Source organism: Vibrio sp. SCSIO 43086, from assembly GCF_051132235.1.
In the GTDB taxonomy this organism is placed as follows: Bacteria; Pseudomonadota; Gammaproteobacteria; order Enterobacterales; family Vibrionaceae; genus Vibrio; species Vibrio diabolicus.
In genome coordinates, this window is sequence record NZ_CP072677.1 from 863,508 (window position 1) to 921,178 (window position 57,671).

General features: G+C 44.4%; 54 protein-coding genes (2 of these 54 cut by a window edge). 28 read left to right on the top strand and 26 right to left on the bottom strand.

Annotated elements, in window-relative coordinates; all coding sequences use genetic code 11:
* Positions 1-841 carry the 3' portion of a flagellin gene (locus J8Z23_RS04055; RefSeq protein WP_005393103.1) on the top strand. The gene continues 293 nt to the left of window position 1, outside the view, so only the last 841 of its 1,134 coding nucleotides appear in the window; its start codon lies beyond the left edge, outside the window; the stop codon is at positions 839-841.
* A gap of 117 nt (positions 842-958) precedes the next feature.
* Entirely contained in the window at positions 959-2,083 is a 1,125-nt protein-coding gene (locus tag J8Z23_RS04060) for a flagellin (RefSeq protein ID WP_434635066.1), read from the top strand.
* An 80-nt stretch (positions 2,084-2,163) separates the two neighbouring features.
* Here the strand turns inward: J8Z23_RS04060 and crr are convergent, their stop codons facing one another.
* The 5 genes from crr to cysZ all read right to left on the bottom strand — a co-directional run bounded on the left by crr (position 2,164) and on the right by cysZ (position 7,094).
* On the bottom strand, positions 2,164-2,673 hold the full coding sequence (gene crr, locus J8Z23_RS04065) for a PTS glucose transporter subunit IIA (protein WP_005382041.1): 510 nt from the start codon (positions 2,671-2,673) through the stop codon (positions 2,164-2,166).
* A 121-nt stretch (positions 2,674-2,794) separates the two neighbouring features.
* Positions 2,795-4,519: a phosphoenolpyruvate-protein phosphotransferase PtsI gene (gene ptsI / locus J8Z23_RS04070; RefSeq protein ID WP_434635072.1), complete on the bottom strand. Its 1,725-nt coding sequence runs from the start codon at positions 4,517-4,519 to the stop codon at positions 2,795-2,797.
* 140 nt (positions 4,520-4,659) lie between these two features.
* Positions 4,660-4,917: an HPr family phosphocarrier protein gene (locus tag J8Z23_RS04075; RefSeq protein WP_005382043.1), complete on the bottom strand. Its 258-nt coding sequence runs from the start codon at positions 4,915-4,917 to the stop codon at positions 4,660-4,662.
* 300 nt (positions 4,918-5,217) lie between these two features.
* Positions 5,218-6,186, bottom strand: coding sequence for a cysteine synthase A (cysK, locus tag J8Z23_RS04080; RefSeq protein WP_005382045.1), 969 nt, complete (start codon positions 6,184-6,186; stop codon positions 5,218-5,220).
* Between the two features lie 164 nt (positions 6,187-6,350).
* Positions 6,351-7,094 carry a sulfate transporter CysZ gene (gene cysZ, locus J8Z23_RS04085; protein WP_343429873.1) on the bottom strand — a complete coding sequence of 248 codons (744 nt, stop codon included), beginning with the start codon at positions 7,092-7,094 and terminating at the stop codon, positions 6,351-6,353.
* Between the two features lie 251 nt (positions 7,095-7,345).
* Between cysZ and zipA the strand changes: the two genes are divergently transcribed.
* The 3 genes from zipA to J8Z23_RS04100 all read left to right on the top strand — a co-directional run bounded on the left by zipA (position 7,346) and on the right by J8Z23_RS04100 (position 12,325).
* Entirely contained in the window at positions 7,346-8,302 is a 957-nt protein-coding gene (gene zipA / locus J8Z23_RS04090) for a cell division protein ZipA (RefSeq protein ID WP_048626120.1), read from the top strand.
* Between the two features lie 90 nt (positions 8,303-8,392).
* Positions 8,393-10,405 (top strand): NAD-dependent DNA ligase LigA, encoded by a 2,013-nt coding sequence (ligA, locus tag J8Z23_RS04095; RefSeq protein WP_041852978.1) that lies wholly within the window; start codon positions 8,393-8,395, stop codon positions 10,403-10,405.
* Positions 10,406-10,915: 510 nt separating this feature from the next.
* Positions 10,916-12,325 (top strand): porin, encoded by a 1,410-nt coding sequence (locus J8Z23_RS04100; RefSeq protein ID WP_434635075.1) that lies wholly within the window; start codon positions 10,916-10,918, stop codon positions 12,323-12,325.
* A 339-nt stretch (positions 12,326-12,664) separates the two neighbouring features.
* On the opposite strand, the gene J8Z23_RS04105 is transcribed toward J8Z23_RS04100, so the two are convergent.
* The 6 genes from J8Z23_RS04105 to J8Z23_RS04130 all read right to left on the bottom strand — a co-directional run bounded on the left by J8Z23_RS04105 (position 12,665) and on the right by J8Z23_RS04130 (position 17,822).
* A complete protein-coding gene (locus tag J8Z23_RS04105) occupies positions 12,665-12,844 on the bottom strand; it encodes a hypothetical protein (RefSeq protein ID WP_074191004.1) in 180 nt (59 codons plus the stop codon).
* Between the two features lie 323 nt (positions 12,845-13,167).
* Complete coding sequence (locus tag J8Z23_RS04110; protein WP_012842052.1) at positions 13,168-13,629, bottom strand: NfeD family protein; 462 nt, start codon at positions 13,627-13,629, stop codon at positions 13,168-13,170.
* A gap of 3 nt (positions 13,630-13,632) precedes the next feature.
* Positions 13,633-14,550, bottom strand: coding sequence for an SPFH domain-containing protein (locus J8Z23_RS04115; RefSeq protein WP_005393087.1), 918 nt, complete (start codon positions 14,548-14,550; stop codon positions 13,633-13,635).
* A 155-nt stretch (positions 14,551-14,705) separates the two neighbouring features.
* On the bottom strand, positions 14,706-15,560 hold the full coding sequence (locus J8Z23_RS04120; protein WP_048626123.1) for a co-chaperone YbbN: 855 nt from the start codon (positions 15,558-15,560) through the stop codon (positions 14,706-14,708).
* Between the two features lie 479 nt (positions 15,561-16,039).
* Complete coding sequence (locus tag J8Z23_RS04125; RefSeq protein ID WP_047009542.1) at positions 16,040-16,867, bottom strand: SDR family oxidoreductase; 828 nt, start codon at positions 16,865-16,867, stop codon at positions 16,040-16,042.
* 40 nt (positions 16,868-16,907) lie between these two features.
* Positions 16,908-17,822, bottom strand: a complete 915-nt coding sequence (locus tag J8Z23_RS04130) for a TIGR01777 family oxidoreductase (protein WP_145532369.1) — start codon at positions 17,820-17,822, stop codon at positions 16,908-16,910.
* A gap of 252 nt (positions 17,823-18,074) precedes the next feature.
* On the opposite strand from J8Z23_RS04130, the gene J8Z23_RS04135 reads away from it, so the two are divergent.
* The 6 genes from J8Z23_RS04135 (at position 18,075) to yfcE (ending at position 21,312) form a co-directional block, all read left to right on the top strand.
* Complete coding sequence (locus tag J8Z23_RS04135) at positions 18,075-18,809, top strand: DUF1538 domain-containing protein (RefSeq protein WP_046874270.1); 735 nt, start codon at positions 18,075-18,077, stop codon at positions 18,807-18,809.
* The gene (locus tag J8Z23_RS04140) at positions 18,806-19,597 is read left to right on the top strand and encodes a DUF1538 domain-containing protein (RefSeq protein WP_046874269.1); all 792 of its coding nucleotides are present in this window, start codon (positions 18,806-18,808) and stop codon (positions 19,595-19,597) included. Before J8Z23_RS04135 ends, J8Z23_RS04140 begins: the two co-directional genes overlap by 4 nt.
* Entirely contained in the window at positions 19,587-19,937 is a 351-nt protein-coding gene (locus J8Z23_RS04145; protein WP_005393077.1) for a P-II family nitrogen regulator, read from the top strand. Before J8Z23_RS04140 ends, J8Z23_RS04145 begins: the two co-directional genes overlap by 11 nt.
* Complete coding sequence (locus tag J8Z23_RS04150; RefSeq protein ID WP_005393075.1) at positions 19,934-20,341, top strand: CBS domain-containing protein; 408 nt, start codon at positions 19,934-19,936, stop codon at positions 20,339-20,341. Before J8Z23_RS04145 ends, J8Z23_RS04150 begins: the two co-directional genes overlap by 4 nt.
* A gap of 151 nt (positions 20,342-20,492) precedes the next feature.
* Positions 20,493-20,702, top strand: coding sequence for a hypothetical protein (locus J8Z23_RS04155; protein WP_257897238.1), 210 nt, complete (start codon positions 20,493-20,495; stop codon positions 20,700-20,702).
* A gap of 64 nt (positions 20,703-20,766) precedes the next feature.
* Positions 20,767-21,312: a phosphodiesterase gene (gene yfcE, locus J8Z23_RS04160; RefSeq protein WP_104974381.1), complete on the top strand. Its 546-nt coding sequence runs from the start codon at positions 20,767-20,769 to the stop codon at positions 21,310-21,312.
* 39 nt (positions 21,313-21,351) lie between these two features.
* Here the strand turns inward: yfcE and J8Z23_RS04165 are convergent, their stop codons facing one another.
* The 4 genes from J8Z23_RS04165 to J8Z23_RS04180 are packed head-to-tail and all read right to left on the bottom strand — an operon-like array spanning position 21,352 to position 23,858.
* Positions 21,352-21,630 carry a SelT/SelW/SelH family protein gene (locus J8Z23_RS04165; protein WP_005382088.1) on the bottom strand — a complete coding sequence of 93 codons (279 nt, stop codon included), beginning with the start codon at positions 21,628-21,630 and terminating at the stop codon, positions 21,352-21,354.
* A 21-nt stretch (positions 21,631-21,651) separates the two neighbouring features.
* Positions 21,652-22,407, bottom strand: coding sequence for a sulfite exporter TauE/SafE family protein (locus J8Z23_RS04170; protein ID WP_053807090.1), 756 nt, complete (start codon positions 22,405-22,407; stop codon positions 21,652-21,654).
* 46 nt (positions 22,408-22,453) lie between these two features.
* Positions 22,454-22,969: a transmembrane regulator ToxS gene (gene toxS / locus J8Z23_RS04175; RefSeq protein WP_005393067.1), complete on the bottom strand. Its 516-nt coding sequence runs from the start codon at positions 22,967-22,969 to the stop codon at positions 22,454-22,456.
* A gap of 10 nt (positions 22,970-22,979) precedes the next feature.
* The gene (locus J8Z23_RS04180; protein ID WP_256955888.1) at positions 22,980-23,858 is read right to left on the bottom strand and encodes a transcriptional regulator; all 879 of its coding nucleotides are present in this window, start codon (positions 23,856-23,858) and stop codon (positions 22,980-22,982) included.
* 271 nt (positions 23,859-24,129) lie between these two features.
* Here J8Z23_RS04180 and htpG point away from each other — a divergent pair, with 271 nt between their 5' ends.
* The 3 genes from htpG to hemH all read left to right on the top strand — a co-directional run bounded on the left by htpG (position 24,130) and on the right by hemH (position 28,132).
* Entirely contained in the window at positions 24,130-26,034 is a 1,905-nt protein-coding gene (htpG, locus tag J8Z23_RS04185; protein ID WP_005393063.1) for a molecular chaperone HtpG, read from the top strand.
* Positions 26,035-26,355: 321 nt separating this feature from the next.
* A complete protein-coding gene (adk, locus tag J8Z23_RS04190) occupies positions 26,356-27,000 on the top strand; it encodes an adenylate kinase (RefSeq protein ID WP_005393061.1) in 645 nt (214 codons plus the stop codon).
* A gap of 169 nt (positions 27,001-27,169) precedes the next feature.
* Positions 27,170-28,132, top strand: a complete 963-nt coding sequence (gene hemH, locus J8Z23_RS04195; RefSeq protein WP_145474344.1) for a ferrochelatase — start codon at positions 27,170-27,172, stop codon at positions 28,130-28,132.
* A 43-nt stretch (positions 28,133-28,175) separates the two neighbouring features.
* Here hemH and J8Z23_RS04200 read toward each other — a convergent pair whose 3' ends face one another.
* On the bottom strand, positions 28,176-29,564 hold the full coding sequence (locus J8Z23_RS04200) for a peptide MFS transporter (RefSeq protein ID WP_005393058.1): 1,389 nt from the start codon (positions 29,562-29,564) through the stop codon (positions 28,176-28,178).
* A gap of 334 nt (positions 29,565-29,898) precedes the next feature.
* Between J8Z23_RS04200 and rfaH the strand changes: the two genes are divergently transcribed.
* Positions 29,899-30,399, top strand: coding sequence for a transcription/translation regulatory transformer protein RfaH (rfaH, locus tag J8Z23_RS04205; RefSeq protein WP_005393056.1), 501 nt, complete (start codon positions 29,899-29,901; stop codon positions 30,397-30,399).
* Between the two features lie 148 nt (positions 30,400-30,547).
* On the opposite strand, the gene asnB is transcribed toward rfaH, so the two are convergent.
* The 4 genes from asnB to nagA form a co-directional block, all read right to left on the bottom strand.
* Positions 30,548-32,212 (bottom strand): asparagine synthase B, encoded by a 1,665-nt coding sequence (gene asnB / locus J8Z23_RS04210; protein ID WP_005393054.1) that lies wholly within the window; start codon positions 32,210-32,212, stop codon positions 30,548-30,550.
* Between the two features lie 230 nt (positions 32,213-32,442).
* On the bottom strand, positions 32,443-34,032 hold the full coding sequence (locus tag J8Z23_RS04215; protein WP_006742714.1) for a cation:proton antiporter family protein: 1,590 nt from the start codon (positions 34,030-34,032) through the stop codon (positions 32,443-32,445).
* 81 nt (positions 34,033-34,113) lie between these two features.
* Entirely contained in the window at positions 34,114-35,328 is a 1,215-nt protein-coding gene (gene nagC / locus J8Z23_RS04220) for a DNA-binding transcriptional regulator NagC (protein ID WP_006742713.1), read from the bottom strand.
* A 2-nt stretch (positions 35,329-35,330) separates the two neighbouring features.
* The gene (gene nagA / locus J8Z23_RS04225) at positions 35,331-36,467 is read right to left on the bottom strand and encodes an N-acetylglucosamine-6-phosphate deacetylase (RefSeq protein ID WP_005393048.1); all 1,137 of its coding nucleotides are present in this window, start codon (positions 36,465-36,467) and stop codon (positions 35,331-35,333) included.
* A gap of 490 nt (positions 36,468-36,957) precedes the next feature.
* On the opposite strand from nagA, the gene nagE reads away from it, so the two are divergent.
* Together nagE and glnS are read left to right on the top strand one after the other, a co-directional pair.
* A complete protein-coding gene (gene nagE, locus J8Z23_RS04230) occupies positions 36,958-38,529 on the top strand; it encodes an N-acetylglucosamine-specific PTS transporter subunit IIBC (protein WP_006742711.1) in 1,572 nt (523 codons plus the stop codon).
* Between the two features lie 236 nt (positions 38,530-38,765).
* Complete coding sequence (glnS, locus tag J8Z23_RS04235; protein WP_005393044.1) at positions 38,766-40,436, top strand: glutamine--tRNA ligase; 1,671 nt, start codon at positions 38,766-38,768, stop codon at positions 40,434-40,436.
* Positions 40,437-40,724: 288 nt separating this feature from the next.
* Here the strand turns inward: glnS and fcrX are convergent, their stop codons facing one another.
* Positions 40,725-41,174: a ferric iron uptake transcriptional regulator FcrX gene (gene fcrX, locus J8Z23_RS04240; RefSeq protein WP_005382141.1), complete on the bottom strand. Its 450-nt coding sequence runs from the start codon at positions 41,172-41,174 to the stop codon at positions 40,725-40,727.
* Positions 41,175-41,374: 200 nt separating this feature from the next.
* Here fcrX and J8Z23_RS04245 point away from each other — a divergent pair, with 200 nt between their 5' ends.
* Entirely contained in the window at positions 41,375-41,878 is a 504-nt protein-coding gene (locus tag J8Z23_RS04245; RefSeq protein ID WP_005393042.1) for a DUF4442 domain-containing protein, read from the top strand.
* A gap of 50 nt (positions 41,879-41,928) precedes the next feature.
* Here J8Z23_RS04245 and fldA read toward each other — a convergent pair whose 3' ends face one another.
* From fldA to J8Z23_RS04260, 3 genes are all read right to left on the bottom strand, one after another.
* The gene (gene fldA / locus J8Z23_RS04250; RefSeq protein ID WP_005393040.1) at positions 41,929-42,462 is read right to left on the bottom strand and encodes a flavodoxin FldA; all 534 of its coding nucleotides are present in this window, start codon (positions 42,460-42,462) and stop codon (positions 41,929-41,931) included.
* A gap of 48 nt (positions 42,463-42,510) precedes the next feature.
* Positions 42,511-42,732, bottom strand: a complete 222-nt coding sequence (locus J8Z23_RS04255) for a DUF2788 domain-containing protein (RefSeq protein WP_005393038.1) — start codon at positions 42,730-42,732, stop codon at positions 42,511-42,513.
* 112 nt (positions 42,733-42,844) lie between these two features.
* Positions 42,845-43,612: an alpha/beta fold hydrolase gene (locus tag J8Z23_RS04260; protein WP_134647994.1), complete on the bottom strand. Its 768-nt coding sequence runs from the start codon at positions 43,610-43,612 to the stop codon at positions 42,845-42,847.
* A 92-nt stretch (positions 43,613-43,704) separates the two neighbouring features.
* Between J8Z23_RS04260 and seqA the strand changes: the two genes are divergently transcribed.
* Together seqA and pgm are read left to right on the top strand one after the other, a co-directional pair.
* A complete protein-coding gene (gene seqA / locus J8Z23_RS04265; protein ID WP_005393026.1) occupies positions 43,705-44,247 on the top strand; it encodes a replication initiation negative regulator SeqA in 543 nt (180 codons plus the stop codon).
* Positions 44,248-44,339: 92 nt separating this feature from the next.
* A complete protein-coding gene (gene pgm, locus J8Z23_RS04270; RefSeq protein WP_114322600.1) occupies positions 44,340-45,986 on the top strand; it encodes a phosphoglucomutase (alpha-D-glucose-1,6-bisphosphate-dependent) in 1,647 nt (548 codons plus the stop codon).
* 61 nt (positions 45,987-46,047) lie between these two features.
* On the opposite strand, the gene J8Z23_RS04275 is transcribed toward pgm, so the two are convergent.
* Complete coding sequence (locus J8Z23_RS04275; RefSeq protein WP_434635089.1) at positions 46,048-46,821, bottom strand: DUF1853 family protein; 774 nt, start codon at positions 46,819-46,821, stop codon at positions 46,048-46,050.
* A gap of 232 nt (positions 46,822-47,053) precedes the next feature.
* Between J8Z23_RS04275 and J8Z23_RS04280 the strand changes: the two genes are divergently transcribed.
* A complete protein-coding gene (locus J8Z23_RS04280; RefSeq protein WP_006742708.1) occupies positions 47,054-47,812 on the top strand; it encodes a Nif3-like dinuclear metal center hexameric protein in 759 nt (252 codons plus the stop codon).
* 92 nt (positions 47,813-47,904) lie between these two features.
* On the opposite strand, the gene J8Z23_RS04285 is transcribed toward J8Z23_RS04280, so the two are convergent.
* Positions 47,905-49,194: a citrate synthase gene (locus J8Z23_RS04285; RefSeq protein ID WP_005382163.1), complete on the bottom strand. Its 1,290-nt coding sequence runs from the start codon at positions 49,192-49,194 to the stop codon at positions 47,905-47,907.
* Positions 49,195-49,590: 396 nt separating this feature from the next.
* Between J8Z23_RS04285 and sdhC the strand changes: the two genes are divergently transcribed.
* The 7 genes from sdhC to sucC form a co-directional block, all read left to right on the top strand.
* Entirely contained in the window at positions 49,591-49,983 is a 393-nt protein-coding gene (gene sdhC / locus J8Z23_RS04290; RefSeq protein WP_017634811.1) for a succinate dehydrogenase cytochrome b556 subunit, read from the top strand.
* A complete protein-coding gene (gene sdhD, locus J8Z23_RS04295) occupies positions 49,977-50,321 on the top strand; it encodes a succinate dehydrogenase, hydrophobic membrane anchor protein (RefSeq protein ID WP_005382169.1) in 345 nt (114 codons plus the stop codon). Before sdhC ends, sdhD begins: the two co-directional genes overlap by 7 nt.
* Positions 50,322-52,088 (top strand): succinate dehydrogenase flavoprotein subunit, encoded by a 1,767-nt coding sequence (gene sdhA / locus J8Z23_RS04300; RefSeq protein WP_005393016.1) that lies wholly within the window; start codon positions 50,322-50,324, stop codon positions 52,086-52,088.
* Positions 52,089-52,103: 15 nt separating this feature from the next.
* Positions 52,104-52,814 carry a succinate dehydrogenase iron-sulfur subunit gene (locus tag J8Z23_RS04305; RefSeq protein WP_005382174.1) on the top strand — a complete coding sequence of 237 codons (711 nt, stop codon included), beginning with the start codon at positions 52,104-52,106 and terminating at the stop codon, positions 52,812-52,814.
* Between the two features lie 170 nt (positions 52,815-52,984).
* Complete coding sequence (gene sucA, locus J8Z23_RS04310; RefSeq protein WP_005393014.1) at positions 52,985-55,810, top strand: 2-oxoglutarate dehydrogenase E1 component; 2,826 nt, start codon at positions 52,985-52,987, stop codon at positions 55,808-55,810.
* Positions 55,811-55,838: 28 nt separating this feature from the next.
* Positions 55,839-57,047, top strand: coding sequence for a 2-oxoglutarate dehydrogenase complex dihydrolipoyllysine-residue succinyltransferase (odhB, locus tag J8Z23_RS04315; RefSeq protein ID WP_176320271.1), 1,209 nt, complete (start codon positions 55,839-55,841; stop codon positions 57,045-57,047).
* 213 nt (positions 57,048-57,260) lie between these two features.
* Positions 57,261-57,671, top strand: the beginning of a protein-coding gene (gene sucC / locus J8Z23_RS04320; protein WP_104971395.1) for an ADP-forming succinate--CoA ligase subunit beta. It continues 756 nt past the right edge of the window; 411 of the gene's 1,167 nt are visible here — the first part of the coding sequence; the start codon lies at positions 57,261-57,263; the stop codon falls past the right edge of the window.

Consider the following 57,671-nt stretch of genomic DNA (forward strand, 5'->3'; position numbering starts at 1 on the left):
ATCAGCAAACGGTTCAAACTCGAAATCAGAGCGTGTGGCGATTCAAGAAGAAGTGACCGCGCTAAACGACGAACTAAACCGCATCGCAGAAACCACGTCTTTCGGTGGTAACAAGCTACTAAACGGCACACACGGTGCGAAATCGTTCCAAATCGGTGCGGATAACGGTGAAGCCGTGATGCTTGAGCTAAAAGACATGCGTTCAGACAACAAAATGATGGGCGGTGTGAGCTACCAAGCTGAAAGTGGTAAAGGTAAAGACTGGAACGTTGCTGAAGGTAAGAACGACCTAAAAATCAACCTAACGGACAGCTACGGCCAAGAGCAAGAAATCAACATCAGCGCAAAAGCAGGTGACGATATCGAAGAGCTTGCGACTTACATTAACGGTCAAACTGACCTAGTGAAAGCATCAGTAGACCAAGACGGTAAACTGCAAATCTTTGCTGGCAACAACAAAGTCGAAGGCGAAGTCGAGTTTTCAGGCGGCCTATCTGGCGAGCTAGGTTTGGGCGAAGGTAAAAAAGTAACGGTAGATACTATCGACGTAACCTCAGTTGGTGGCGCACAAGAATCTGTCGCTATCATCGATGCGGCACTGAAATACGTAGACAGCCACCGTGCAGAGCTGGGTGCATTCCAGAACCGTTTCAACCATGCAATCAGCAACTTGGATAACATCAACGAGAACGTGAACGCGTCGAAGAGCCGTATCAAAGATACTGACTTCGCGAAAGAAACGACTCAAATGACCAAGTCACAAATTCTATCGCAAGCGTCAAGCTCAATCCTTGCGCAAGCGAAGCAAGCGCCAAACTCAGCGCTAAGTCTGCTAGGTTAATCACCTTAATAAGACAAGATACAAAAGCCAGGCTCATCCCTGGCTTTTTTGCTAATCGGCTATAACGATTTAGATGCGTCCCAACAGGATGTTCGACAAGGCACTCATATCGATTAGATGGTCTCTTTAAATACCAATGTTGCCGCGATGGTGGCGCAGAGACACCTGAGTCAAGCAGCAGCGCAAAACGTCGAATCACAACGCAACCTGACTTCTGGTTTTCGAATTAACTCGGCGAGTGATGATGCGGCAGGTTTACAGATATCCAATACTCTCCATGTGCAAACGAGAGGGCTTGATGTCGCCTTAAGAAATGCGCACGATGCTTATTCGGTCGCGCAAACCGCGGAAGGCGCGTTACATGAGAGCAGTGATATTTTGCAACGGTTACGCTCTCTAGGGCTTCAAGCGGCAAATGGTAGTAACGATACCAGTGACCGACAAAGCATCCAATACGAGGTCGTAGCGCTGCAGGATGAGCTTGATCGTGTCGCGATCACGACAACATTTGCGGATAAAAACCTGTTTGATGGATCTTACGGTTCACAAAGTTTCCATATTGGAGCGAACGCTAATTCAATCTCTTTGACGTTACGTAATATGCGTAGCCATATCCCAGAGATGGGAGGGCAGCATTATGTTGGTGATGCGGTCGATAAAGATTGGCGAGTCACTAAAGATAACCAAACTCTAAAAGTCGAATACCAAGACAGTAAAGGGCAAACCCAAACGGAATCCATTGGGCTCAAATTGGGTGATCGCATAGAACAGGTCGCCACTTACATCAATGCTCAACAATCGGTAGTGAGTGCCTCAGTAACGGAAAACAATGAACTGCAATTCTTTGCCTCTACGATTAATACGCCAGAAGGAGTGGAGTTAGAAGGCAGTTTAGCGGATGAGCTTGATATAAGCACTGGTCAATTAGTCACAATGGATGACATCGATATGTCGACGGCTGGTAAGGCGCAGCTTTCAATTGGGGTGATTGATGCAGCGATCAAGTACGTTGATTCGCACCGAAGTGAAATTGGCAGCTTTCAGAATCGTGTAAATGGTTCGGTGGATAACTTAAATACCGTGAATCGGAGTGTTACGGAATCCAAGAGTCGAATAAGAGATACAGACTTCGCAAGAGAATCTACGGAAATGGTGCGTTCTCAAGTGCTCCAAGATGCGACAACTGCGTTATTGGCTCAGGCAAAACAAAGGCCGAGTTCGGCACTTGGTCTACTCAGTTGAATCTGGTAAGAAAGCATAAACTTCAGGTAATAAAAAACGCTGCCAATGGCAGCGTTTTTTCGTGTTCGGCTAAGTAAAAATTACTTAGTTACACGTAGAACTGGAGTTTCACCAACAGTCACAGAACCAGAAAGCTTGTTCAGCTCTTTGATTTCGTCCATGTTAGAGATAACAACTGGAGTTAGCGTTGACTTCGCTTTCTCTTCTAGAAGAGCTAGATCGAATTCAATTACAGTGTCGCCAGCTTTAACAGTTTGACCTTCTTCAGCGATACGCGTGAAGCCTTCGCCTTTTAGTTCAACTGTGTCGATACCGAAGTGAACGAAAAGCTCAACACCGTCGTCAGACTCGATAGAGAATGCGTGGTTAGTTTCGAAGATCTTACCGATAGTACCGTTTACAGGAGCTACCATTTTGTTGCCTGCTGGCTTGATAGCAATACCGTCACCAACGATTTTCTCAGCGAAAACAACATCTGGCACGTCTTCGATGTTTACAATCTCACCAGAAAGTGGCGCGATGATTTCGATAGCACCAGCGTCAGCGCTGTCATCAGATACAAGCTTCTTAAGTTTGTCAAACAGACCCATTGTGTCATGCTCCTAAGGTTTGGTTTTATTCTGTCGAATTATAGTATACCAATATAGCGCATTAGACGACTTTTTTCGCCGTCTAATGGCCATTAAGTATTGAATTACTTGGTACTACCGATTACTGAGCTTTCTCAGCAATAAACTTTTCTACCACTGCTTCGATTTCTGCAGCTGTTGGTAAAGAAAGGGCTTCTTCAGCCATTGCTTTCACTTCTGCGAAGTTAGAGTTACGAACTACTTTCTTCACTTTAGGGATTGAAATGCCGCTCATTGAGAACTCGTCCAGACCCATACCTAGAAGTAGAAGCGTTGCACGCTCGTCACCTGCAAGTTCACCACACATACCAGTCCATTTACCTTCTGCGTGAGAAGCGTCAATAACTTGCTTGATCACGGTTAGTACTGCTGGTGATAGTGGGTTGTAAAGATGAGAGATCATCTCGTTACCACGGTCTACCGCTAGCGTGTACTGAGTTAGGTCGTTTGTACCGATAGAGAAGAAAGACACTTCCTTCGCTAAGTGGTGTGCGATCGCAGCAGCAGCAGGAGTTTCAACCATAACACCGATTTCGATGTTTTCGTCGAACGCGTGGCCTTCAGCACGTAGCTCTTCTTTGTACTCTTCGATCGCTTTCTTAAGCTCACGGATTTCTTCGACAGAGATGATCATTGGGAACATAATACGCAGTTTGCCGTGTGCAGAAGCACGTAGGATGCCACGTAGCTGATCACGAAGGATTTCACGACGATCCAGACTGATACGTACAGCGCGCCAGCCTAGGAATGGGTTCATCTCTTTTGGAAGATCCATGTATGGGAGATCTTTATCGCCGCCGATATCCATAGTACGGATGATCACAGCTTGACCGTTCATTGCTTCTGCAACTTCTTTGTACGCTTGGTACTGTTCTTCTTCAGTTGGTAGCGCAGTACGGTCCATAAATAGGAATTCAGTACGGTACAGACCAACACCTTCACCGCCGTTACGGAGGATACCGTCACAGTCTTTCACTGTACCGATGTTACCGCAAACTTCTACACGGTGACCGTCAGTCGTTTCTGCGTGTAGGTCTTTCAGTTTCGCTAGCTCTTCTTTTTCAGCTAGGAATGCCGCTTTAACCGCTTTCGCTTCTTCTAGTTCAGTTTCTGATGGGTTAACAACAATCTTGTTGTTCATCGCGTCAAGAATCAGCATATCGCCATTCTTAACTTTTTTCGTGATGTCGTTAGTACCAACGATAGCAGGAAGCTCAAGAGAGCGAGCCATGATTGAAGTGTGAGATGTACGACCGCCGATATCACAAGCAAAACCAAGTACGTAGTCTAGGTTAATCTGTGCCGTTTCAGATGGCGTTAGGTCGTAAGCAACTAGGATAACTTCTTCATTGATGTCGCTAAGCGAAACAATGTTGATACCCAGTGCGTTTTTCACAAAACGAGAACCGATATCGCGGATGTCAGTTGCACGTTCTTTTAGGTATTCGTCATCTAGTGACTCAAGAGCACATGCTTGCTCTTCGATAACTGAGTGGATAGCGTGATCCGCAGTCATCTTGTCGTTTTTGATAAGTGCTAGGATCTCTTCTTCTAGCTCTTCGTCTTCAAGAAGCATGATGTGACCTTCAAAGATCGCTTCTTTTTCTTCACCAAACGTTTCAAGCGCTTTTTGCTTGATAGTTTCCAGCTGAGCTGCAGATTTGTTACGAGCGTCGAAGAAACGCTGAACTTCAGCTTCTACTTGATCGTCAGAAATAGTGTTTGTGTTTAGGACAATTTCATCTTCTTGAAGTAGTAGTGCTTTACCGATTGCAATACCAGGAGATGCTAGGATGCCTGAAATCATAGCCTTACCTTAAGTTTGGTCAACTTTATAAAACGGGAGAATAATGGGTGCGCTAACGAATAGTTTTAGCTTAGTTTTGAGCCTATTTCCAACGAAGCCATTTTGCTTTCACAAAATGGCTTCTGGAGTAGGAGACCGGATTAGTGTAGTTGGTCCATTAGAGCAACTAGGTGGTCAACTGCTTGCTGAGCTTGTGGGCCTTCAGCAGAAATAGTTACTTGAGTACCTTTTACTAGGCCTAGTGTTTGTAGTTTGAATAGGCTCTTAGCGCTAGCGCTTTTACCGTTAGAAGTCACAGTGATGTCTGCGTCGAATGCTTTTGCTTCTTTAACAAACTGTGCAGCTGGACGAGTGTGAAGGCCGTTTTCTGCTGTGATTTCTACTTGCTTCTCGTACATGTGATATACCCCAATAAATGTATTTTTTTGTTAGTTTGTGACTAGATTTTAGCTTAACTGCTTTACATCTTGTGCGCTAGCACGGGAAGAGTTCAAAGCGCGTCAGTTCTGATACTAGTCAAAAGTTTGGTAACTACGCAACTGTTTGCGTGCGTAATCACTTTGAAACCTTTTTGTGTTCTGCTTCTTTATTTTGAAGCTAGAAATAAAACACCCTGATATTACCAAAGGTAGGGCAGGGATCAACAAAAAAGCCCCTAAACGGGGCTTTTTTAAACTAAAAATTGATTTGAACACATATTATTGTTGGTTCTCTTTTTCGGTAAAGATACCTGCAAAGAGTGCTGTGCTTAGGTAACGCTCACCTGAACTTGGTAGAACGGTTACAATTGTTTTTCCTTCAAATTCAGGGAGTTCTGCAAGTCGGTTGGCTGCAACAACAGCCGCACCAGATGAGATACCAGCTAGGATACCTTCCTCTTCCATTAGGCGACGAGCCATCTCAATCGCTTCTTCTGAGGTGACTTGTTCAACGCGGTCAATAATGTCTAAATCGAGGTTACCTGGGATGAAACCAGCACCGATACCTTGGATCTTGTGCGGAGCAGGTTGGATTTCTTCGCCAGCAAGTGCTTGTGCAATAACTGGAGACTCTGCTGGCTCAACTGCGACAGAAGTGATGGCTTTACCTTTTTCACCTTTGATGTAACGGCTTGTACCTGTGATAGTACCGCCCGTACCAACACCAGCAACGAATACGTCGATTTCACCGTCTGTCGCTTCCCAAATCTCAGGGCCCGTAGTCTTCTCGTGGATTTCTGGATTCGCTGGGTTGTCAAATTGTTGAAGAAGTAGGTACTTCTCAGGGTTGCTTGCTACGATTTCTTCTGCCTTAGCAATCGCCCCTTTCATGCCTTTCGCCGCTTCAGTCAGCTCAAGGTTAGCGCCCAGTGCTTTAAGTAGCTTACGGCGTTCTAGGCTCATTGATTCAGGCATGGTCAATGTTAGCTTGTAACCGCGAGCGGCCGCTACGAATGCTAGAGCAACACCTGTGTTACCACTGGTAGGTTCTACAAGCTCTACACCTGGCTTAAGAAGCCCCGCTTTCTCTGCTTCCCAAATCATGTTTGCACCGATACGGCACTTAACACTGAAGCTAGGGTTACGCGCTTCAATTTTCGCGAGAACTTTGCCTTTGCTTACTTTGTTTAGACGAACGAGAGGTGTATTACCGATAGTAAGAGAGTTATCTTCGTAGATTTTGCTCATAGTGATGTTCCTTCATTACACGTTGTGTGAATATGGATAGAAGAATATGCGGTATGAAAAAAAGGGAAAAGGATTAAAAAGTTATATCTTATTAGGTTGGCCCAGAACTTGATAAAAGAAAAGGGAAAAGCTGGCGCTGATCCCTTTCCTTAATCTCTAATCGACTATCGTTGGTGCTTAAACTCCACCACCCACATAGCGGTTGCGCCACATATTGCTACAGGCATGACAATGAGGTTCAAAATTGGGATCGTCGTAAACACAGACACCAATACCCCAAAGCCATAGGCCTTACCTTGCTTTTGTTTCAATTTGTAACGCATGTCGTTAAATGGGATTTTATGGTTATCAAACGGGTAGTCACAATATTGAATCGCGAGCATCCAAGCGGTAAAAATAAACCATAAAAATGGGCCTACTGTTTGCCCAAGGGCAGGTATAAGCAATAACAGGAATAGGCCTATTGCTTTAGGTAAGATGTAAAGAAGCTTTCTCCATTCACGAGCTAAAACGCGAGGAACATCTTTCAGGACGGCAGTGAAACCATCATCATTTACTTTTTGTCCCGTTAAGTACTCTTCCACTTTTTCAGCTAAGAGGCCATTGAATGGCGCGGCGATAAAGTTCGCGAGTGTGCTGAAAAAATAGGAGAAGGTAGCGAGTATTGTCAGAGCGAGTAAAGGCCAAAGAATGTAAGTTAACCAGGATAAAAACTCAGGCAGCTGCCCAATCCAGTCTTCGATCCATATATTAAGGTTTGAAAATAGATAGAAGATGGCACCACCCACAAGCAAGATATTTGCAAGTAGAGGTAAGATGACAAAGCGTCTGATTTTAGGGGCAAGTGCCAATTGTATCCCGTATAGAAAATAACCGAATCCGGTTCTCTGCTGATTGTTTTGCTTCATGTCTATTTTGGCTTCGTGTAAATGAAAACTCATTGTACCTGTGAGGGCTTTTCTTTCAATGCCCTGACAAATGACGTCTTGTTAAGTGGAATCGTGGCAAGAATCACAACAAAAAACGGAACTTCTTGCATTAAGTTGTTCTAAATCTACATATAGTTTTGGTAAAGTAAACGTATCATTCAGATTTATTGCACTTGGGTTGCTGCTCAAGGAACTGCGAGTAGTAAAAACAAGTATATTGAGAGTAAATAATGCAGGAATTGCGATTCGTACTCATTGTTGTTGGCGCATTAGCCATCGCGGCATTGCTGTTTCATGGTTTGTGGAGCAGTAAAAAAGAAGGCAAAGCAAAGTTTGGTAACAAGCCGCTTGGTAAGCTGGATGTTGACCAAGGGGACAAAAATGATCTTGTCGAGAAAGAACGAGACTTCGCTCCCGCTCCTGAAGATGACTTTGAGATCATTCGTAAAGATCGCAAAGAACCAGATTTTGGGATGGCGAGTTCTTTCGACAACAAATTTGAATCTGACCCGCTATTCGGTGGTCCATCTGAAGTAACACAGACACAGCAGGAGCCAGATGACATCCCTTCATTTGTTGCAGAAAAAGATAAAGAAGAGGACGTTGAGCCTGTTGTTCAAGCACCAGTAGCTGAAGAGCCACTCCAGTCTGCTGTGGAAGAAGAAGCTATTCCCGCCGCGTTTGATATTGCTGAGAAAGAACAGCAAGTCGAAACGGTTAGTGAGCCTGTCGTTGCAGAGCCTAAGGAAGAGCCAAAGCCAGAACCTGAAATGCAAGTGATTGTGTTGAATGTGCACTGTGCGGGTGAAGAGCCATTTGTTGGTACTGCTTTATTTGAGAGTATGCAACAAAACGGCTTAATTTATGGCGAGATGGATATTTTCCACCGTCATGTCGACTTGTCCGGTAACGGCAAAGTGCTGTTTAGCGTCGCTAATATGATGCACCCTGGTACGTTTGAGCATGCTGATCCTGCTGAGTTTACAACGAAGGGTATTTCATTCTTCATGACATTGCCTTGTTATGGCGAGGCTGAACAGAACTTCAACTTAATGCTCCGAACTGCGCAGCAAATTGCTGATGATTTAGGTGGCAACGTTCTTGATGACCAGCGTAACTTAATGACGCCAGACCGTTTAGCGTCTTATCGACGTCAAATAGTTGAGTTTAATGCCGCTAACGCATAATCTTAACAGCAAATAATAATAGGGCTCCGGATGGAGCCCTTTTTCTTGGATTTCCCAACCTCACCGATTGAAAATACACGGGGCTTTACTATGTCTGAATCAGTACTTCAGCGATTAGAAGAACTAAAAGAGTCGTTGCATTACCACGCTGTGCGTTACTACGTGGAAGATAACCCAGAGATCCCTGATGCCGAGTACGACCGCTTAATGCGAGAGCTCCTGGATATTGAAGCTGAGAACCCTGATTTAATTACCGTAGATTCACCAAGTCAACGTGTCGGTGGACAACCTCTCTCTGCGTTTAGCCAAGTGACACATGAAGTACCGATGCTTTCGCTTGATAATGCGTTTGATGACAGCGAACTTGATAGTTTCCATAAGCGAGCACAAGAGCGGGTGGGCAGTCAGAGTGTGAAAGAATACTGTTGTGAGCCGAAACTGGATGGACTCGCAGTTAGTTTACTGTATGAGAACGGTGTGTTAGTTCAGGCGGCAACACGAGGCGATGGCACTACTGGCGAGAACATCACAGAAAATGTACGTACGATTAAAGCCATTCCTTTAAAACTCAGGGGTAATGACTGGCCAAATCGTCTTGAAGTTCGTGGTGAAGTCTTTATGCCGAAAGCTGGGTTTGAAAAGCTCAATGAATTAGCAAGGAAGAAAGGCGAAAAAATCTTTGTCAACCCACGTAACGCTGCGGCAGGTAGCTTACGACAATTGGATTCACGCATTACGGCTTCTCGTCCCCTTAGCTTCTATGCATACAGTGTAGGCGTGGTGCAAGGCGCGGAATTGGCGGCAAGTCACTACGAACGCTTCTTGCAAATTAAATCTTGGGGATTACCAATGTGCCCGGAGACCAAGCGAGTTGAAAGTTTGGCGGATGTAAAAGCTTACTACCAAGATATCTTGCAGCGTCGTGATGCCCTTCCTTATGAGATCGATGGTGTCGTCATTAAAATTGACGATATTGCCGTGCAAGAGCGTCTTGGATTTGTTGCTCGCGCTCCACGTTGGGCGATTGCCTACAAATTCCCGGCTCAGGAAGAAATGACGACGTTGAATGAGGTGGAATTCCAAGTCGGTCGTACTGGTGCGATTACACCTGTTGCTAAACTAGAGCCTGTATTTGTTGGCGGGGTAACGGTAAGTAATGCGACGCTTCATAACGCAGATGAGATAGAACGTCTGCAAGTTAAGATCGGTGATCACGTTGTGATTCGTCGAGCGGGTGACGTTATTCCTCAAGTCGTTTCTGTCATCAAAGAGCGTCGACCAGAAACGGCGCGAGATATTATTTTCCCAACTCAGTGTCCGGTTTGTGGTTCGCATGTTGAGCGGATCGAAGGAGAGGCGGTAACACGTTGTACGGGTGGCTTAGTTTGCCAAGCCCAACGTAAACAAGCGCTAAAACACTTTGTGTCTCGTAAAGCGTTAGACGTTGACGGTCTAGGCGATAAAGTGATCGAGCAACTTGTTGACCGTGAGATGGTGAAAACTCCTGCTGACTTATTTAAGTTATCTGCGGGGATTTTAACGGTATTAGATCGCATGGGGCCAAAGTCTGCGCAGAACATTGTGAATGCGTTAGAAAAATCAAAAGAGACAACGTTACCTCGCTTTTTGTATTCGCTTGGGATTCGTGAAGTTGGCGAGGCAACCGCCGCAAACCTAGCAATGCACTTTAAAACGTTGGAAGCCATCCAAAATGCTAACGAAGAGCAGTTAATTGAAGTGCAAGACATCGGTGCTGTGGTTGCTCAACATATTACGACTTTCTTCAGTGAAGAGCAGAACCAAGCAGTGGTTAAAGATTTGCTTGAACAAGGCATCCACTGGCCAGAGATTAATACTACTGAGCAGGTAGGGGAGCTACCGTTAGAAGGTAAGACGGTCGTATTGACAGGAACACTTTCTCAATTAGGTCGCACAGAGGCTAAAGAAGCCCTCCAATCCCTAGGTGCAAAAGTGACAGGTAGTGTTTCTAAGAAAACGGATATTTTGTTTGCTGGTGAAAATGCAGGTTCGAAGTTGGCAAAGGCACAAGAACTGGGTATCGAGATCAAAACAGAACAAGACTTACTCGAGTTGATGAATTAAGTCTTATCAAAAAAGCTAAAAAATAACTAAAAGCCCGATATGGTAAGCATGTCGGGCTTTTTTTTGCCCATAATTAAGTGCTTTTTTATTGAGTTTTTTATGCTTTTTATCTTTTCAGTGATCAAGATCTCCCATTGAATTATTAAGGTTTTTTACTTCTTTAGTCTGCGAGTGACTTCAAGTTGGAGTTCTAGGAGGTGATTTAAGTTATTGATATTTAATGTTTAACTGTCTTTTTGTGTTGGTGTTGTTAAAAGTAAGATCTGGATCAACAACTTATATGGAACTTTGGACTGGCTCATATTTTTTTAGAAAAAAAATAAGTTCCGTTTGGATGTTTTTAGCTGCGAAGTTAGTCTTAATCACGTGGATACACGGTGTGTATGCAGGAACTAAAAAAAGCCAAATTAGAAATAATGAGGTTTGATCAGGAATTTACTTCTCTCCTTCGGCGGCCAACTAAAGGTGAGATAGAAAAATACAGCTATATCCATTTTTAGGAGTTTTTCCATGGACAAATTTTTTAAGGTTTCAGCGTTAACCGCAGCAATGTTTGGTGTTGTTGCTGCTGCTCCAGCTACAGCGTCTACTGAAAGTGCAGCAGGTGGCGAGTACGTAGAGAAAGTGAACGAATTTATGCAAGACTCTAGTCTTAATGCATTATTTCTAGTTGATACTCGTTCTCGTACTCGTACAACAGGTAAGCCTGGCGGTGAAAACGGTGACCGTTGGAGTCGTCTAAACTACTCTTCTTACAACGCAATTTTAGACTTTACTTCTGGCTACCACGACGGTTGGGTTGGTGCAGATGTTGCGGCTTACTATTCTGGCGACCTTTACAACGATAGCCTTTACAATTCAAACGAAGGCTACCTATGTAACGAAATTTCAACTTGTAACAACCTAGACTGGGGTGCAGGTGATGGTCAACAGCTTAAAGTTTACAAAGCAGCACTGAAGTTCAAAGCAAACGAAAGCTTCAACGCGCGCTTTGGTATGCTACAAGCGGGTGGTAACGGTACTATTGGTAACGTTTGGAGTTTCGTACCTGGTACTTACCGTGGTTTCGAACTGAACGCTAAACTAGGCGATTTCAACCTAAGCTACTTTGGTGCAGACCAATTTACAGCACCTTGGCTACTTCACGAAGATGACTACGCGCCAGCGCTTTGGTCTGATACTTCATGGAGCTACCTACACTCTCTAGGCCTAAACGGTAACCTAACTGACAGCTTGTTTATGCAACTTGGTTTGGGTCAAGCTACTGGCGTTCAATATGCAAATGGTATCGACTGGGGTGCAGGTCAAGTAACTAGCTACCACAACGAAACTGACAACACTTCTTACAAGGCTTACTTGAAGTACACTGTGAGTGACCGTACAACTCTAGCATTTGATTTCTACGGTGTTGACGATGATGTGAAATACGATGGTCTAGGTTTCCACACTGGTCTATCTTTGAATCAATCTTTCGGCAAGCTAGCTTGGATGTCTGAGCTACGCTACACAGACACAGACAACCGTGCTGACTTCGTTCCACGTACAATTCATACTTACGGTATGAACAACGGTACTTGGTCTCAGTGGTGGGATGCACTGTCTGACTGGAACAAAGCGGGTGAGCTAGCGTGGTACAACCGTCTATCTTACAACCAAGGTAACGGCTGGAACTACTACCTAGGCTTTGGTTACGGTACTGGAGCTGATTCTGCAGCAAGCGGTGCATCAGGTGACTGGGATTACGAAAGTGAATACGCAGTTAACGCGACAGTATCTTACTCTCTACAGAGTGGTGCACTGAAAGGTTCTACGATCCGTCTACACGGTACAATCCTAGAGCGTGATGAGTACGCTGGTGCTGGTGATGCGGATGAAACAGACCTACGTCTACAAGTTCTTATCCCTTACAGCTTCCACTAATACTTAGTGAGATGATAAAAAGGAGCCGCTAGGCTCCTTTTTTTATTTTACTTCTCGACCATCATATATTTTGCAATATAACGGCGGTAGCATATGCACGTTACCGTTTGGTAACTCACACTTTATCTCTGGGGCTAGCGTACGGCCACCTGAAGCACCATTAGCATGAGTAGTTAATGGAGCTACGGCAAAACATGCTAACAATAGACCAGCTAAAAACTTCATAATCATCACCTTAATGTAGACATTGAATATCTACTTGCTTGGATAAATAATGACTTTACTGAAAAGTAAGGTATCAATAGTTTCTTAATATTGAACTAACTACTGACTTCTATATTAGTTCCATTCTCCGCCTCTAAATCGACACATTTCACTTGGAATATTAGTGACATCACCGCTTGGCAATTTACATTCGACTATCGGTCCTAAATTAGTTGTACCACCATTTCCGTTGGTGTAGGCAAAGGAAGAAAAAGAAAAGATACCGCATAACATTAAAAAGAGAAGTTTCTTCATAGTACATCCTCTTACTTACCAAATAAAAAGCATTCAACTTAAATGCTTATGCGTTAAGTATGTATGGGGGGGCAAAAAGATCAAAAAATAATTCAATAAAGTTTTATTTTTTAAAATAAATTTAGAAAGATAATTTATATCGATATATTTCTATCTTATTGATTATCGTATGATGAAGAATTAAATAATTGGAAGAAGAGGGTAGGTATTAATAATATTTCTGCTACTTATTTTTTGTTCGATTTTAATTAAATCAATGAAATGAAAGCGGTTGTTTAGATTAAAGTAATGGAGCATAGTTTGCCCCATTACTTTGGCATAAATTACTTAGAATCAGGCTCAATGATTAAAATAATACCATCGATATCTTTTATTTTAACGCGCGTTCCTGCTGGAAGTGCTTGATCCGACTGTGCCGACCACGTGGTATCGGCAACCTTGATACGATTGAGCCCAACAGAAAAGTCCTCTTCAATGGTAAGTGTGCGTCCGATTAACTGCTTATACTTTTGGTTCAGATCTCTTTCTTGGTCTTCTTTCTTGTCTTTAGACCATTGTCGTCGCCACCATAACCAAGTGGTGATTAAGCTGAAACTTGCAAAGCAAAGCCATTGTAATTGCCAGCTCATTGGCAAAACGGTCATTAGTGCCCCAACGATAAGTGCAGAAACTCCGAGCCAGAGAAAATATCCCGCAGTCCCAAGTAGCTCTACCGCTAGAAGTGCAAAACCGAAGGCTAGCCAATGCCAGAAAGAGACGCCTTCCAGCAAACTGAAAAAGTCCATAAGTTATTCTTTATCTTGTTGTTTAAACATCTCTGCTATCCCTGCAACCGAGCCCATTAGTCCGGTCGCTTCTAATGGAAGCATAATGATTTTGCCGTTTTCGGCTTGACCAATGCTTTTGATCGCTTCGGTATAGCCCTGAGCAATGAAGTAATTGACGGCTTGCATATCGCCTTTGGCAATTGCTTCAGAAACCATATAAGTCGCTTTTGCTTCTGCTTGCGCGGCGCGTTCACGAGCTTCAGCATGGAGAATAGCAGACTGCTTTTCGCCCTCAGCTTTTAATATCTCCGATTGCTTATGACCTTCAGCCTTTAAAATTTCAGCTTGGCGTACCCCTTCTGCTTCGAGAATCTCCGCTCGTTTATTTCGCTCGGCTTTCATTTGAGCATTCATCGCCGCCGTTAGATCGGATGGTGGCTGGACATCTTTTATTTCAATTCGTGTGACTTTTACACCCCATGGGTTGGTGGCTTGGTCAACAATTGCCAGCAGCTTGGAGTTGATCATGTCACGCTGACTCAGCATTTCGTCCAGCTCCATTGAGCCTAAAACGGTGCGGATATTGGTGAGAGTTAAATTTCTAATGGCATGTTCCAAATCGTTGACTTCATAAGCGGCTTTGGCAGCATCGATGACTTGAACAAATCCGACGGCATCAATAACTACGTTAGCGTTGTCTTTTGAAATGACTTCTTGCGCTGGAATATCAAGAACGCGCTCCATCATGTTGACTTTTTGCCCTATCTTATCAACAAATGGGATGATCAAGTTTAAGCCGGGTTTTAGCGTATGGGTGTAGCGTCCGAAGCGTTCGACTGTCCAGTTATTTCCTTGTGGCACCGTCTTAATGGCTGAAGATAAGATAACTACAGCAAGAACGACGAAAATACCGATGGTAATCAGTGAATCAATTGGCATGAGTTATTCCCTTAAGTGCATAATGTCCGATTCATTTTTACCTATTTATAGACAATAGACAATTGAAGTTCTGAGAACCTTAAGAGGTTATTGGTTATTTATATAACAAAGGCCGGAATATCCGGCCTTTAGTTGAAGTTTCGCTTTTCAGCGAGTTAGTACAGAATCGAATACAGCTGACGGCGATATTTGCTTGCTAATGCGTTGCCTTGACCTAGCGCGCTGAGAATATCCATAAAAGTCTTCTTCACTTCACCGTCTTGGGCGCCCAAGTCTTTTTTAAGAATATTCCACAGCAGTTCCAGCGCTTCTTCATCACGACCCACTTGGTTGTACTGTACCGCCAATTCACAAGCAAGTTCGAAGTTTGCCATGTCTGCTGCGTATGCTTGTTCTAGTCGTTGTAACTCAGGGCTATCTGCAGCCTGCAAATGCAGCTCGAGCTTGGCTATTAGACTCTTGTAGTAGTTATCTTGATACTCAAGAGGGATAGCGTTCAGTAGCTCTTGGGCGACATCAAATTGTTTGGTTTCTAATAAACAATCAGCCATCGCGAGTTTCACATCGCCACGCTCTTGCAGTTCTGGCGGCAAAGTGTGGATGATGCTTAAAGCCTGAGCATGCTCACCTTGCTGAAGAAGTTCACTGACTTGCTTTAATAGCTGTTCATCAGGGCTTGGCAAATGCTTTTGTAGCATGGTTGCAATGGCATCAATTGGCTGAGGGCCACCCAATCCATCGACGGCTTGACCATTTATAAACAGCGCGATAGTTGGCAATACTTGCACACCAAATTGAGACGCTAGAGCCGGCTGATCTTCACAATTTAATAAAGCAAGCGTAAATGCACCGTTGTACTGTTGAGCAAGAGATTGCAACTCAGGGAGTATCTGTGCGCTTTCTGGTTGAGCATTGGCCCAAAAGTGGATCAGAACGGGCGTGTTCATTGATCCTTCAAGAGTTTCGCGAAAGTTCTGTTCTGTTATCTCAACGATAAATGGGGATTGCATCAGAGTATCCTTGCTTTGTGTCTTGTCGTTGATAATAGATATGGAGTTGATTTAAGGGAAATTCAAGCGATGGTTGCTAATCGTCATCAATAATGAATCATTCTATTTTGTGAAAGGATGCGGTAAGAGAATAGTGTTACTGCTGAATAGGTGTAAGGCAAAAAGAAAACGCTGCCGAAGCAGCGCAGTTCTAATGCTATTTGTTAGTGCGGTATCAAAATAGGATGAACATGGTCAACACTACACCCACACTAAGCCAGTTAAGCTGATTTAATGTCATTGTTGCCTCGCAGTAGTAAAAACATTGCTACAAAACGTAATGGGTGGCGATACCAAATCTAAGCAACTCAATCACTTTAGGCGAAAGAATCCCCGCTGAATTGCGTAGAAATTGATTCGTTTGGTTGAGGTTTTTTTAACCTACATGTTCATAATGACATCACATTGTTACGGTGAAATTACATTTCGACAAAACTTTTTTATGCAGCCTGTCGCAAAATTTTATCAAGTACACGGGTTGGTAATAACCTTTTCAAGATTGCGAATAATTTAGTCGGCGTAGTAATTCGATAGCGAATTTTAGGTGAAGCGCTAGTTAATGCATGAAGAACAGGTGCGACGCAGGACTCTGCAGGTAAAACAAATCGATTATTAGATTTGTCTTTGTTGAGTCGCTCTCTTTGTCCTTCATAGGCGAGGCGGTGAGGGCTGGATTCAATATCAATCCACTTCTCGAAGGCTTTTAATGCATTATTTCTAAATTGAGTTTCGATAGGCCCAGGTTCTATCAATGCCACTTTGATATTCGTATCCGCAAGCTCTAGCCGTAGTGTGTCAGTCCAGCCTTCTAGGGCAAACTTTGACGCATTGTAGGCGCCGCGGTACTTCATTGCAGCAAAGCCAAGAACAGAACTGTTTTGTATTATCCGTCCTTCGCCTTGTATGCGCATGTGAGGAAGCACTTCTCTGACTAACTGGTGCCAACCAAAAAAGTTGGTCTGAAATTGAGCTTGAAGAGCCTCGGTGGGCAAGTCTTCCAATGCACCGGGCTGGCCATAGGCACCATTATTGAACACGGCATAAAGCTTACCCTCTGCTAGCTCTAATGCTTGCTTCACGCCTGAAGAAATACTTTCAGGGCTGTTTAGGTCTAGCTTGATGCAGGTTAGCCCTTCATTAATTAGACGTTGGACATCTTGCTCTTTCCTACAAGATGCAATGACATGAAATCCCTCGTTTTGCAGGGCGTGAGCGCACACGTAACCGATACCGGTTGAGCAACCCGTAATAAGAATCGACTTTTTCATAAATTAAGCCTCAAGAAACATTGAATGAGGTCATCATTCATCAGCTCCGGTCATGAAGCAAGTGCTTGAGTGCTGGCTCTATTCTGGAGTAGCTAAATTTGAAGCCAAGTTCGGTGAGCTTTTTGGGTTTTGCTCTCATGCTATCGAACAATAAGCAGGAAGATTCACCCATTAGGAGTTCCATTGCCCATTTAGGCGTGAACAAGATATGTGGTCGTTTGAGCGTTTTTGCCAACGTGCCGCTAAAGATACGGTTAGTCACAGGGTGAGGTGCGCACATATTGAACGCACCGTGGGCATGTGGTGTTTCAAGCAAGTACATGATGGCGCGGACCATATCCAGAATGTGAATCCAAGGCATGTACTGGTTACCATTCCCGAGCGGGCCGCCTACGCCAAGTTTGTAAGGTAAGAGCATTTTCGCCAAAGCCCCGCCATTAAGGCCGAGTACTACGCCAGTTCGCAATAGACAAACACGTGTTTGTTCAGACTCTGCGCGTTTGGCTATTTGCTCCCACTTTGCACAAACCTCGTGAGGAAAGTCTTCACTGTTAACATGCAGGCACTCATCAAACGGGTGGTCTTGTTGATCGCCATAGTAACCAACGGCCGAGCCACTAATAAAAACAGCGGGAGGTTCTGTGCTGGCGTGGATCAGCTCAACGATTTGTTCGGTAATTTTCCAGCGACTTTTGCAGATTTTTTCTTTCTGCTCGCTAGTCCATCTTTTATCTGCGATAGGCTCGCCCGCAAGATTAATTATGGCATCAATGTGATTGAGATCGGCGAATGACTCAAGCGAGTCAAGGTATTCGATATTACCCAAATCAGCGTGTTGGAGGCGTTGTTTTGCATGCTCTGGAGAGCGTGTAAGTAGCATAACTTGGTGAGTAGATAGCAGCTTGAGCAACTCCGAACCAATAAACCCAGTGCCACCTGTGAGTAATATCTTCATGTTATCTCTTTGAATGTACACGTATTAGAACATTATAGTCGTTTTGTGCTGAGCTTGATCATCTCAACACTATTATTTCTAGGATAGTGGCAAGCCTGTAGCGAGGCTACTGACTTCACATATTGAAAAAATGTAACTAAATGTTATGCATGGCGCTAATTCGTTCACGGTAGGAGAACTAAATCTATGCCAGACTAAAAACATCGCTAACGGAACAAGCGTAATCAGTTTGCACCATCAAGGAGGATAGGTATGGAAGCATTTGTTGCTCTTTTTCGAGCGCTCCTTAATAGTGCTCGCGATCTGCTACCCATCGTTGTTGTTATCACTTTTTTTCAATTAGTTGTTTTGCAAGAGCCACTTCCTAATCTCATCTCCATTCTTTTTGGCTTATTGCTTGTGGTTTTAGGGTTAACGTTTTTTATTTTTGGTCTAGAGCTTGGTCTTTTTCCTATCGGAGAGAGTATGGCTCAAGCCTTTGCAAAAAAAGGCAGCGTATTCTGGTTGTTAGTTTTTGCGTTTTGTCTAGGCTTTGGCACCACGATCGCCGAGCCTGCATTAACGGCCGTAGCAGAAGAAGCATCAGAAGTTGCGGCAGAAGGAGGGATGATCACAAACTCAGAGCAATCGATGCAGGATTATGGACAAGGGCTACGAGTAACGGTGGCACTTTCTGTGGGGATCGCCATCGTTATTGGCGTTCTGCGCATCTTAAAAGGGTGGCCAATTCATTACATGATCATCGGCGGCTACGTCGGCGTTGTAGTCCTGACGTGGTTTGCACCGGAAGCCATTATTGGCGTTGCTTATGATTCTGGAGGTGTGACGACGTCGACTATCACCGTGCCTTTGGTCACTGCACTAGGGGTTGGTTTAGCATCGGCGATTAAAGGGCGCAACCCCATGGTGGATGGTTTTGGTTTAATCGCTTTTGCCTCGCTTCTACCGATGATGTTTGTGATGGTTTACGGAATGGTCGTAACATGATTTCAATTGAACATTTCCTAGACACTTTATTATCGACCGTTCGAGATGTCATTCCCATCGCCAGCATTATTTTTGGTTTTCAGTTAGCGGTGTTAAGGCGTCCAGTTAACAACCTTAAGAAGGTTTTGCTTGGGTTTGTTTATGTGATTCTTGGGCTCGCTCTTTTTTTGCTCGGATTAGAAATGGCTCTGTTTCCGCTCGGAGAGACCATGGCCGTGCAACTGACAGCGCCGGAATTTTTACAAGAGTTTAAAGTCTCTGTGGGAAAAGCCTTAGTGTGGGTCGACTACTATTGGGTGTATACCTTCGCCTTTTTTATCGGTTTTAGTACCACGATTGCTGAGCCTTCTCTAATCGCTGTAGCGATAAAAGCAAACCAAGTTTCTGGTGGCAGTATCAGTATTAACGGCTTACGCGTGGCTGTTGCATTTGGGGTGGCCATTGGCATCGCGCTAGGGAGCTATCGGATTGTTGTCGGTGACCCTATTCACTATTACATCATTGCGGGTTACATCGTTGTTGTGATTCAAACGTTTTATGCGCCAAAGCTTATTGTTCCACTCGCCTACGATTCTGGAGGCGTCACGACTTCTACTGTCACTGTTCCGCTTGTAACCGCATTAGGGCTGGGGCTTGCTTCTACCGTCCCAGGAAGAAACCCAATGATTGATGGCTTTGGCTTGATCGCTTTTGCCAGTCTGTTTCCTATGATCTCTGTGATGGGCTATGCGCAAATAACCCAATGGCTGAATAAAGATGTCTCGGAGGACGAAGAAAATGCGCTTTAAATTGATACTTGCGTTTGTTGAAGACAGCAAAACAGACAAGGTACTGGACGCTGCTCGCGAAGCTGGCGCGACTGGTGCGACAGTGATTAATAACGCTCGTGGACAAGGCTTAAATCAAAAGCGAACGTTTTTTGGCTTAACGCTGGAAGTACAAAAAGATGTGCTGCTGTTTGTCGTTGAGGAGCACCTTTCTCGACACATATTAGAAACCATCAATGAAGTTGGTGAGTTCGACCGAGAGTCGGGGCAGGGCATTGCTATTCAGATCGATATTGAGGATGCAGTCGGTGTCGCGCATCAAGTAGAGACGTTGACCAAAGTGGTCGAGGATGAGTTATGAGCAGTCAAACGATAATTAGAGTTCGAGATGTAATGGCGGCTACTTATGTCATGGTTGATGGGCTAATGACAGTTTATGAAGGCATAACGTTGGCTAAAAAATACCAAGTCAAAGCGCTGGTGGTGAAAAAGCGAGATGACAACGATGAATATGGCATCGTCTTGATGAATGATATTGCCAAAAAGGTGCTGGCGAATAATCGCTCTCCACAGCGCACGAATATTTATGAAATCATGACCAAGCCCGCTTTGTGTGTCGACCCTGATATGAATGTGAAATATTGTGCGCGCCTATTTGAACGATTTGGCATTAGCCGAGCTCCTGTCATTGAAGATGGGGAGGTCATTGGCATGGTGAGTTATAACAATATTGTCATTAATGGCATGGTGCGAGAAGAAGTGTAATAGGTTGATATAAATGAAAAATCAACGCATTTTTTTCTCAAGTCAGCGACTGTTACAAAGAACTAAAAATATTTAATATATGTTAGGTTGCATATGTGTTAATTCACCATTATTCTTTGCGCCCTAAGTCTATTGTCGAGGAATTTGTATCATGCCTTTAGTCTCTTGCCCTGTGTGTGAGAAACAAATCTCAAAGCGCGCTCACGCATGTCCAGGATGCGGAGAGCCAGACCCGCTGCACCACCTAGCTAAGTCAAAATTTATGTCGATGGTGTTTTGGGTACTGGTGTTGGTTGGAACTGCGTATGCAGCATGGTTCTATATTTTGCCTATGGTCATTGAATCATTGCGCTATCAGTAGTCGTTGGTTGAGCTGTCATAAAAATGCCGTAGAATGACCTCGTACTTTGTGAGGAGACGATGTCGTGAAACTATTTTTTGCCTCAGATCTGCATGGCTCTTTGCCAGCAACTAAAGAAACTATTGAGCTATTTTTAGCCTCTGGTGCGGAGCACCTGATTTTGTTGGGGGATACGCTAAACCACGGGCCAAGAAACCCGATTCCAGAAGGTTACAACCCACCGCAGGTGGCGGAGCTACTGAACCAATACAGTGATCAAATTATTTCTGTGCGTGGTAACTGCGATAGTGAAGTGGACCAAATGCTATTGAAGTTTCCAATGATGATGGATTACTCGTGGGTGCTACTTGAATCTGGTAAGAGAATCTTTTTGACTCATGGTCACTTGTACAACTCTGAAAAACGGCCGCCACTGCGTGAAGGTGATATCATCGCCCACGGTCATACGCATGTTCCTGTCGCAGAGATGCAAGATGGGGTCATTATTTTTAACCCTGGCTCGATGACATTTCCACGTAATGGTTTACCAAGAAGCTTTGGTACTTTAGAAGACAATACGCTAACGGTAAAAACGCCAGAAGGCGAAGTATTAGCACAAACCATGATTTAACGGTTTTACTAAGTAAAAATATAGGGAGCGAATTGCTCCCTATTTTGTGTCTGAATGTCCTAAATCGCGTTCTGGGTCGATAATGTCTCTTACGCGCTGTTTTAGCACCTTTGCTTCAGGAAAGCCGCTGTCTTTTTTCCGTTCCCAAATTTGCTGGCCATTGCAGAAAATTTCGAAGCGACCACCCGTATCTGGGTGTAAGCTGATCGTTTCTATTTCTTCGCTAAAAGTATGCAGTAGTTCTTGCGATAGCCAAGTTGAACGCAACATCCAGTTGCATTGGCGGCAGTAATAAATATCAATGATTGCTTTATCCATGAAACTTTCCTTTTAATCGGTTTAAACTAGCAACTTGATACCCACGGCAAACGTGAGAATTTCGAATGCAATTTTAATCACTCGGTTGCTGTATCGAGTCGCGGCCCATGCGCCTAAACTGCCGCCTAGAAATGAGCTTAACAATAAAACAGGCAACCAAGCCCAATGTATCGGAGCGCCAGCTTGGACGACGGCAATGCCTCCAATGCCATTCCAAAACAACCCGACGCAAATCATGGTGTAAGCAACGGCTTGTTTATAGTTATACCCAAACCAGCGAACTAAAAATAGTGTCACGAGTAAACCAGAACCTGCGGTCAGCGACCCGTTGATGATACCGATGAGCATTAGTCCGACACCGCCGATGACCCAACCGATTGGGTGACGGTTACGTATTATTTCTGATTGGCCTAACGATTTCTTAAATCGTGAATAGATGCCGAGCGCGAGAATCATGCTCCCTAGCATTTTTTCCGCCATACCATCAGGTATTTGGACAATTAAATTCGCCCCTAAGACTACGCCAATGCTGCCAGAAACTATAAGGTAGAGCGCGACCTTCCATTTAATTGTGCCTGCTTTTAAGTGTGTGCTTGCTGCCCCTAAGCCTAAAGCGACGGAAGCCACTTTATGTGTCCCCAGCGCAACCGAGAATGGCAAGCCGAGAAAGATGAGCAAAGGGAATTGAAGTAAGCCTGCACCGCCGCCAGAAAGCGAAGCCAGAGTATTGGCGATAAGTGAGCCGAAAAAGAGGGTGAGGGTATCTAGCCAATCCATAAGCAAAATAAAGGGGGCGTCTTGCCCCCTTATCATCAAATCAAAGTTAGTTTTTAAACAGCACCGAAGAACCGTGGTTCAAGCTAGTGAGCAATAGCGTTTTTTCGTTCACGACATCAATACGGCGACTCTGCTCGGCATCAAGCTTAAAGATTTGAGTGATCAAACGTAGCTGTGCTTCGGAGAAGTCTTTTGATTGAGAAGATGAAATATCTTTAAACTCAGAAGGCGAAACCAACAAATAGTTGTCACTGACTTCCCAGCGCCCTTTTTCCGAGATATTAATCGTGGATTCTGCCGTTGAACCTTGAGCGAATAGTTTGATATTTGCTACGCGAATATAGTCTCCATTAGGGAGATATTTCACATTTGATTCAACATTAACACGACGCAGTGGGCCGACAGGATCGTCAGGCAAGCTGTCTGTAATGACCGTCACCATGGTTGACTGCCACTCATTGGCAGTGAGGACCTGTTCCACTTTTAGGTCGCTACCCCAATATAACCAACCACTGAAAAGAACGGATACGGCCAAAACCGCAGATGCTAATTTTATCTTCATTCTGGCCTCCTTATTTACAGATATCGGTTGGGTCATTTTGACCAGCGAAAATACGCAATGTCACGTTCTCATATGAATGTTGACTGTCATGAATGTAGTTCAGAATCAGCTGATTGTTCTGGCCACCTGTAGCAATCACTTCTACCGGCATTGAATCTTCTGCATGGTATTTTACGTAGCGTTCAATACACTGCTCAATGGACGGCAACCAACTATTGATTTGCGGGTGGTTCACTGGCGTCATCACAGGTACATTTTGATACTCACCAATCTGACGGAATTGGGATTCTGCAGGATTGGTGAATAGCAATACACAAATAGGAAGCAGTAGAGACAAAAGAACGATCATACGCGGCAGCCAGTTATTAGTGTTAGCTGCTGGTTTTGGCTGTGCCTTAGGTAGCTCTACTTGAGGCTCTACTTCAGTCGTGGTGTCTGCCACCGCTTCTGCTGACGGCGCGTCACTTGTTTCTATTTCCGCAGCGTGCGCTTCATTTTCAGAAGTGGCTTCTTCAACGTCAGTATTAGAGTCAGCAGATAATGGGCTTAAGCGTTCCACTGAACAAATGAGTTGATAACCGCGTTTAGGAACCGTTTTAACAAACTCTGGAGATTTTGTTGAGTCCTTCAACATCTTACGCAGAGTAGAGATCGCTTGAGTCAGGCTTGAGTCATCCACCTCAAAACCTTGCTCACGCCAAACAAACTCGTGAAGCTCGTTACGGGTTAAAACTTCGTTTGGTCTCTCTGCCAACATCAGAAGTATACGGCTTTCGTTGCTTCCTAATCGTACAACGTCGTTGCCGTTTTGTTGGTCAGCGAGCGAATTACTATTTGGATCAAAGGTGAACCTTTGAGCAAGTAGAAATTTGGTGCCGATGTTAGTCATTTAGTTCTTCTTAGATGGATGATGTTGTAATTATAGTGATTTATGTCACAAAATTACCGAAGCGCATGGAGTGCGCACGACATTTTAGATGCTTTTAGGCTGGTAGGATAATTAAATTTTTCTAAAAAAACACCGTTTTTAGCAATATTGACCTTGAATTTACATTTGTCAGCCACATGTTAAATGACATCTCAGTAAGGTAATTTCAAGGGGAAAGTCACAAACTTATCTCCATGAAAAAGCCAATTAGTTTAGATGTTATGGAGCACACATGAGCGAAACCGTATCTCAAAACAAAGAAACTCGTGGTTTTCAATCAGAAGTAAAACAACTACTGCATTTAATGATCCATTCTCTTTATTCAAATAAAGAGATCTTTTTGCGCGAGCTGATTTCTAACGCATCAGATGCATCGGACAAGCTGCGCTTCCAAGCGCTATCTAACCCAGACTTATATGAAGGTAATGCAGATCTTTGCGTGAAACTGTCGTTTGATGAAAGCGCAAATACCTTAACCATTTCTGATAACGGTATCGGTATGAGCCGCGATGATGTGATCGAGCACTTAGGTACGATTGCAAAATCCGGGACCGCGGAGTTTTTCTCAAAGCTGTCTGAAGAGCAGAGCAAAGACTCTCAGCTTATTGGTCAGTTTGGTGTTGGCTTCTACTCTGCGTTTATCGTTGCTGATGCCGTCACCGTACGCACTCGTGCTGCGGGCCTAGCCGCTGATGAAGCAGTACAATGGCACTCAGCCGGTGAAGGTGAGTACACCATCGAAAACATCACTAAAGAATCGCGTGGTACTGATATCATTCTTCATATGCGTGAAGAAGGTAAAGAGTTCCTAAATGAATGGCGTCTACGTGATGTGATCAGTAAGTACTCGGATCACATTGGCATCCCAGTTTCAATCCAAACTGTTGTTCGCGATGACGAAGGCAAAGAAACGGATGAGAAGAAGTGGGAGCAAATCAACAAAGCTCAAGCACTGTGGACGCGTAATAAATCGGATATCTCAGATGAAGAGTATCAAGAGTTCTACAAGCACGTATCACATGACTTTGCTGATCCATTGGTTTGGAGCCATAACCGTGTAGAAGGTAAAAACGATTACACGAGCTTGCTTTACATCCCATCTAAAGCGCCATGGGATATGATGAACCGCGACCACAAATCAGGCTTGAAACTGTACGTACAACGCGTGTTCATTATGGACGATGCAGAGCAGTTCATGCCGTCTTACCTACGTTTTGTACGAGGTTTAATAGACTCCAATGATCTGCCACTCAACGTATCGCGTGAGATCTTACAAGATAACAAAGTGACTCAGTCTCTACGTAATGCTTGTACTAAGCGTGTGCTAACGATGTTAGAGCGCATGGCTAAGAATGATGAAGAGAAATACCAATCATTCTGGAAAGAGTTTGGTCTTGTGATGAAAGAGGGTCCGGCAGAAGACTTCGCAAACAAAGAGAAAGTTGCAGGCCTATTGCGCTTTGCTTCAACTGAAGTGGATTCTGCGGAGCAAACCGTGGGTCTAGCTGCTTACGTTGAGCGCATGAAAGAAGGTCAAGATAAGATCTACTACTTGACGGCAGACAGCTATGCAGCTGCGAAAAACAGCCCTCACTTAGAGCAGTTCAAAGCGAAAGGCATTGAAGTTATCTTGATGTACGACCGCATTGATGAGTGGCTGATGAACTACTTAACTGAGTTTGACGGCAAGCAGTTCCAGTCAATCACAAAAGCTGGGCTCGATCTAAGTCAGTTTGAAGATGAAGCAGAAAAAGAGAAGCAGAAAGAAACTGAAGAAGAGTTTAAGTCGGTTGTAGAACGCACGAAGTCTTACCTAGGTGATCGTGTGAAAGAAGTTCGTACGACCTTTAAACTCGCGTCTACACCTGCTGTTGTGGTAACGGACGATTACGAAATGGGCACTCAAATGGCGAAGCTTCTTGCAGCGGCGGGTCAGGCAGTGCCAGAAGTGAAGTACATCTTTGAGCTAAACCCTGAGCACGAGCTGGTTAAGCGCATGGCTGACGAAGCGGATGAAGAGGCATTTGGTCGTTGGGTAGAAGTCCTGCTTGGTCAAGCAATGCTTGCAGAGCGAGGCTCAATTGAGGACCCAACGGAGTTCTTAGGAGCTGTTAATAAACTTTTGACTAAGGTGTAATAACCTCAGTACATCAAAAAGCTCGCATTTCGCGAGCTTTTTGTTTGTTGTCGCAAAATTTTGCATCTCAGGTGTTGAGTTAATAATCAATAGGGCGTGAAAGAGGGTATCGTTAACATTCTTTAGTCTTAATACACTCTTTGCGCGGCGAACCTGTGATAGAATCTGCGACTTGAATGTGAGTAATAAGGCGTGTATTTTTGCTCGCCTATATACGTTATACCGAAACTTATCGTTGCGAGTGCTTCTCGGGTTTGATGTCTAAGAAGCCCAGCTATTGTGAGCTTCGGTATAAATCTTAAATATTAAAGAGGATAAATCATGCGCATCATTCTTCTAGGTGCTCCAGGTGCAGGTAAAGGCACACAAGCAAACTTCATCATGGAAAAATACGGTATTCCACAAATCTCTACTGGTGATATGCTTCGTGCTGCTATCAAAGCAGGTACAGAGCTTGGTAAACAAGCTAAAGCTGTTATCGACGCTGGTCAGCTAGTTTCTGATGAAATCATCCTTGGCCTTATCAAAGAGCGCATCGCTCAAGAAGACTGTGCAAACGGTTTCCTACTGGATGGTTTCCCACGTACTATTCCTCAAGCTGACGGCCTAAAAGAAATGGGCGTTGATGTAGACTACGTTATCGAATTTGACGTTGCAGATGATGTGATTGTTGAGCGTATGGCAGGTCGTCGTGCTCACCTTCCTTCTGGTCGTACTTACCACGTTGTTTACAACCCACCTAAAGTGGAAGGTAAAGATGACGTAACTGGTGAAGATCTTGTTGTTCGTGATGACGACAAAGAAGAAACAGTACGTGCACGTCTAGGTGTTTACCACGAGCAAACTGCACCACTAATCAACTACTACGGTAAAGAAGCTGAAGCAGGCAACACTAAGTACCTTAAGTTTGATGGTACTAAGCAAGTAGCTGAAGTTAGTGCAGATATCGAGAAAGCACTCTCTTAATTTGCTGAAGTCAAAAAATTAATATTTTGATATATTGAAAGCGACCCAAGTGGTCGCTTTTTTTAGTTTACTCGTAAACATATATCTAAATGACTTCAAGTGTCAGCGATGCAGCGCCGTGAGGCTATTTAAGTATATGAACCAAGCCGTTTACCATGAATAGGATGTTATGAAAGAGAATAATAAACAGGGTGTACTCCTAGTGAACCTGGGTACTCCTGACGCACCAACCGCTCCTGCCGTAAAGCGCTTTTTAAGTCAGTTTCTTCATGATCACCGAGTGGTAGACATGACTCGATGGCTTTGGTGTCCGCTATTGCACGGCGTTATCCTTCCAATCCGAGCTCCCAAGGTTGCTAAACTCTACCAATCAGTTTGGATGGAAGAGGGCTCGCCACTGATGGTGTACTCTAAGCGTCAAACAGAAAAGTTGGCTCAAAAGCTTGATATGCCAGTCGAACTTGGCATGACTTATGGAAATCCAAGTTTGCAATCAGGTTTTGAAGCGCTGTTGGCCCAAGGGGTAGAGGAAGTCATCGTTTTACCTTTGTATCCGCAATACTCGGGCACAACAACGGCAGCGGTTTCTGACGGAATCACTAAAGCGTTTAAAAACCTGCCCGTGATGCCGGGCTTTAGCTTTATTCGGGATTACTACAATCACCCGAAATACATTGAAGCGTTAGCGCATTCAGTTCGTGAACATTGGCAAGAGTATGGTAAGGGAGACTACTTGCTATGTTCTTATCACGGTATTCCAAAACGTTACGCTGATAATGGAGATGTTTACCCTCAGCACTGTGAAGAGACGACTCGCTTACTCGCTGAAGCGTTAGGGTTAAACGAGCAACAGATAGGTATGACGTATCAGTCTCGATTTGGCCGAGAAGAGTGGTTACAGCCCTATACCGATAAAACTCTAGAGGCACTTCCTGCAAAAGAGGTAAAAAATATCAATGTAGTGACACCAGCATTCTCTTCGGATTGTTTAGAAACGTTGGAAGAGATCTCGGAAGAGTGTAAAGAGATCTTCCTTGAAGCAGGTGGAGAAAGCTTTACCTACATTCCTTGTTTGAACGATAGTGAGCTTCATATAGAAATGATGGCTGAGTTAGTTCACTCTAAGCTTTAGGTACAAAAAAGGGTCGCAAAAGCGACCCTTTTTTGTAGAGCGATTAAGCGACTTGTACTTGCTGCTCTTCGACTTGTTCTGCTGTGCTGTGAGTATTCTCTGCACCATGCATCCAGCGAACGAGCGTATTCGAGAATAGAAGTAGGATGACACCACTCACGGTAGCGCTGACGGCAATGCCACTAAAGATAGCCATTGCGCCCAATTCGCCTACGTGAGATCCCACATAGCCCGCAACGTAGTTTGCAATCGCATTACAGCCAAACCATGCACCCATCATGAGTGAAGCTAAGCGAAGCGGTGCTAACTTGGTCACCAGTGAAAGACCAATTGGAGATAAGCACAGTTCGCCCAATGTATGGAAGAAGAAAGCACCCACCAGCCACAACATTGATGTTTTTACCGTTGTGTCTCCACCTTGTTCTAGCACAGCGCCAACCATACATAGGAAGCCAATTGCCAAGAAAAATAGTGCCATCGCAAATTTCACTGGCGACGTAGGTTCGCGTTTACCCAGTTTTACCCAAAGGACCGCCAGAACTGGTGCTAGGGTAATAATGAAAAATGGGTTTAGCGATTGGAACCACGCAGCAGGTACTTCAAAGCCACCAATCATACGATCAGTATATTGTTGAGTGTAGATGTTCATTAGGCCACCGGCCTGCTCAAAGCCAGCCCAGAAGACGATAGTGAATAAGCTCATGACCAAAATTACTTTTAGTCGGTTTACTTCTTCTTTCGTTAGGGGTTGCTTCGTGGTTGAGTTTTTGTTGCTTAGATCTCGTTTTGCTGCGGGCTCGCGACCGATGTCACCAAGCCAAGACTGAGCTAGCACCATTTGCATCACTAAGCTAATAATCATACCTACACCTGCGGCCACAAAACCGGCTTTCCAACCGTAAGAGGTTGTCACAGAGCCAGAAACGACGCCTGCAAGCAATGCACCTAAGTTGATCCCCATGTAGAAGATGGTGAATGCACCGTCACGACGGTTGTCACCCTCTTTATATAAATCGCCAACCATGGTTGAGATATTCGGCTTAAAGAGGCCGTTACCAGTGATAAGCAGACCAAGACCTAAATAGAAACTGTGTAGCGAACCAATACCCAGAGCGTCAGCAGGAAGTGCAAGTGTAAACTGGCCGATAGCCATTAACGCGCCACCAAGCAAAATTGAACGGCGTTGACCTAGATAGTTATCCGCTAAGTAACCTCCGATGAGAGGTGTGATATACACAAGACCAGTATAAATACCGTATAGGTCTAGTGCGTCTTTGGTTGACCAGCCAAGGCCGCCATTCATCGTTGTATCTGTAAGGTAAAGTACTAGAATGGCGCGCATTGCGTAGTAAGAAAAGCGTTCCCACAGTTCAGTACCGAACAATAAGAACAAGCCACGAGGATGGCCGAAATATTGATGTTGGTTTGACATAAGCTCTTCTAATAATAGTTATTACATTTTTTAACGACTTCTACGTATACATTGCAATTTAATGAGTGACAAACAATAAAATTTTGCATTACGACTAAAGTTGTTTGTTAAGTGACTGTTTTTGGGTGAATTTGCAGATGATATGATGGTGTGTTGGCTGTGTTACAAACTTAATTTCCATTTTTGTCTATGGACTTCTTCTCGTAAGTTCTTGAAAAGATACCGTTAATGCGAGCGATGTATAATCATACTTTTATAGATAAACTGAATGTCAATGACTCAACTTTGGCTTAATGCTAGGATAAAAACAAAATAGAATTGGCTAGTAAAAAAGATGAAACGTTGGTATCTACTTTATTGTAAACGTGGGGAGCAGGTTAGGGCGAAACAGCACCTTGAAAACCAAGGTGTAGAGTGCTTTTATCCAACTGTAGAAGTTGAGAAGATTTTGCGCGGGAAAAGACAAAAAGTCGAAGAGCCGCTGTTTCCTTGTTATGTGTTTGCTTACTTTGATTATGAACAGGGACCTAACTTCACCTCAGTCCGCTCCACTCGAGGGGTTGTTGATTTTGTGCGTTTTGGTGCTCAACCGAAAGAAGTCCAAGGTGACTTAGTCTTTGAATTGATGCAGCTAGAAAAATGCTGTAATGAAAATACCGCTTCTGAGTGTATGCCAAAACCAGGTGATCAAATCCGAGTTAAGAGCGGTCAGTTTGCTGGTATAGATGCTATCTTCCAGGAGCAAGATGGTGAGAAACGCTCAATCATGTTAGTGCAGATGATCACTAAACGAGTGCCTGTCAGTATTGATAACAGCGATTTAGACTTGAAATAGCTAATGTGTACAAACAAAAAAAGAGGTGCTTTGGCACCTCTTTTTTAATCTTGCTGGTAATCACCAGCAGTGGGACGCTGTTTAGCGAGCTTAGCAAAACAACGATGGTTACCGATTAGGAGTAGGGCATCACACCCTACTTAGTCGCTTAGTAAGCGTCGTTATGGACGGTTTGCACCGCACGGCCTGACGGGTCTACACAGTTTTGGAATGACTCATCCCATTCAATCGCTTTCGCTGATGAACAAGCTACTGAAGGACCACCTGGCACACACTCAGCCGCTGAAGGTAGTGGGAATAGCTCTTCAAAGATTTCTCGGTACACGTAACCTTCTTTTGTGGTTGGCGTGTTGTATGGGAAGCGGTATTGAGCCGTTTCCATCTGCTGATCCGTCACTTTTTGCTCTGCGACTTCTTTCAACGTATCAATCCAGCTGTAACCTACGCCATCAGAGAACTGCTCTTTTTGACGCCATGCGATCGACTCTGGCAAGTAATGCTCAAAACACTCGCGTAGAATGTGTTTTTCCATTTTGCCGTTGCCACACATCTTATCTGCTGGGTTCAGGCGCATTGCAACGTCGATAAACTCTTTATCAAGGAACGGTACTCGGCCTTCAACCCCCCATGCCGCTAGCGATTTGTTTGCGCGCGCGCAGTCAAACATGTTCAGAGCAAGCAGCTTACGTACCGTTTCTTCGTGGAACTCTTTCGCGTTTGGTGCTTTGTGGAAATATAGGTAACCACCAAAGATCTCATCTGCACCTTCACCAGAAAGTACCATCTTAATGCCCATCGCTTTGATCTTGCGACCCATTAAGAACATAGGCGTGGATGCGCGAATGGTGGTCACATCGTACGTTTCGATGTGGTAAATCACGTCGCGAATCGCGTCGAGACCTTCTTGAATTGTATAAGTCATTTCATGGTGAACGGTACCGATTTGGTCGGCAACTTCTCGAGCTGCTTTTAAATCTGGTGCACCTTCTAGACCCACAGCAAAAGAGTGCAGTTGTGGCCACCAAGCTTCAGACTTTTCATCATCTTCAATACGCATCGCTGCAAAGCGTTTTGCTACCGCAGATGTAATAGAAGAATCTAGACCACCTGAAAGAAGTACACCGTAAGGCACGTCAGTCATTAGTTGGCGTTTAACAGCCGCTTCTAGGGCTTCAGTCAGTTCTTCTTTGCTGGTGGTGTTACCTTGAACGGCAGCGTATTCGTTCCAGTCACGAACATAGTAACGCGTTGGCTCGGCATCTTTTGAGCTGTAGTAGCTACCAGGAGGGAACTCGCTCACTGTTTTACATACTGGAACAAGTGCCTTCATCTCTGATGCAACATAGTAGTTGCCATGCTCATCATGACCTTGATAAAGAGGGATAATGCCAATGTGGTCGCGACCGACTAAGTATTCGTCTTTTTCTTCATCGTACAGAACAAAAGCGAAAATACCGTTTAGTTCTTCAAGGAGATCTGCACCCATATCTTGGTACAGTGCAAGAATGACTTCACAGTCTGAATCGGTTTGAAACTCGTATTTTCCTTCGTAACGAGCACGAATTTCTTTATGGTTGTAGATTTCACCATTGACTGCAAGGATGAGCTTTTTATCAGGGCTGTATAGCGGTTGTGCACCACTATTTAGACCAACAATCGCCAAGCGCTCATGCGCTAAAATAGCGCGCTCTGAAGAGTAAATCCCAGACCAGTCAGGGCCACGATGACGAAGTTTTTTCGACATTTCTAATGCGATAGGGCGCAATGCGGCTGCATCGCTTTTAATGTCTAAAATGCCAAATACTGAACACATACTACATCCTTACTAAACTAAATAATTTCTAATCGGTATGGCTTCAATTTGCCATTACTAGTAAAAAAAGCAACGTTTTATGATTATAAAAATGATAAAAAGCCTTGTTGTGTAAATATTATTTAACTTAATGGCTCGTTTGGTGAATGAAATCAAGGTTTGGTATAAAAACCATACAAAAAAGCCTTTCTATTGATAGAAAGGCTTTTAAAAAATATTAGTATGGTTGCTTATTTTATTGGTGTGAACTGAGGTTCGAGTTGTTTACACACATGTCGAGCAAAACCGCTACCTGCTTCACTGTATATATTGAATGCGGCGTCAACTCCGCTTTCCAGCAAACCTTCCAACTGATCTGGGTACTCGGCGATAGCAGCTATTTGCCCTTTATATTTTCTGCGTTTAAGCTGCTCAAGTGCGGTTTGGTTACCTTGATGATGAGGCATGGCAAGCAGCACCAGTTTGACATGACCTGTATCTAAAATTCGTTCCCAAAAATCTGGGTCTGTGGCATCGCCAGCGATCACGTTTCTTCCCTCTGAACGGTGCTGATGTGCTGCATCTTCACGAATTTCTATGCCTAGTGAAATTTTGCCATAGCGCGCACGTAATTCATCATAGGCCCCAGTCCCGATGCGCCCCATGCCTAAGATTAATACCTGGGCATGCCCAGGGTTAATGAGTTGGTCACGCTGGTTAAGCTTTTCTGCGGCTGTCTCTTGCAGCCACTTGCCGGAGTGTTGATAAATTTTGTGGCTAAGGCGGTTAAGTGGCGCAGAAATAATAAAGGACACGGACACCGCAACCGCAATCGCAGCGAGCATATCGCTTGGCATCCAGCCCATTTTGTAAGCCAACCCTGCGACTATAAGGCCAAACTCACTGTAGTTGAACAGCGATAAAGAGGCGAGCAAAGAGGTACGTACTCGAAACTTAAAGTGATTAATCGTGACGAAGTACAAGAGCCCTTTTATTGGCAGCAGTAAGATAAATAGTAGGGCGAGTACGACGCCATTGACGCTCAATGAAGCGGACAAGCCAATGTTTAAAAAGAAGCAGACTAAGAACAGCTCCTTCATATTGAATAGCGATTTGGATAGCTCTGAAGCTTTAGGGTGGCCAGCGAGTAGCATGCCTAAAATCAGCGCGCCCAAGTCTGGTTTCATTCCGACCAGTTCGAATAGCCCTGCCCCAACAACAAGCGCGAAGAAAATACCGAACAGCACCAGCATTTCGCCGTGGCCAACTTTATCTAACAGTTTATAGAATAGTGGACGAAGGAAAGGCAATGCGAACAAACCAATGGCATACCATTCTGGGACTTTGCCGGTTGAAGCAGTCAGGAATACCACGGCAAAAATATCTTGCATAACCAAGATACCGATCGCGAGTGTGCCGTAGGTCGCGTTCATTTCCCCTTTTTCTTGCAATGCTTTTACGGCAAAAACGGTACTGGAGAAAGATAGTGCAAAAGCTAAAAGTAGGATTTGACCGCTATCCATACTGGCGAGCGAAGTTAAGCCCAGTAGTTTTAAACCTGATAGCGCTAGTGCAAAAAAAGCGGTAGACAGTATGTTGTGGGCGGTCGCTCCTCCCCATATTTCTTTGGACAGTAGCGTTTTGACATCAAGCTTGAGTCCGATCGTGAATAGAAGAAGAGTGACACCAAGATCTGCAAGAGTGACGATAACGTCATTGCTTTGATAGCCAAATGCATGCAAACCAAATCCTGCCAGTAGAAAACCAACGAGGGGAGGGAGGCTACATTTAAGCGCAATAAAGCCAGCTAAAAAAGCTGTTGTAATTAGAATAATTTCCATACTGTTGAGCTGTATTCCTGATATACAAAAACGGGCTGTGAAAACACAGCCCGAGATTGTAACTCAATTAGTTGTATAAACTTAGTCTTCAAGTAACTTTTGTAACAAAACTCCGTTTAGCATTGCGCGTTTAATCATCGCAAATGCGCCCATCGTTGGCTGCTTATCAATGTGTGAAGCCACGATAGGAAGGTCGTTATGGAAAGTTTTGAGAGATTGATTTTCGACATTGCGTTGAATTGCAGGGAAGACTATATCTTGTGCAGCAGTAATGTCGCCCGCAATGACAATTTTCTGAGGGTTAAACAAGTTAACGGTAATTGCAATCGCTTTACCTAACTGGTTACCCACTCGCACTAAACTCTGCTTTGCAAGTTCGTCACCATCCATTGCATGCTGACACACTGCTTCAATCGTGATGTTTTCAAGGTCAGTCAAGCTTGACTCATAGCCTTGAGCAATCAGTTGTTTTACTCGTTGGATAATAGCTGGGTTCGCTGCTACGGTTTCTAAGCAACCAAAGTTCCCACATTGGCACTGTTCACCAAGCGGATCGATTTGGATATGACCAATTTCACCGACGTTGCGGTTAAAGCCAAGAAAAACCTGGCCGTTAACGATAATACCTGCGCCAGTACCGCGGTGAACGCTAACTAAAATGGAGTCCTGACAGTCTTGGCTTGCCCCAAAGTAGTGCTCCGCTAACGCCATGCCACGTACGTCATTCCCAACAAAGCATGCGGTATTAAACTTCTCTCCAACAATTTCACCCAGCGCCAGATTATCGATATCGGTATTCGGCATGTACTCAACCACGCCTGTTGTTGGGTTAACAAGGCCCGGTAGCGTAATACCAATTGCGATGAGCTGATCAATTTTGTCTTCGCAACGGTTTACGAAGTCTTTAAGTAAATCGATAAGCCCAGCGATCAAGTCAGCTTGGTTGGTGTAATGCAGTTCGTGCTGATCTTCCGCAAGTGCAGTGCCACCTAAATCGTACAAACAAAATTGTACGTAATCTCGACCTAAACGAACCGCAATAGAGTGGAAGGGTTTGACTTCGGTGGTCAGAGAGATTGCACGACGACCACCAGTTGAAGCTTGCTGGGCGACCTCTTTAATAAGGCCGCGCTCTAAAAGTTGGCGGGTTATTTTGGTAACACTAGCAGGTGCGAGCTGGCTCACATCTGCGACTTGAATACGGGAGATAGGACCTTGCTGATCAATCAGCCTATATACCGCAGCGCTGTTAAGCTGTTTTACTAAATCTACATTACCAATCTGTCCGCCATTCATGCTTAATTTTGCTCGTATTGTCCGTTAACAACCGTCGCTTTTACTTTGAAGTCACGATCGAAAATGGTTAGGTTTGCAACCATCCCTTTTCGAACTCGGCCAAGGCGATCCTCAACACCAATTGCAGTTGCTGGGTATAACGTGGCCATTCGTAGAGCTTCGTCTAAAGCGATCCCCGCGTGCTCAACTGAATTCTGAACTGCTTCTATCATTGTCAAAGCTGAGCCGCCTAGTGTGCCGTTTTCATCAACACACTTACCATCTCGGTAATATACTTTCTTACCGACAAAAATAAAGTGATCAATGTTAGCACCTGCTGGAGCTGTGGCATCCGTCACCAAAACAAGCTTTTCACCTTTGATTTTATGAGCAATTCGGATGTTTGCGTAGTCTACGTGGAAACCATCAGCAATAATGCCAGCATAAACGTCAGGCGTATCATAAATTGCACCAACAACTCCAGGTTCACGACCAACCATTGGCGTCATCGCGTTAAATAGGTGTGTGGCAAAAGTAATACCTGCTTCAAAGCCTTTACGCGCTTCGGCGTAGGTCGCATTTGTATGACCAATAGAAACTACGATGCCGGCTGCTTTTAATCGTGCAATATGCTCTGGATCGTTTTGCTCTGGTGCAAGCGTTACTTTAGCGATGATATCGGCGTTTGCGCAGATAAGATCAATCATGCTTTCATCTGACGGGCGAATAAAATCGACGTTGTGGATACCTTTTTTCGCGACGTTAAGATAAGGACCTTCTAGGTGTAGACCAAGTGATTGGTTTTGATATTGGTTATGATATTCACGAGCGGCAGAAATTGCAGTTCGCATATCTTCGTCTGATGAAGTAATGAGCGTTGGTAAGAAGCTAGTACAGCCGGACTTGAGGTTTGCTTCGTGCATGATTTGCATGGTTTCCGGTGTGATTGCATCGTTTAGCATTACACCGCCACAGCCATTCAGTTGCAGGTCGATAAAGCCCGGACTTAGGTTTGCGCCTGCGAGGTCTTTCACTTCGATGCCCTGAGGTAGCTCTGCAGCCGGTACAATAGATTGAATAAGGTCGTTTTCGATGATGACCGCATGATCGGTAAGAACATCACTACCGGTATAAATTTTACAGTTACTTAGCGCGTACATAGTCAGCTAGTCCTTATAGATGAGAATTCAATTTCTATATCGTTACCTAAGTGGAGACTGCTTTAGTCATATGGGTACTTAGTTTGTATCACTGAATTAGATAACGAGTCACATACAGCAAGTCGCGTTTTATCGATGTTATTGTCATAGTAACTAACTGAAAAGTAATAATTGTATGGTTTTTTATGATTCTTTTTCAGAGCAAAGTTACAGTGATTTACCCGCCTAGATACCAAAAATAACACTGATTCTGCCTTGCATAAAGTGCGAGAATATTATCTTTAAAACGCCATTTTTTCGTATAATAAAATAAGTTTTATGATCTCGCTAGCAAAAACCTTCCGAAAGGGCAAATTGTGGTGATTATGATCACAAACGGTGAGCTTTTAATTTGCGGAGCAAAATTAATGTCATAAACTGAGGATGACTAAATTGGACGACTGAAATAAGTCATTCAACATAACATCTAATCCTATAGGGGGAACTTAAGGTGAATATTCTCGGATACGCGCAGAAGTTAGGTAAAGCTCTTATGCTTCCTATTGCGACTTTGCCAATCGCAGGCTTGTTACTGCGCTTGGGCCAGCCGGATGTTTTTGACATCGCATTTATGGCACAAGCAGGTAACTCAATCTTTTCTAACCTTCCATTGTTGTTTGGCCTTGGTATTGCGATCGGTCTATCTAAAGACGGTCAAGGTGCAGCTGGCCTTGCTGGTGCAGTTGCGTACTTTGTACTGACAGCGACAGCGTCAACAATTGATGCATCAGTAAACATGTCGTTCTTTGGTGGTATCATCGCAGGTATTATTGCTGGCCACTCTTACAACGCTTTCCATGCTACACGTCTTCCTGAGTGGCTTGCTTTCTTCTCTGGTAAACGTTTAGTGCCGATTATGGCAGGTCTATTCGCTTTAGTTGCTGGTGCAGTTGGTGGCATTGTATGGCCAACAATTCAAGGTGGTCTAGATGCGCTTGCTCATGGCATCTCAACTTCTGGCGCTATTGGTCAGTTTATCTACGGTACACTGAACCGAGCCCTTATTCCTGTAGGTCTACACCACGTACTTAACTCATTCTTCTGGTTTGGTATGGGGTCTTGTCAAGAAGTGCTAGTAACTGGTGCAAATGCTGCGGGTCAAGCGCTTCCTGCTCTACAACAACTGTGTGTGGATCCTGCGCTAGCGAAAACGCTTGTGGCTGGTCAAACTCATACATTTGAATTCGCTAACTCTGTCACTCCTGAAATCACTGCAACAGTGAAGGAAGTAACTGAAACAGTTAAATCTGGTGACCTACACCGTTTCTTCGGCGGCGATAAGAGCGCTGGTGTGTTCATGAACGGTTTCTTCCCAGTAATGATGTTCGGTCTACCTGGTGCGGCGCTTGCTATGTACCTAGCGGCTCCTGCTGAGAAACGCAGCCAAGTTGGTGGTGCATTGTTCTCTGTTGCATTCTGTTCATTCCTAACTGGTATCACAGAGCCTCTAGAGTTCATGTTCGTATTCCTAGCGCCTGCACTATACGCGATTCACGCAGTGTTCACTGGTCTGTCGCTTGTTGTTGCGAACATGCTTGGTACGCTACACGGCTTCACATTCTCAGCTGGTCTAATTGACTACTTGTTGAACTACGGTCTAGCAACTAAACCGCTACTACTTGGTGCAGTTGGTCTTGGCTTTGGTGCTCTATACTTCTTCACATTCAGCTTCGCAATCCGCGCATTCAACTTGAAATCGCCTGGTCGTGAAGATGACGACAGCGAAGCAGCAGCGCCTGCTGGTGAGAAGAAAAGTGGTGACCTAGCTCGCCAATACTTAAAAGCACTTGGCGGTCATGACAACCTAACTTCAATCGACGCATGTATCACTCGACTACGCTTGACGCTAAAAGATCGTTCAGTCGCTGATGAGGAAGTACTGAAGAAATTGGGTGCGAAAGGTGTGGTTAAACTTGGTGAAAACAACCTTCAAGTTATCCTTGGCCCTCTAGCTGAAATCGTTGCTGGCGAAATGAAAGCAATCGGTGCTAATGAAGACCTATCGAATGTAAAATTGCCTTAATTACATCGAACTGATATCTGACTAAAGACCTCCCTCGGGAGGTCTTTTTTTGTTTTGGCACTTTGAATCTGCTGTGCTTTCGCACTAACTCGATAAATATTGTCGTTTTAGCGCGAGTTCTTGTTGTCTAATTGCTTAGAATTGTGGATCATTAGAAACAATGTACTCTGCAAAACCATACTTGGATGCAGAGTTCCGTTTTCTCTGACAATACTAATATTTTTGAGGTGCTATAGATGAGTGAAGCTGATGCTCGTCCATCAAACTTTATTCGCCAGATCATTGATAAAGATCTAGCGGATGGTAAACACACTAGCGTGCATACTCGATTCCCGCCGGAGCCAAATGGCTACCTGCATATCGGTCATGCTAAGTCTATCTGTTTGAACTTCGGTATTGCTCAGGACTACCAGGGTCAATGTAATCTACGTTTCGACGATACGAACCCTGAAAAAGAAGACATCGAATACGTTGAGTCTATCAAGAAAGATGTAAACTGGTTGGGCTTTGAGTGGAGTGGTGAAGTATGTTACTCATCAAACTACTTCGATAAGCTTTACGAATATGCAATTGAATTGATTAACAAAGGCTTAGCGTACGTAGATGAGCTAAGTCCTGAGCAGATTCGTGAATACCGTGGCACGCTAAAGGCGCCAGGTAAACCAAGCCCATACCGTGACCGTTCTGTTGAAGAGAACTTAGCGTTATTTGAAAAAATGCGCGCTGGTGAATTTGAAGAAGGTAAAGCGTGTCTTCGTGCCAAGATTGACATGGGTTCTTCATTCATGGTTATGCGCGATCCAGTTTTATACCGTGTGCGTTTTGCTACGCACCACCAAACTGGTGATAAGTGGTGCATTTACCCAATGTACGACTTCACGCACTGTATCTCTGATGCATTAGAAGGCATTACGCATTCTATCTGTACGCTTGAGTTTATGGATAACCGTCGTCTGTACGACTGGGTTCTGGACAACATCACGATCGAAAGCCGTCCACATCAGTACGAGTTCAGTCGCTTAAACCTTGAGTACACAGTGATGTCTAAGCGTAAGCTTAATCAACTCGTCACTGAAAAACTGGTTAACGGTTGGGATGACCCACGTATGCCAACAGTCTCAGGTCTGCGTCGTCGTGGCTTCACGCCAGCATCTATCCGTGAATTCTGTAAGCGTATTGGTGTAACGAAGCAAGAAAATATGATCGAGTTTAGCTCATTAGAATCTTGTATTCGTGATGACCTAAACGAGAACGCTCCGCGTGCAATGGCTGTGCTGGATCCTGTTAAAGTTGTTATCGAAAACTTTGAAGAAGGTGCAGTAGAAAACTTGACGGTTGCTAATCACCCAAACAAACCAGAGATGGGTGTGCGTGAAGTACCATTCACTCGTGAGTTGTGGATTGAGCGTGAAGACTTCCGTGAAGAGGCGAACAAAAAGTACAAGCGTTTAGTGCTAGGTAAAGAAGTTCGCTTACGTGGTGCTTACGTGATCAAAGCAGAGCGCGTTGAAAAAGATGCCGAAGGCAACATCACGACTATCTTCTGTTCTTACGATGCAGACACACTAGGTAAGAATCCGGCTGATGGCCGTAAAGTAAAAGGTGTGATTCATTGGGTATCAGCTGATAAAGCATTACCAGCGGAAATCCGTCTGTACGATCGTCTATTTACGGTTCCAAACCCGGGTGCAGCAGAAGACTTTGCTTCTACAATCAACCCTGAATCATTAGTTGTGATCAATGGTTTTGTAGAGCCTAGCTTAGCGTCAGCAGAAGCAGAAAAAGGCTACCAGTTTGAGCGTATGGGTTACTTCTGCGCAGACTCGAAAGATTCTTCAGCAGATAAACTAGTATTCAACCGCACGGTTGGCCTACGTGATACTTGGGCAAAAATTGAGAACCAATAATCTCGATTAATGCAAAAATCGATAAAAATGCCAGCAAATGCTGGCATTTTTTATTCTCATTATCGTAATTCGGCGGTTATAGGTAATGTAGGGAGCTGATTAAGAGTGAGGGGCGTTTGATAAATGTTCGGTTTGGAAGCAAAACAATGATGTTTATTAAGGTTTGAATTGGTAAGTCTAATCGACGCTTTACAAAAGTTGGTACGGCAATTCAGCTATTGAAAGATATCGCCCTCAGAAACAAAAAACGCCAGCATGAGCTGACGTTTATTTTAAATCAACAAACCGTTATTTTTTTGGTTTGTGTGCATCTGGATTGTCTTTACAACCACCATCACTGCACTTGCCGTACAAGTATAAGCTGTGGTTTGTTAGCGTGACATTGTACTTAGCTGCAATCTCTTTTTGACGTTCTTCAATAAGATCGTCAGAAAATTCAATTACCTCACCACAGTCTAGGCACACTAGATGGTCGTGGTGATGTTGAGTCGATAATTCGAAGACTGACTTACCACCTTCAAAGTGGTGACGAGTTACAATACCAGCATCATCGAATTGGTTTAGAACTCGGTAAACAGTTGCTAGGCCAATCTCTTCACCTAGATCAATCAACTTTTTGTACAAATCTTCAGCACTGATGTGCTGGCAGTCTGGCTGCTGAAGTACTTCTAGAATTTTTAGCCTTGGAAGGGTTACTTTTAAACCCGCATCCTTCAGCGCCTGATTATTATCTGACATATACTTTCCCGTTGGATCATCTGCAGCGATTTAACAGAATTCAATCTTCCTACCATTATAGGATAAGCGCTCAGAACATTAAACCACGAACTTCAAAGGGTTAATAGAATCTTTTTGTAAATTAGAAATAGGTCGATTATATTACAGATCTGACCAGTTACAATTATGTAACATTGAGCTTAGAGAGGGCACGGACTGCGATGAATAAGCGACTTGCGAAGATATACAAACCAGGAATTGTAAAATTCGCACTCAATATTTGGCCACCTTTTTGGGGCGCTGGTATTAAAATCTTACATATTTCTGAAGACTTTCGTACCGTCAAGGTGCGTTTGAAACTTCGCTGGTGGAATAAAAACGCCAATCGTACTCAGTATGGTGGCAGTATTTTCTCTTTAACTGATCCCATTTACTCGTTGATGCTGATGGGGATTCTACGCGAGGAGTATTACGTGTGGGATAAAGAGGCGAGTATTAACTTTATTAAGCCAGGGCAAAGTGATTTATTTGCAGAATTTGAGGTCACTGAAGGAATGCTAGAAAACATTTATCAAATGACACGGAATGGAGAAAAGTGTTTTCCTGAATTTATTACCCATGTAAAAGATAAGCAGGGGAATGTGGTTTCAGAGGTTCAACGCAAGCTTTATGTAAGAAAGAAACCTCAGTATCGCGAAGAGGAAGTGCTCACCGATGCTTTGTGAAAATATACAAAAAGACCTCCAATCGGAGGTCTTTGTATAATTCGATTTATTTAGCCTTCAAGCTCAGCTAAACACATTTCTTCGTAAATCTGTTTAACCCAGTTCTCAACACGTTCGTCAGTCAGTTCCGGTTGACGGTCTTCATCGATACATAGACCTACGAATTGGCTGTCGTCACCTTCAACAAGTGCTTTAGACGCTTCAAATTCGTAGCCTTCTGTTGAAGTATGGCCAAGAATTGTGCCACCTTTAGACTCAACGATATCACGTACTGTGCCCATCGCGTCACAGAAGTACTCTGCGTAGTCCTCTTGGTCGCCACAGCCAAAGATAGCCACTAGCTTAGTAGAGAAGTCGATTTGCTCAAGTTCAGGGAAGAAATCATCCCAATCACATTGTGCTTCGCCGTAGTACCAAGTTGGGATACCTAGAAGAAGAAGATCGAAGTTATCAATGTCTTCTTTGCTGCTTTTCGCGATGTCTTGAACGTGAACTAGATGCTTACCTAGTTGCTTTTGAATCATCTTTGCAACGGCTTCAGTATTACCTGTGTCGCTACCGAAGAAGATACCTACACTTGCCATAGAGTCTATACCTTTACATTGTTTGTTATTGGCGATGGTACTAAGGGTTTAACCTAACCCAGAGCCTTCCCAAGTTAGCTGAATTACACCTTTTGCAATAAAGCCAGCACAGCCTAGGAAAAGGACTAACCACACAATACGACGACCAAAAACAGGTACATTGCCTTGCTTTAGCACATCTTTTATTGCCATCCCGATGAAAAAGAAGATAGCAGCAAAAAGAAGATCGAGCCCAATAGACTCGAGCATATCCATATAGTCGTAAAGCATTTTAGCCCTTCATGCCGAAAAATCTTGGGCGCACTATACCACTGTTAAACGGTAAAGTTAATGCACTACAAGAAGGGTTATTTCAATAATCTATTGTTGCTTTTCGAATTTGTTAACTCGAAATGTATTTCCGAATGACTCTCATTACTTCAGCCGGTTTTTCGGCGTGAAGCCAGTGGCCAGTATTAGCGATAATATGTGCTTTTGCTTGTTTGAACTGTTTTTGCACCGCAGGTTGGTGCTCTGGCATTAAGTAATCGGAATCACCACCTTTAACAAACAGAGTGGGTATGTCTGTTGGGGCAATTTCCTGCCAGCCGATAATTTGTGCGTAATTCTCATAAAGGCTCGGTACGTTAAACCGCCAGTCCATTTTATCGCCATTTTTGTATAGTGACTTAGAGAGAAATTGTCTTACACCGTCGATCTCAACATGTTGAGCTAGGATATCCATCGCTTGTTGACGGCTTGCTGGCTTTTCGTTAATTACTGCGTGTAAACCGTTAAACACATTGTCGTGACGGTTTGCTGTGTAGGCGACAGGTGCCATGTCGAGTACAACCAACTGTTTGACGAGCTCTGGAGCAATGTCCACCAGTGTCATCGCGACCTTTCCACCCATTGAATGCCCAATAATAATAGATGGATCTACATTTAAGTGTTGTAGGAGTTGTGCCACATCTTTTGCCATGTCGGCGTAATTATGAATGTTTGAGTGAAAAGAGAGGCCGTGATTTCTCAGATCAATACTGATCACCGTGTGATCTTTAATAAGATCGCGGGCTAGTAGACCCAGATTACTTAAACTACCAAACAATCCGTGAATCAAAACAACTGTTTGGCCTTGGCCTTCCTGCTTATAGTTGAGTAATGCTGACATTTTATCTTATTCGTGATGGGTTTAACGTGGAGTATCCGAGAGGATCTCGTTATAATCCCCCAGAGTTTAAACATTGAGAATGTGAAAAGCGAATGAAAACAATTGAGGTTGATGAGGATCTATACCGTTACATTGCTAGCCAAACTAAGCATATCGGTGAAAGCGCCTCGGATATTTTGCGACGCCTTTTAAACCTTGATGGTCAGTTGCAGGAAGCTGAAGCCGCGCCTGTAGTAGAGAAGCCACAAGGGATTGTAGTAAGTAAAGATGCGGGTAAAACGGAATCTGTTGATGTAGTGAAAGAAATGCGTTCGCTGCTTATTTCTGATGAGTTTGCCGGTCTAAAAAAAGCGATTGATCGCTTTATGTTAGTACTATCGACCTTACATAAATTAAATCCAGAAGGTTTCGCGCAGGCTACGAATGTAAAGGGACGCAAACGCGTGTACTTTGCAGATAATGAAGAAACCTTGTTGGCAAATGGCAACACGACCAAGCCAAAAGCCATTCCTGGCACACCGTTTTGGGTTATCACGAACAACAATACCAGTCGTAAAAGACAGATGGTTGAACAAGTGATGACACACATGGGGTACCAACCTGACTTAATAGAAAAAGTAACAGGTTCAATCTAAGAAACCTGATAGAAGCCTCATAATGTGTCGCAGTTAGCGGATATTATGAGGCTTTTTTAATTTTATTTGTATTTAAAGAAAGGATGTCAAACATGGCTATGCACCCTCGTGCTGGGCAAAAAGCGCAGCAGGAAGATCTTCATAATATTCCGGCACTTGTTGCCAATTACTTCTTGCTTCAACCTGATGCTAAGAACCCCGATCACAAGGTTCAATTCGGCACATCAGGTCACCGTGGTACCGCTGATAAGCATACATTTAACGAAAACCACATTTTGGCTATTGCTCAAGCGGTTGCAGAAGTTCGTGCCCAGCAAGGGACCACAGGTCCTTTGTTTGTCGGTAAAGACACGCATGCTTTGTCTGAACCTGCATTTTCTAGCGTGATTGAAGTTTTGATTGCGAATGGCGTAAAAGTCATCGTACAGCAGGATAACGGCTACACGCCAACACCAGGTATCTCGCACGCAATTCTGACTTACAACATCAAGCACGATGAAAAAGCAGACGGTATTGTGATTACACCATCTCATAACCCACCACAAGACGGCGGTATCAAATACAATCCGACTCACGGTGGTCCAGCAGAAGCTGAGTTGACTCAAGCTATCGAAGATCGTGCGAACGCACTGATTGCCGAAGGTTTACAAGGTGTTAAACGCTTACCACTAGCAGAAGCAAAAGCATCGGATCTGTTTGTGGAGATGGACTTGGTTAAACCCTATATCGATGATCTGGTGAACGTTATCGATATGGAAGCAATCCAAAAAGCAAATCTGAAGATTGGTGTAGATCCATTGGGTGGCAGCGGCATCGATTACTGGCGTCAAATTGGTCAGGCATACAACCTAGACCTAACGCTAGTAAGTGAAGCGATTGATCCTTCTTTCCAATTCATGTCTCTCGATAAAGACGGCGTTGTACGTATGGACTGTTCTTCTCCATACGCAATGGCGGGTCTATTGGCACTGAAAGACGAATACGATTTAGCATTTGGTAACGATCCTGACTACGACCGTCACGGTATCGTTACGCCAAAAGGTTTGATGAACCCGAACCACTTCTTAGCCGTTTGTATCGACTACCTATACCGCCATCGTGACGCATGGGGTAAAGATGTAGCTGTTGGTAAAACACTAGTATCAAGTGCTCTGATTGACCGTGTTGTTGCGGATCTAGGTCGTGAGCTATGTGAAGTACCAGTAGGCTTTAAATGGTTTGTTGATGGTCTGTACACTGGTAAATTCGGCTTCGGTGGCGAAGAAAGTGCCGGGGCATCTTTTCTTCGTAAAGATGGTACGCCTTGGTCAACAGACAAAGACGGCATCTTGTTATGTCTTCTAGCGGCAGAGATCACTGCGGTAACGGGTAAGAACCCACAAGACTACTATGAAGAGCTAGCGGCGAAACACGGTGAGTCGAAATACAACCGTATTCAAGCTGTAGCGAATGGCCCTCAAAAAGACGTACTGAAGAAGTTGTCACCAGAAATGGTCGCGGCTGAAACTCTAGCGGGTGATGCTATCACTGCTCGTCTAACGCATGCGCCTGGTAATGGTGCTGCAATCGGTGGTCTAAAAGTAACGACGGCAAACGGCTGGTTTGCTGCTCGTCCATCAGGCACAGAGGACATCTACAAGATTTACTGTGAAAGCTTCAAAGGTGAAGAGCACCTAAAACAAATCGAAGCAGAAGCACAAGAGATCGTTAATCAAGTGTTTGCAGCTGCCGGCCTGTAAACCATTCAATAGTCGATTTAGAAAACAAAGGGTTGATGTGCAAGCATCAACCCTTTGCGTTTTAAGATTCCTGAACTGAGTTGTTTCCGGGCCAGGAATCCGGTACCACAAACCAGAATTGACCGTCCTTCGTTTGTGCATGTACAAATCGGTCTGAAGGCTTTTCAATGGGTTGAGAGAAATCGTCCGTACCAATCGCCCAGCATGGTTTGTGTAAATGATAAAGTGGCTTACCGATTAAATCCCATTGGCGCTGGTAGCACCAGTAACCACTAATCTGACTTGGATTTAGTTCATAACCCAAGCACTCGCTAGGAGTTGGCTCTGGAGTAAACGGATTAATATAGAGTCGTCCTTGCATCAATAGATGCTCTTGTGGGGCGTCGTTTAACGGAATTATTTTTTGAAATTCCGGGCGATCGCTCATTTTCAACTGATGAGTAAGCATTCTATTCAGTTTTGTATGCAGCTGGTCGTGAGCATTCGGACCATACCAAACGCCGTTATAAAGAAGATAAAACTTAATCGCCACTTCCCAGTGTTCTATTTGATTTGATTCTGTATTCCGCAACACCAAGTCGATAGCACCAATGGTCTTACCTTCGATGTCGTTTAACTGAACCTCTTCCGCGATAACCTGATATCGTTCTGAACTAGAGAGAACTGCAGTGCATAAGTGCTGATATAAAAAGCCCAATCTTGGATTACCATTGTATTGCTCAGCGTTATTTAAAGGCGTTACCGAAAGATCCTCTAAGGTTGTAAACGGAGGGCGTAACTTGAAAAGAGGAGGTGAAGTGGCGATCCATTGGTAAAAGCTTTGCAGTTGGTTCATCCGTATCCCTATATGTATGGTGAGGCGACAAGCTTTGTTATTGTAACTAAATTTGCTTTTGAGGGTAGGGTGGCTAGCATCGATATTAAGGTTCGAGATACACTTTAAGTACCTAAATGATATCAAGGTGCCAGATGTCAAAACGTTGTTGTATCAACTAGGTTGCACACTCTCGGTCTGATTTCATCGAGAGGTTATTTAGGCTTACATGCGCTAGAAATTGGAAGTAATAATGAATAACTTAAAGCTAGAACAGATTCTTAATGACAAACTGTCACCGCAGTTAATTAAAGATTACGCACCAAACGGGTTACAGGTAGAAGGGACGCCAGCCGTAAAGCGTATTATCACTGGCGTAACTGCCTCCCAAGCCTTAATCGATAAAGCGATTGAGCTTAATGCAGACGCATTACTCGTTCATCACGGTTATTTTTGGAAAGGTGAACCTGAGCCAATTCGTGGTATGAAAGGTAAACGAATTCGTAGTCTGATCAAAAACGATATCAACTTATATGGTTATCACCTTCCTCTGGATATTCACCCAGAGCTAGGCAACAACGCCGAATTAGCTCGCTTACTTGAAATCGAAGTAGAAGGTGGACTTGAAGGACATCCTCAATCAGTAGCCATGTTTGGACGCTTGAAAAAACCGATGTCTGGTGCTGAGTTTGCGAGCAAGATCAATCAAGTTCTTGACAGACAACCACTGCATATTGCTCCAGAGAATACCGATAAGATGATTGAGACGGTCGGTTGGTGCACTGGTGGAGGGCAGGATTTTATTGAACTTGCTGTACAACACGGGCTGGATGCATTTATCTCTGGAGAAATTTCAGAGCGTACCACTTATACCGCTCGTGAAATGGACATTCATTACTTTGCTGCAGGTCATCATGCTACTGAGCGTTATGGTGTTCAGGCTTTAGGCAAATGGCTAGCGGATGAGTATGGCCTACATGTGGAGTTTATCGATATTGATAATCCGGTTTAGTGTTCGCTATTCATAACGTGAAACGCTGAAAAGAAAAAAGGGTTGAGACAAAATCTCAACCCTTTTGTTTGTTTATCTTCTAACTAAAAAGATCATTCACGTTCGTGAAGTGGAGAAAACTCACGCTGTGTCTCACCAGTGTATAGCTGACGAGGACGACCGATGCGGTTCAGTGGATCGCTGTGCATTTCGTTCCAGTGAGCAATCCAGCCGATGGTACGAGAAATCGCGAAGATAACCGTAAACATAGAAACTGGAATACCAATCGCTTTAAGAATGATACCTGAGTAGAAGTCTACGTTCGGGTACAGCTTCTTAGAAACGAAGTACTCATCAGAAAGCGCAATGCGCTCAAGTTCCATTGCTACATCTAGTAGAGGGTCTTGAATGTTTAGCTCTTTGAGAACTTCATGACACGTTTCGCGCATTACTGTCGCACGTGGATCGTAGTTTTTATAAACGCGGTGACCAAAGCCCATTAAGCGGAATGGGTCATCTTTGTCTTTCGCGCGGTCTACATACTCAGGGATGTTATCGACGCTGCCAATCTCTTCTAGCATTCTCAAGCACGCTTCGTTTGCACCACCGTGAGCAGGTCCCCAAAGTGATGCAATACCAGCGGCAATACATGCAAATGGGTTAGCACCAGAAGAGCCAGCTAGACGTACAGTTGACGTCGACGCATTCTGTTCGTGATCCGCGTGTAGCGTGAAGATTTTATCCATCGCACGCGCAACGACAGGATTTACTTCATACTCTTCGCAAGGGTTTGCGAACATCATGTGTAGGAAGTTTTCTGCGTAGCTCAAATCGTTGCGTGGGTAGATAAATGGCTGACCGATAGAGTATTTGTAACACATTGCAGCCAGTGTCGGCATCTTCGATAGCAGACGGTACGCCGCGATCTCACGGTGCTCGTCGTTGTTGATGTCAAGAGAGTCGTGGTAGAAGGCTGCAAGTGCACCGACTACACCACACATTACTGCCATTGGGTGAGCATCACGTCGGAAGCCATGGAAAAAGCTTGCGATTTGTTCGTGGACCATAGTGTGGCGAGTAACGGTCGTTTTGAATTGCTCGTATTGTTCTCGGGTAGGGGCTTCACCATAAAGAAGGATGTAACATACTTCTAAGTAATCTGCGTTATTGGCTAATTGATCAATCGGGAAACCGCGGTGCAAAAGAATACCTTTGCCGCCATCGATGTACGTGATTGATGATTCACAAGATGCAGTGGCAAGAAAACCTGGGTCAAAAGTAAAGTAACCATTGGCTCCCAGCTTACGAACGTCAATTACAGGTGTACCTAGCGTACCGTCCATAATCGGCAGTTCGATTGGCGCTTGACCTTCAACATGAAGGGTCGCTTTCTTATCCGCCATAACAATCTCCTTTGTTTATTATTTAATCCGTCCAGGATGTTTATGTGCCATTTTTGTACTGTTGTTAAAGCTTAAAGTCAATTTTTCTCCATCTTTGTGTGCACTTGTTATGATTTTTCTCATGAAAATCGTTAAAAATCTGTTCTATGTAGCATAATTTGTTACACCAATTGTATTAGAATGTTGCTCGCCGTATATTGGCTAAGAAAATTTTAGTTAAATCCTTATAAATTCGGGGCTAGAAACAAAGAGTGAGGTTTGTTGCTGGACTCCGATTGTTAACAAGTTGTTTACAATTATCTGGGTGGTTACTCGCGATATTTGTTAAATAGATGTTAACTTTTGTACGTTTGGAAGCTGAAATTGGTTATAACAATAAATGCTCAATGGAGCTGAGTGAGCAAGCCCGTGAAAGAAAGAAAGTCAAGACCTGTTAATTTAGATTTACAGACCATCCACTTTCCTATCACAGCAATCGCATCCATCCTACACCGTGTGTCTGGGGTAATTACGTTTGTTGCGGTGGGTATACTACTGTGGTTACTGTCCATTTCTCTGTCATCCCCAATGGGTTTTATGGAAGCCGCTGACATCGTCGATAGCTTCTTCGTAAAATTCATCCTGTGGGGAATTCTTACTGCACTTGCCTACCACATTGCAGGTGGTATCCGTCACTTGTTGATGGATCTAGGTCACTTCGAAGAGCTAGATTCTGGCACGATGAGCGCTAAAGTCGCGTTTGGTGCAACAGCAGTATTATCATTATTGGCGGGGATCTTGGTATGGTAAAACACGTATCTTCATTTGGTCGTAATGGTGTACACGATTTCCTACTGATTCGTGCAACTGCAATCATTATGACGCTATACACGATTTATCTGATTAGCTTCTGTGCATTTTCAGATATCTCTTACGCATCTTGGACCCAATTCTTTGGTGGTACCTTCACTAAAGTATTCACCATGTTGGCACTTGTTTCGATCCTGATCCACGCATGGGTCGGTTTGTGGCAGGTATTAACGGATTACATTAAGTGCGCGAAACTGCGTGGCGCACTGCAACTTGGTGTTATTGCCGTGCTATTCGGCTATGTCTTCTCTGGTCTATTTATTCTGTGGGGTGCGTAAGTGTCTATTCCAGTTCGTGAGTTTGACGCCGTAGTAATCGGCGCTGGTGGTGCAGGTATGCGCGCTGCACTACAAATTTCAGAACAAGGCCTATCATGTGCTTTGTTGTCAAAAGTATTTCCAACACGTTCTCATACTGTGTCTGCACAGGGCGGTATTACCGTTGCTCTGGGTAACTCGCACAAAGACGATTGGCAATGGCACATGTACGATACCGTTAAAGGTTCCGATTACATCGGTGACCAAAATGCGATTGAATACATGTGTAAGAATGGCCCTGAGTCCGTTATCGAACTAGAAAAAATGGGTCTTCCATTCTCTCGTTTTGATAATGGTACTATCTACCAACGTCCATTCGGTGGTCAGTCAAAAGAATTTGGTGGTGAGCAAGCTGCACGTACAGCAGCAGCTGCGGACCGTACAGGTCACGCGCTTCTTCATACGCTTTACCAACAAAATGTGAAACACAAAACCACCATTTTCTCGGAATGGTATGCACTAGACTTGGTGAAAAACCAAGACGGCGCCGTAATGGGCTGTACTGCGATTTGTATGGAAACAGGCGAAATCTGTTACTTCAAATCAAAAGCAACGATTCTAGCAACAGGTGGTGCAGGTCGTATTTACGCGTCGACCACTAACGCACACATCAACACTGGTGACGGTGTAGGTATGGCATTGCGTGCGGGTGTACCTATGCAAGACATGGAAATGTGGCAGTTCCACCCAACGGGTATCGCTGGTGCAGGTGTTCTTGTAACAGAAGGTTGTCGTGGTGAAGGTGGTTACCTTCTAAATAAAGATGGCGAACGCTTCATGGAGCGCTATGCTCCTAACGCGAAAGACCTTGCAGGTCGTGACGTAGTTGCACGTTCAATGATGATCGAAATTCGTGAAGGCCGTGGTTGTGATGGTCCTTGGGGTCCACACATTAAGCTGAAGTTGGATCACCTTGGTAAAGAAGTGCTTGAGTCACGTCTGCCTGGTATCTGTGAGCTGTCTCGTACTTTCGCGCACGTTGATCCAGTGAAAGAGCCAATTCCAGTAATTCCAACCTGTCACTACATGATGGGTGGTGTACCAACTCAAGTGTCTGGCCAAGCAATCAAGCAAAAGGCTGACGGCAGCGAGATGGAAGTACAAGGTCTATATGCATGTGGTGAGATTGCTTCTGTATCAGTACACGGAGCAAACCGTCTAGGCGGCAATTCATTACTAGACTTAGTCGTATTTGGTCGCGCGACTGGCTTGCATCTTGGCGAAACGCTCGCAGCGCAAGCTGAGGCACGCCCTGCAACTGAATCTGATATAGAAGCATCTCTAGCGCGTACCATGCGTTGGGAAAATAGTACTGGCGGTGAAGATCCAGTTCAAATCCGTAAAGACCTACAAGCTTGCATGCAAAACAGCTTCTCGGTATTCCGTGAAGGCGATGCAATGGCAACGGGTCTAGAAGAGTTGAAAGTAATTCGCGAACGTCTGAAAGATGCGCATCTAGCGGACAAGTCTTCTGAATTCAACACGCAACGTATTGAGTGTCTAGAGTTAGACAACTTGATGGAAACTGCATTCTCTACAGCCGTAGCGGCGAACTACCGTACTGAAAGCCGTGGTGCACATGCTCGTTTCGATTTCCCTGAGCGTGATGATGAGAACTGGCTATGCCACTCTATCTACAACCCGGAAACAGAAGCGATGACTAAGCGTGATGTGAACATGACGCCAACGCATCGTGAAGCTTTCCCGCCGAAAGTACGTACATACTAAAGGGAGGATACGACTATGAAATTGAACTTCTCTTTATACCGTTACAATCCGGATGTGGATACCAAGCCTTACATGAAAGAGTATACCCTTGAGGTAGACGAAGGCTCAGACATGATGGTGCTTGATGCATTGATTCTGCTAAAAGAGCAAGATCCAAGCATCGCGTTCCGTCGCTCATGCCGTGAAGGGGTATGTGGTTCTGATGGTTTGAACATGAATGGTAAAAATGGTCTAGCGTGTATCACACCGTTATCTGCTCTACAAGGCGATAAGATAGTTATTCGTCCACTGCCAGGGTTACCTGTCGTGCGCGATCTTATCGTTGACATGACGCAGTTCTATGATAACTATGCGAAAGTTAAACCATTCTTGATTGATGATGGTGCATTACCACCATCACGCGAGAACCTACAATCGCCTGATGATCGTGCGCATTTAGATGGATTGTACGAATGTATCATGTGTGCATGTTGTACAACGTCTTGCCCATCATTCTGGTGGAACCCTGACAAATTCATCGGTCCAGCTGGTCTTCTTGCAGCGTACCGTTGGCTAATTGATAGTCGCGATACGGCAACAGATGAACGTTTGTCTGATCTTGATGATGCATTTAGCGTTTTTCGTTGCCATGGCATCATGAATTGTGTAAGTGTTTGTCCTAAGGGATTAAATCCGACGAAAGCCATCGGCCATATTAAGTCGATGCTGGTTAATCGCTCGGTTTAATTTACTCGCTCTTAGGAATGTCGCAGTGTTGCGGATCACCCGATATGACCGCTTCACTGCTTCAAGAATATTTCGAGTAAAGAATACAAAAATTGCCGACTAGTTCTGGTCGGCTCTTATAGCTCGGCAAAGACCGAAGCAAACGTGAAAACTACTGGTTAAGGGAAAATATGCACAACGGCGTGATGAAGGCATGGCTCGAGTCTTCACACTTGGCTGGCGCCAATGCAACGTATGTAGAGGACCTCTACGAACTGTATCTAAGTGATCCCGATCTGGTAAGTGAGGAGTGGAAACGTGTTTTTGAAGGCTTACCTAAGCCGTCAGAAGAAGTGGCAGAACAACCACATTCACGTGTCCGTGACTACTTCCGTCGACTCGCTAGAGAAACAAAGCATTACAATGTCCAAGTTAGTGACCCAGATGTCGATGCAAAACAAGTAAAAGTTCTACAGCTAATCAACGCATACCGTTTCCGCGGACATGAAGCTGCAGAATTAGACCCACTAGGTCTATGGCAACGCCCAACCGTGGCGGAGTTAGACCCTGCTTTTCATAATCTTACCGAAGATGACTTCGAAGAAACTTTCAACGTAGGTTCTTTTGCTGTTGGGCAAGAAACCATGAAGTTGAAAGACATCTATGAAGCCCTCAACAAAACTTACTGCGGTTCCATCGGTGCTGAATACATGCACATGACTGACACAGAGCAAAAACGTTGGATCCAACAACGTCTTGAGTCTGTCGTAGGCCAGCCATCATTCAACAAAGATGAGAAGCGCACATTCCTAGAAGAGCTAACAGCCGCTGAAGGTTTGGAGCGTTACCTCGGGGCGAAATTCCCAGGTGCAAAACGTTTCTCTCTAGAAGGTGGTGACGCACTGATTCCGATGACGAAAGAGTTGATCCGTCACGCGGGAACAAGTGGGATGCGTGAAGTGGTTATCGGTATGGCTCACCGTGGTCGTTTGAACATGCTGGTGAACGTGCTTGGTAAGAAGCCTCAAGATCTGTTCGATGAGTTTGCCGGTAAACACGACGAAACTTGGGGTACGGGTGATGTGAAATATCACCAAGGCTTCTCTGCCGACTTTGCTACCCCAGGTGGTGATGTTCACTTAGCTCTTGCATTTAACCCATCGCATCTAGAAATCGTCAACCCAGTAGTCATGGGGTCGGTGCGAGCACGTCAAGATCGCTTGGGTGATAATCAAGGTAGCAAAGTGCTTCCTATCACTATCCACGGTGACTCTGCAATCGCTGGTCAGGGTGTAGTTGCCGAAACGTTCAACATGTCACTGGCTCGTGGTTTCCAAGTCGGTGGTACGGTGCGTATCGTTATTAACAACCAAGTTGGCTTTACGACGTCTAACCCTCGTGACACGCGTTCAACGATGTACTGTACAGATATCGCTAAGATGGTTCAGGCGCCAATCTTCCATGTGAATGCCGATGACCCAGAAGCAGTTGCTTTTGTTACTCGTATTGCTTTGGATTACCGCAACGAGTTCAAGCGCGACGTCGTGATTGATTTGGTGTGTTACCGTCGCCACGGTCACAACGAGGCCGATGAGCCAAACGCGACTCAGCCTTTGATGTACCAAAAAATCAAAAAACACCCTACACCACGCAAATTGTATGCGGATATTCTGATCGATAAAAACGAATCAGATATCGAGACAGCGACTCAGTTAGTCAATGAGTACCGCGACGCATTAGACCGCGGTGAAGTGGTGGTTAAAGAATGGCGTCCAATGGCGTTGCACTCTGTAGACTGGTCCCCTTACCTAGGGCATGAATGGGATATGGAGTGGGATTCAAAATATGACAAGACGCGTCTTATCGAGTTGGGTAATCGTCTTTGTCAGTATCCAGAAAGCCATAAACTGCAAAGCCGTGTTAATAAGCTTTACAACGATCGCCTAGCAATGATGACCGGTGAAAAAGCAATCGACTGGGGTATGGCAGAAACTCTCGCGTATGCAACATTAGTTGATGATGGTAAGCGTATTCGCCTTTCTGGTCAGGATTCGGGTCGTGGTACTTTCTTCCACCGTCACTCGGTTCTTCATAACCAAACAGATGCAAGTACGTACATTCCATTAGCGAATATTCATGACAATCAGGGTCCATTCCAAGTGTTTGACTCAGTACTGTCAGAAGAAGCGGTATTGGCATTTGAATACGGTTACGCAACAGCAGAGCCAGGTGGTTTGACTATTTGGGAAGCGCAGTTTGGTGACTTTGCCAACGGCGCGCAGGTTGTGATTGACCAATTCATCTCGTCAGGTGAGCAGAAATGGGCACGCTTGTGTGGTCTCACAATGCTTCTACCTCACGGTTACGAAGGTCAAGGCCCAGAGCACTCCTCTGCACGTCTGGAGCGTTACCTTCAGTTGTGTGCTGAGCAAAATATGCAGGTTGTAGTTCCTTCAACACCGGCTCAGGTATACCACATGATTCGTCGTCAAGTTGTACGCCCAATGCGTCGACCTCTGATTGTGATGTCGCCAAAATCTTTGCTGCGCCATCCTCTATGTACTTCGACAATTGAAGACTTAGCGGACGGTACATTCCAATCTGCAATTCCAGAAGTAGATGATTTAGACCCAAGCAAAGTAAAACGCGTCGTGTTCTGTTCAGGTAAGGTTTATTTTGACCTACTGGAGCAGCGCCGTAACAACGAGCAAGACGATGTCGCTATCGTGCGTATCGAGCAGCTTTATCCATTCCCGATGGAAGAAGTACAAGCAGCGATTGCTCAATACACTAACGTTGAAGACTTCGTGTGGTGTCAGGAAGAGCCTCAGAACCAAGGTGCTTGGTACTGTAGCCAACACAACTTCCGTGCCGCTATTCCTGCAGGTGCAGATCTTAAATACGCAGGTCGCCCAGCTTCTGCTTCGCCAGCAGTTGGCTACATGTCGGTGCACTTGAAACAACAAAAAGCGTTGGTTGAAGACGCTCTGAACGTGAACTCAAAAACTTCGAATTAAGAACTAGAAGTTAAAGGAAGAAACAGATATGACAATTGAAATTCTGGTTCCAGATTTACCTGAATCAGTTGCTGATGCAACCGTAGCGACATGGCACAAACAACCAGGCGACGCAGTAGAGCGTGACGAGGTTTTGGTTGACATCGAGACAGACAAAGTCGTACTAGAAGTGCCAGCTCCGGAAGCAGGCGTTTTGGAAGCTATCGTTGAAGAAGAAGGTGCGACAGTACTTTCTAAACAAATCATTGCTAAATTGAAGCCAGGTGCAGTTGCAGGTGAGCCTACCGCAGACAAAACAGAAGGTACGGAAGCATCTCCTGATAAACGTCATAAAGCTGCGCTTAGCGAAGAAAGCAATGATGCGCTAAGCCCAGCAGTACGTCGTTTATTGGCTGAGCATGGCTTAGAAGCAAGCCAAGTGAAAGGTACTGGCGTTGGTGGTCGTATTACGCGCGAAGATATTGAAGCGCATCTTGCGAACGCTAAAGCTACGCCAAAAGAAGAAGCACCAGCAGTGGTTGACGTGCCTGCAGCAGCTCGTAGCCAAAAACGTGTTCCAATGACTCGCCTGCGTAAGACAGTCGCTAACCGTCTACTAGAGGCGAAGAACAACACGGCAATGCTAACGACGTTTAACGAAGTGAACATGAAACCAATCATGGACCTTCGTAAGCAGTACAAAGATCAGTTCGAAGAGCGTCACGGTATTCGTTTGGGCTTCATGTCTTTCTACGTAAAAGCAGTAACAGAAGCGCTTAAGCGTTACCCAGAAGTAAATGCTTCGATTGATGGCGATGACATTGTTTACCACAACTACTTCGACATTAGCATGGCGGTATCAACGCCACGTGGTCTAGTTACACCTGTCCTAAAAGACTGTGACAAGCTTGGTTTCGCTGATGTTGAAAAAGGCATCAAAGAACTGGCTATCAAAGGTCGTGATGGCAAGCTAACGGTAGACGAGCTAATGGGTGGTAACTTCACTATCACAAACGGTGGTGTGTTCGGTTCACTAATGTCTACACCAATCATCAACCCACCTCAATCAGCGATTCTTGGTATGCATAAGATCCAAGAGCGTCCGATGGCAGTGGATGGCAAAGTTGAAATCTTGCCGATGATGTACCTAGCGCTGTCTTACGATCACCGCCTAATTGATGGTCGCGAGTCTGTTGGCTTCCTAGTGACGATTAAAGAGTTGCTAGAAGATCCAGCACGTCTCCTATTAGACGTTTAATATCGCTAAAACGTCTAGTTATCGTAGGTAGCTAGACGTTAAAAATTTCAATGGCTAGACTGGCTCAACGTCTGGCCTTCATTTGAATCCCACACCATGAGTACTCGTGATGAGGGATTGATTTGAGAAGACCCTACAGACGTACAAGCAGCCAAGACTGCAGCGTTATGGAAATAATAAATCCCTTAAGGGAAAAACAAACGGAATATCGAAATGAATTTGCATGAATACCAAGCCAAACAGCTGTTTGCAGAATTCGGTTTGCCTGTGCCAGAAGGCTACGCGTGTGATACACCACAAGAAGCTTTTGAAGCCGCAGGCCGTATCAGTACAGAAAAGAAAGTAGTTAAATGTCAGGTTCACGCTGGTGGCCGTGGTAAAGCGGGTGGCGTAGAGCTACACGATACAAAAGAAGGCGTTAAAGAGTTTGCACAGAAGTGGTTAGGTAAAAACCTAGTGACTTACCAAACTGACGCTAACGGTCAGCCTGTTACAAAAATCCTTGTTGAAGAAGCTTCAAACATTGCTAACGAACTATACCTAGGTGCGGTAGTTGACCGTGCTAGCCGTAAGATTGTTTTCATGGCTTCGACAGAAGGTGGTGTGGAAATTGAAAAAGTTGCG

What these genes read in the sequence shown, in the direction of transcription:
- J8Z23_RS04060 (WP_434635066.1), top strand. Translation starts at nt 959, where the DNA reads ATGGTCTCTTTAAATACCAATGTTGCCGCGATGGTGGCGCAGAGACAC.
- crr (WP_005382041.1), bottom strand. Translation starts at nt 2,673, where the DNA reads ATGGGTCTGTTTGACAAACTTAAGAAGCTTGTATCTGATGACAGCGCT.
- ptsI (WP_434635072.1), bottom strand. Translation starts at nt 4,519, where the DNA reads ATGATTTCAGGCATCCTAGCATCTCCTGGTATTGCAATCGGTAAAGCA.
- J8Z23_RS04075 (WP_005382043.1), bottom strand. Translation starts at nt 4,917, where the DNA reads ATGTACGAGAAGCAAGTAGAAATCACAGCAGAAAACGGCCTTCACACT.
- cysK (WP_005382045.1), bottom strand. Translation starts at nt 6,186, where the DNA reads ATGAGCAAAATCTACGAAGATAACTCTCTTACTATCGGTAATACACCT.
- cysZ (WP_343429873.1), bottom strand. Translation starts at nt 7,094, where the DNA reads ATGAAGCAAAACAATCAGCAGAGAACCGGATTCGGTTATTTTCTATAC.
- zipA (WP_048626120.1), top strand. Translation starts at nt 7,346, where the DNA reads ATGCAGGAATTGCGATTCGTACTCATTGTTGTTGGCGCATTAGCCATC.
- ligA (WP_041852978.1), top strand. Translation starts at nt 8,393, where the DNA reads ATGTCTGAATCAGTACTTCAGCGATTAGAAGAACTAAAAGAGTCGTTG.
- J8Z23_RS04100 (WP_434635075.1), top strand. Translation starts at nt 10,916, where the DNA reads ATGGACAAATTTTTTAAGGTTTCAGCGTTAACCGCAGCAATGTTTGGT.
- J8Z23_RS04105 (WP_074191004.1), bottom strand. Translation starts at nt 12,844, where the DNA reads ATGAAGAAACTTCTCTTTTTAATGTTATGCGGTATCTTTTCTTTTTCT.
- J8Z23_RS04110 (WP_012842052.1), bottom strand. Translation starts at nt 13,629, where the DNA reads ATGGACTTTTTCAGTTTGCTGGAAGGCGTCTCTTTCTGGCATTGGCTA.
- J8Z23_RS04115 (WP_005393087.1), bottom strand. Translation starts at nt 14,550, where the DNA reads ATGCCAATTGATTCACTGATTACCATCGGTATTTTCGTCGTTCTTGCT.
- J8Z23_RS04120 (WP_048626123.1), bottom strand. Translation starts at nt 15,560, where the DNA reads ATGCAATCCCCATTTATCGTTGAGATAACAGAACAGAACTTTCGCGAA.
- J8Z23_RS04125 (WP_047009542.1), bottom strand. Translation starts at nt 16,867, where the DNA reads ATGAAAAAGTCGATTCTTATTACGGGTTGCTCAACCGGTATCGGTTAC.
- J8Z23_RS04130 (WP_145532369.1), bottom strand. Translation starts at nt 17,822, where the DNA reads ATGAAGATATTACTCACAGGTGGCACTGGGTTTATTGGTTCGGAGTTG.
- J8Z23_RS04135 (WP_046874270.1), top strand. Translation starts at nt 18,075, where the DNA reads ATGGAAGCATTTGTTGCTCTTTTTCGAGCGCTCCTTAATAGTGCTCGC.
- J8Z23_RS04140 (WP_046874269.1), top strand. Translation starts at nt 18,806, where the DNA reads ATGATTTCAATTGAACATTTCCTAGACACTTTATTATCGACCGTTCGA.
- J8Z23_RS04145 (WP_005393077.1), top strand. Translation starts at nt 19,587, where the DNA reads ATGCGCTTTAAATTGATACTTGCGTTTGTTGAAGACAGCAAAACAGAC.
- J8Z23_RS04150 (WP_005393075.1), top strand. Translation starts at nt 19,934, where the DNA reads ATGAGCAGTCAAACGATAATTAGAGTTCGAGATGTAATGGCGGCTACT.
- J8Z23_RS04155 (WP_257897238.1), top strand. Translation starts at nt 20,493, where the DNA reads ATGCCTTTAGTCTCTTGCCCTGTGTGTGAGAAACAAATCTCAAAGCGC.
- J8Z23_RS04165 (WP_005382088.1), bottom strand. Translation starts at nt 21,630, where the DNA reads ATGGATAAAGCAATCATTGATATTTATTACTGCCGCCAATGCAACTGG.
- J8Z23_RS04170 (WP_053807090.1), bottom strand. Translation starts at nt 22,407, where the DNA reads ATGGATTGGCTAGATACCCTCACCCTCTTTTTCGGCTCACTTATCGCC.
- toxS (WP_005393067.1), bottom strand. Translation starts at nt 22,969, where the DNA reads ATGAAGATAAAATTAGCATCTGCGGTTTTGGCCGTATCCGTTCTTTTC.
- J8Z23_RS04180 (WP_256955888.1), bottom strand. Translation starts at nt 23,858, where the DNA reads ATGACTAACATCGGCACCAAATTTCTACTTGCTCAAAGGTTCACCTTT.
- htpG (WP_005393063.1), top strand. Translation starts at nt 24,130, where the DNA reads ATGAGCGAAACCGTATCTCAAAACAAAGAAACTCGTGGTTTTCAATCA.
- adk (WP_005393061.1), top strand. Translation starts at nt 26,356, where the DNA reads ATGCGCATCATTCTTCTAGGTGCTCCAGGTGCAGGTAAAGGCACACAA.
- hemH (WP_145474344.1), top strand. Translation starts at nt 27,170, where the DNA reads ATGAAAGAGAATAATAAACAGGGTGTACTCCTAGTGAACCTGGGTACT.
- J8Z23_RS04200 (WP_005393058.1), bottom strand. Translation starts at nt 29,564, where the DNA reads ATGTCAAACCAACATCAATATTTCGGCCATCCTCGTGGCTTGTTCTTA.
- rfaH (WP_005393056.1), top strand. Translation starts at nt 29,899, where the DNA reads ATGAAACGTTGGTATCTACTTTATTGTAAACGTGGGGAGCAGGTTAGG.
- asnB (WP_005393054.1), bottom strand. Translation starts at nt 32,212, where the DNA reads ATGTGTTCAGTATTTGGCATTTTAGACATTAAAAGCGATGCAGCCGCA.
- J8Z23_RS04215 (WP_006742714.1), bottom strand. Translation starts at nt 34,032, where the DNA reads ATGGAAATTATTCTAATTACAACAGCTTTTTTAGCTGGCTTTATTGCG.
- nagC (WP_006742713.1), bottom strand. Translation starts at nt 35,328, where the DNA reads ATGAATGGCGGACAGATTGGTAATGTAGATTTAGTAAAACAGCTTAAC.
- nagA (WP_005393048.1), bottom strand. Translation starts at nt 36,467, where the DNA reads ATGTACGCGCTAAGTAACTGTAAAATTTATACCGGTAGTGATGTTCTT.
- glnS (WP_005393044.1), top strand. Translation starts at nt 38,766, where the DNA reads ATGAGTGAAGCTGATGCTCGTCCATCAAACTTTATTCGCCAGATCATT.
- fcrX (WP_005382141.1), bottom strand. Translation starts at nt 41,174, where the DNA reads ATGTCAGATAATAATCAGGCGCTGAAGGATGCGGGTTTAAAAGTAACC.
- J8Z23_RS04245 (WP_005393042.1), top strand. Translation starts at nt 41,375, where the DNA reads ATGAATAAGCGACTTGCGAAGATATACAAACCAGGAATTGTAAAATTC.
- fldA (WP_005393040.1), bottom strand. Translation starts at nt 42,462, where the DNA reads ATGGCAAGTGTAGGTATCTTCTTCGGTAGCGACACAGGTAATACTGAA.
- J8Z23_RS04255 (WP_005393038.1), bottom strand. Translation starts at nt 42,732, where the DNA reads ATGCTTTACGACTATATGGATATGCTCGAGTCTATTGGGCTCGATCTT.
- J8Z23_RS04260 (WP_134647994.1), bottom strand. Translation starts at nt 43,612, where the DNA reads ATGTCAGCATTACTCAACTATAAGCAGGAAGGCCAAGGCCAAACAGTT.
- seqA (WP_005393026.1), top strand. Translation starts at nt 43,705, where the DNA reads ATGAAAACAATTGAGGTTGATGAGGATCTATACCGTTACATTGCTAGC.
- pgm (WP_114322600.1), top strand. Translation starts at nt 44,340, where the DNA reads ATGGCTATGCACCCTCGTGCTGGGCAAAAAGCGCAGCAGGAAGATCTT.
- J8Z23_RS04275 (WP_434635089.1), bottom strand. Translation starts at nt 46,821, where the DNA reads ATGAACCAACTGCAAAGCTTTTACCAATGGATCGCCACTTCACCTCCT.
- J8Z23_RS04280 (WP_006742708.1), top strand. Translation starts at nt 47,054, where the DNA reads ATGAATAACTTAAAGCTAGAACAGATTCTTAATGACAAACTGTCACCG.
- J8Z23_RS04285 (WP_005382163.1), bottom strand. Translation starts at nt 49,194, where the DNA reads ATGGCGGATAAGAAAGCGACCCTTCATGTTGAAGGTCAAGCGCCAATC.
- sdhD (WP_005382169.1), top strand. Translation starts at nt 49,977, where the DNA reads ATGGTAAAACACGTATCTTCATTTGGTCGTAATGGTGTACACGATTTC.
- J8Z23_RS04305 (WP_005382174.1), top strand. Translation starts at nt 52,104, where the DNA reads ATGAAATTGAACTTCTCTTTATACCGTTACAATCCGGATGTGGATACC.
- sucA (WP_005393014.1), top strand. Translation starts at nt 52,985, where the DNA reads ATGCACAACGGCGTGATGAAGGCATGGCTCGAGTCTTCACACTTGGCT.
- odhB (WP_176320271.1), top strand. Translation starts at nt 55,839, where the DNA reads ATGACAATTGAAATTCTGGTTCCAGATTTACCTGAATCAGTTGCTGAT.